Source organism: Calothrix sp. NIES-3974 (genome assembly GCF_002368395.1).
In the GTDB taxonomy this organism is placed as follows: domain Bacteria; phylum Cyanobacteriota; class Cyanobacteriia; order Cyanobacteriales; family Nostocaceae; genus NIES-3974.
The window spans coordinates 3,863,991-3,921,661 of record NZ_AP018254.1 but is presented as its reverse complement, the minus strand read 5'-3'; the positions used below and the strand labels follow the sequence as shown (position 1 = coordinate 3,921,661).

Below are 57,671 nucleotides of genomic sequence, written 5' to 3'. Positions count from 1 at the left end.
CATGTATTTCCCAAATTTTGGATCAAAAGTCAGGTGGGGATGGAGTTTTTATCCCAGGTCAGCCATATTATGACCGATGTCACCGATCGATTTACTGGGATTGGTGTGTCGGTACGTGCATCTGTCACCGGAAAGAAAAATAATATCACGAAAACGATTTGCAGCACCTTCACCCATGCTAACACTGCGATCGCTGCTGGATGTGGTACGGGAAGTATTGCCCAACTATTACTATCTGGAGAGTTACACAAACCTGGAGTACACCCCCCAGAAGCTGCTTTACCCACCGATTTATTTACCAAGATGATGGAACAACGGGGAATGCAAACCCATATAATTTCAGATTTTGGATTTTAGATTTTGGATTGGGTCAGGAACGGAGGAAGTAGGAAAAACTACTTGCACCTGTTGTTGGTGTAATACCATTTCACTCAAATTTTGACACATTTTCTTCCCCTGCTTTCTAGCTAGATGTGTCAACACCAAAGTAAAACGGTATCAGCAGTACATGCATGACTACCCCCAACAAGCCATTTTCGCTAGCAAAAACCCTGACACCAAGGATGTCAGGGCTGAAAAATGAAATCCATAAATTTCGATGGGAGATATCAAACCGAAAACACCGATTTATTTCGATCTGATTGTTAATAAATGTAACTTTTTGTAACGAATTAGTCAAGACTTGGCTTTTATTTAACTTCTCGCTTGCAAATAGGGAGTGGGGAGTAGGGAATAGGAAAAAAGCCCTTTCTTTCATAAGTGTTTAGTGTAAGCAGTACATGTGACTATTAACGAATAATCCCCAGAATTTGCTGGGAATGGGGAATTACAGTCGCAATACGGTTCGGATAAGAAAATTCATAAACCCCAAATAATTGTAGAGACGAGATATATCGCGTCTCCCGAAACCACAACGAAAAATCATTAACCGAACCGTATTGATTACAGTCGTTAGCTGTTAACAGATAAATTTTCACCAAATAATAATCTAGAAATTGTACAGGGTAAGGATAGAAGGGATAGTTCTCTTGCACTACATAAGACTTGTCCATACTACCTGGAAATAAATACCCGTGGGGATTTCCAAATGTTTTCGGTTCTCTTTGATGGATAAGTCTCTAGAAAAATCGAAAATCTCAAATCCAAAATCGAATGGCTTCGACACATTCACAAAAAGTTCTCAAAACCTTGAATGAAAAGTTACTAGTAACCTTTCAAAAATACTATGGTGACTTGAAAATCGGTGATATGTCCCCAGAGGAATTCATCCAAACCTATGGAGCGATTCCACAGGAGGATGATAATTCCCCATTATCTAAGGATTCTCAAAATATGGGTGATACATGACACATTTTCTTCCCCTGCTCCCCATCAGGTATCAACTCCAAAGTAAAACGGTAGGAAATGCGATCGCAATTTTGCGTTTGATATTTTCTCATCCGTCTCCATCAATAACTGGAGTTGATTGTGGATTAATGACCCACCAAAACCTAATCCTGGATTTCTCGCGCAACGAACTTATTTTTTTCTACTTCCGTCGAGACCACCCGACGGGTCATCTCTACTCCCTATTCCCTTTCAATTTTCTGAGAATTTGCTCCAATGCGGTTATCCATCATTTCCCAAACAAACTGCTCTATCGGCAAAATTAGCAGAACCGTGGGGTAAATTAGCCACCAATACCACCCTTCCATCCGGACGACGAATCCATCCCTGAGCTTCCACTATTCCCACTGATTTTTTTTCTTCCCCCAATACCTGTGTTGAACTCTGGAGCGATAATCCAGTCGTATTCTCCAGATTAGCAGGTAAATTCACCAACTCCCTAGTATCAATATCACCTGTAAACACTTCAAAAAGACTTGGTGGTAAACTTCCACCCCGTCCAGTCACAGTGAATTCACCAATTTTTTTCACCGCATCAGCACCCCGAGGACAAATTCCCCCAATTTGATCGCTTTTATCCAGAATCTGATTCGGTAAATCGATAATTCCTTTAATTGGATCATCACTTGGTGTATTAATTTCCGTTGTCCCCGCTAAGGAAGCAGATGCTCCGGTTGCGGTGATGTCACTTTCTGGAGTGAGAAAATCACGAGCTTCAATACCTAAAATTGCTTGGGAAGTAATTCGGACTCGACCACCTCGAAAATCCGCAGAATTTGCAGTGATATCACTATTTTCTAATCCTGCTAATACCCCAGTATTGATATTAATATTGCCAGCGACAACATTTGTACCCGTAGCATTAGTCGAAATTAAACTACCACGACGCAGAATTACGGCAGTAGCATTCAAATTAATTTTAGCTTGTTCTTGAATAATATTAGCGCTACGAGTATTCGCAGAAATAATTGCGTTATTATTTAAACGAATTTTATTGCTATCAATATAAATATTCCCAGCGCTACCATCACTCAATTCCGAATCAGCAAATATTTTTGCACCATTATTCACCAATAAAGACCGAGCTCGAATATTAATATCCCCTCCATTACCAAAGGTTCCCGCAATTCTCCCCCTTTGGGTTGCACCACTGGTAATCCGCACATCAGCACCATCTAAAGTCACCGATTCGGCATTAATAAATATATTTCCTGCATCTCCCTGTCCTTGGGTTCTGGTATTGATTTGGTTATCACCAGAAATTGATAGAATCGGTGTATTAATAGTAATATTACCACCCTTGCCTACCGCTTCTGGTTCCACTTGGGTAAAAGCTCCGGTGGTAAAATCTTTAGAACTACCGCTAAAAACAACTCGCTTGCGGGCATTAATTACAATGTCACCTGCATTACCCTTTGCTTCCGTATCTGCACGGAGATTAGAGCCACTATCAATCACCAGGGAACCGGTTGTAATTCTAATATCTCCTCCTTTTCCCTCTCCTCCCTGACCACTTTCAGTTTCGCAAGCGCAGGTAACTTCGGTGAAAATATCTGCACTTCGCAATAGTAAAACTTCCTGATTTGCATCGATAATCACACTACCGGAATTACCCTTACTTGCGGTGCTAGTAGTAATTTGGGAATTGGATATACGCAAAGAACCTGTTTTAATGCTTATATCGCCACTGTTTCCCTCTGCTTCATCATTAACTCGACTGAGAATTAATGTTTCTGGTATCCTTCCTCCAGCAATTTCACCTGCATTATCCAAGGAAACTAAATCACGAGCAGTAATATCAACTCCTCCCGAATTTCCCCGTCCATCGACATTAGAAGAGATAACTGCTTTATCACTCAAAAATAGGGAACCCGTATTTATTTTTATCCCTCCGCTATTTCCTTCTCCACCAAAACCAACATCATTGAAAATTACACTTCTACCTTCACCAAATAAAGAAACTGTATCACGGGCTTTAATTTCAACTTTTCCCACACTTCCTGTTCCAAAAGTACCACTACCAATGGCAGCTCCTTGACGAATATTTAAGCTACCAGTCTCGATAAATATATTTCCTGCTGTTCCTTTTCCTCGAATTAATTGTGCAAATAAGCCAGTAAATCTTCCCTGAATACCTGCATCTAAATCAATTGTTTGATCCACGTTAATTTTCAGGTCTCCCGTATTTCCCTCACCAAAGTTTAAAACTCCAATTTGTGTACCGTCGTTCACCTGTAAATTTTGAGCGTTAATGAGTATATTTCCCCCATTACCCAATCCTTGATTATTGACACTATTAAAAACTCGACTGTTGTTATCAACTCGAAGTAAACCTTGAGCATCTATCTGAATATTACCTGCCTGGATACCAAAGGAACCCAAACCACCCAAAATACCTGCTAGAATACGACTATTATTAATAGTGATATCCTTGCCAATCAAATGAATATCACCGCCACCTCCAGCCGTAACAAGTAATCCGGCTCGATTTGTTAAAGCAATATTTCCCCTTTCTACATTACTGGGTATTTGCAAACTTAAATTCCCAGAACTTTGATTTAATTCAATCGTACCGTTCCCTTTAATTCCAGCAACACCAATCTTACCACCAAAGGCGACTAAGCCACCGCCATTGATATTAACATCACCACCAACTAACAACAAACTTTGACCATCGCCTACTCGCAAACCAAAGGTATCAAAGGTATTTGTTGGGTCTAAACCTGCACTGGAACGGGAATTATTGGTAATCGCAGCATTTTGATTAATTTGATGATAAATTAGCGCACTGGGATTAACTGTTAATAATGGTGGTGCTGTTGGATTGGTTGCATCAAAAAATCCCTGGTCGCCAAATTTAATTCCATTGGCAGTTGAAGCGACGACAGAACCACGTACATCTAAACTAGCATTTTCTCCAAATATAATCCCATTGGGATTAATTAAAAATAAATTGGCGATACCATCCACACCTAATCTGCCAAAAATGTTAGATGGATTGCTACCTGTCACTCTTGTCAAAATATTAATTACTTCCGGTGGATTCTGAAAATAAACCCTTTGTCCTTGATTAATATTAAACTCGCGAAAGCTATGGAAAAGATTTTTTTCTCGTTGCAGACCACCGTTAATTAAGTCGGCATTTTCACCCTTGATAGAAATGTTAGGAATGATGCGAGAAGCGTCTTGACCAAGGGTCTCATCGGGTATAATGCCGGGTGTTGCCTGCGCTAATACTGGTGGGCTGATCAACCCACCTAAAGTGTACACAAAAAGCAGCCCCAGCGATTTTTTTGTGTAATCCATCGCCTAGCCCCTGTGATTATTTACTAATTTTAATGGGAGTTTATGAAAGGTTGTGATTTATCTGATGGTTTTTATCCTGTATTTTATTTTTATCAGTATTTTGACAATCGTTTGATTAATAAATGTTAAGTAAATTACTAATTAATTCAGGGAGTAGCTGATATTGGGTTGCAGATTTTGTCATGCAGATTAACTAAAAATCATTACTGGTGGAGATTCTCAAGTGTTTTAGTTTCAGAAAAATCTAAAATCCAAAATAGTATAATTTCCAGACAACAGCGATCGCACCTTGGGAATCAACTTCTACTGCTTCCACAAATTCAGCCAAAAAGCACTGTAATTCCTCGTCATCTAGGGATTGCCAAAATGTGGGTTGAGATGCGATCGCAATTTTACGTTTGGCATTTTCCAATCCGTCTCGATCGATAACTGGAAGGGGTGTGGACAGTTGATTGATGGTGGATTCAATTTTGGCGATCGCGTGAATAATATCGGGGTTAGCACTACCTAGTCCCTGCAATACGGACAGTTCATGACTAAGTTTTTCCAGTTGTTTACTATTTTGAACCTGGGTGACTAATGATTGTTGTTGCAATTGATTTTCCAGATGTTCGATTAATTTCGGTGCATTTTTACACAACTCTGCAATCGTCTGAGCAATAATTTCCCGTAATCGCACACACTTGGAATTCTCGCAACTATACTGACCTGGTTTGCTGTAATTCACACAACGCATATATTCAGTGCGGGTACGGTGACGGGAAATATTCCGATACATACTCCCCCTGCAATGGGCACATTTAATTAAACCTGCAAGGGGATATCTACCACGACTGGAATTATTGGAACTGCGATATTTTCGATTTGCTGATAGTTTCCGGTGAATTGCTTCCAAGGTGGTAGGGGTAATCAAGGCTGGATGGGTATGAAAATTAATAATTGGTTCGCGGTTGACACCTGGTTTTGGTTTCATAAAATAGGCTGTATGCCCTTGCAAAGCCAAATTATTCAACCAATCCCGTAACCCAGACACCGAAAAAACCACATCATATTCAGTATAAATATAATCGCAAACATCCTTCAGCGATCGCATTTCTAAAACTAAATCCACAATTTCCCCCGCGAGTTCAAAGTAGGTTTTTCCGGATTTGCGATGAATATCCCGATTAGGAGTTAAGCGTTGGTTTTCATCCTTGCTATAGCCAAAGGGGGGTACACAAAACTTTAACTGTTGGCGAAAATACTCATTACCCTGTTTAACCCGTTGGGATAGTAACCTCGACTCAAACTCAGCCAACCCAGACATCTGGTTAATACTAAACCAACCAAAGGGACTATTGGGATCCACCGGTGCATCTAATACCCGCAAATTCACCTGATGCTTGACAAAAATTTCCATAGCTTTGTGAATCGTCATCACACTCCGACCCAACCGATCCACACGGGTAATAATAATTTCCCGAACCTGATTCTGTTCCACCAACTTCAACAACCGATTAAACTGCTTTCTAGCATCACTCCGTCCCGACTCAATATCTATCAATACTTGCGTTGCACCCGCAGTCTCCAATCTCGCAATTTGCTGATTAAGAGCATCAAACTCTTCAGCTTGTTCCTGGGTACTAACACGAGCATAACCATATACTTTCATAGAAGATTAGTTATTAACTTATCAATATCAGTAGACTAAATCATTAGCTAAAACTCACATAAATCACATAAATACTTAATCTGCTGTTGACGGCTAACAGTTAAAGGTAAGTAGGTAGGTGCAATTAAACATAAAACCATCATGTAACTAATAATTCGGCGAAAAGCCTTACCCCATACAGACGCGATATATCGCATCTCTCCCTGTACAGACGACCCGACGGGTCGTCTGTACTCCCTGTTATCCCTTCCCCACCTGTCTTTTCGGGTGCAGCTAGTCTACAACGTACAACAGCTAATCACAAAAGGTGTTGTTGTAATGACTCCGGTTCACCCGTTCCCACAACATACTCCAGCAAAGTTTCCCCAGCAGCACGATTTCCCAGGTTTTTACTACCAATAAACCCAGGAGAATTAACCGGGATTACAGGTGTGCCAATTTTTTTCTGTGCAGCTTGGCATACAGCATCCATATCTTCGCCAATGAGCGCGGTGACGCAGGTCGAGTACACAAAGATGGCTGCGGGGTTGTAACGGTGATAAATATCCAAGATAGCTTGATAGAGCTTTTTTTCTCCGCCGAAGATGACATCATTTTCGCTTAAATCCGTAGTAAACCCCATTTTGTAGAGCATCGGTCCGGAGGAGAGACTACCCCGACTACCCCAGGAATTACCAGCACAAGCAATCGGACCATGTACTAAATGAGCAGCATCGGTAATCGGAACCAGAGCAATCATCGCTCCATCGAAGGAACATCCCCCCTGTGCAGCACCTGGTTGAGCTTGTTGAGTACAGCTTTTATGCTTTTTTTCTCCACCTTTGAGGTGATTATGTTCACAACCACTTTCATTCAGTAGTTCTTTAATTTTGCCTTGAGTTAATTTCATGTTTGTTGATGTAAATCTAACTGTATGGGAGTAAATTAATAAGTGTGGTTAATGGAAATTAAGTTGAAGCTCACACCAATAGTTTAAATATCATTAGTAAATATTTTCCCTATTTTAAACAAAATTATGACGATAAAAAGTTAATAAATAGATGATTTGACAATTAACTGTTAGTCGTTAACTCTAAAGTCGGGTATCCTAGATAAACCCGACTTTTCGCTGCATATAAATCAATACGCTTGGTGTTAAAGATAACTGTAGGTTAGTTTGAGGCTTTGCATAGACTGTTGATTTTGTGGAAATTTACCCATAAGTTCACATAGTTTTTGTGATTATCTCGTCCCTATGCTCCGCGTGGGAACGCATTCCATAAGGCTCTGCCTCAAATCAGGAAGCAAAGCTTCCCTATATGTATCAACAGCCGGAGTATTGGAACATTTGTCCATGAATTTGCGACCCCAAAAAAGGTACAAAGTACACAGCTTAGGCTCTGCCTCTACATTCTTCAACCTAACCTACCTAAATAATCAGGCTTTTAAGTCTAACTGAACTGTATTGGCATATAAATTTCAATTTCAAACCTCAAATCCAGAAAAATATTACTATCAGGCAAGAAATGGTAAACAAAGAAAACCTCTAAAATTTCCACAGATGATCCTCAGAAACTTAGAGTAGCTTTCACACTACTCTAAGAATGATTTAATCGTGGTAGAAAACTAGATTATTCCTTTTATTTACCACATATAGCACGTCGCAAGTGATGACAAGATTAACGAACTAAGTCGAAGGAAATATCAGTTTCACCGGTAATATTGCTGTTGCGGTCCATTTCATCAAGAATAGTATTAACAACCCAGTTGAGTAGGTTTAAACCACCTTGATAACCCAGGGTAGCATAACGGTGTAAGTGGTGACGGTCAAACAAAGGATAACCAATCCGTACCATTGGAATTTTAGTATCACGCCACAAATATTTACCGTAGGAGTTACCAACAAAGAAGTCAACAGGTTCAGTAAACAACAGAGAGCGGAAATGCCATAAATCCTTCTGAATCCAAACAGTTGCACCTTGACCAAATGGACTTGCTTTGAGCATTTCTTCCATTTCTACTTTAAACTGTTCGTCACCATTGTTGCAAAGGATATGAACAGGTTCTGCACCCATTTCTAATAAGAAACTGGTGACACTGTAAATCAAATCAGGGTCGCCGTAAATAGCGAACTTCTTACCATGAACCCACGCATAGGAGTCAGTCATCGCGTCAACTAAACGACCACGTTCAATTTCCAATTCTTCGGGAATAGGTTTACCAGTAAGTTCCGATAAAGTCATCAAGAATTCATCAGTACCCTTAACCCCAAAGGGACGAACAACTTTAGTTGGTTGCTTCCAGGTTTTCTCAATATACTCACGGGTTTTGGGAGTAGTGTAGCGTTGTAAACAAACAGTTGCTTTCGCGTTAATTGTATCAGCTACATCTTCCATCGGTGTTCCACCTGGATACATATTGTACTCACCGTTATTGGGAGCATCAAAGTAATCGCTAGTATCTGAAACAATAGTGTGGTCAATACCCATCAAATCTAACATCCGTTTAACTTCCCGGTTGTTACCAACATAGGTATCAAAACCAGAAATGATGTTAATTTTACCGTTGCTCTTACCTTTTTTCCCTTCAGTTAAGGTACTGAGCAAACCTTTCATCATATTATCGTAGCCAGTGGTATGGGAACCAACGAAGCTAGGAGTATGAGCAAAAGGAACGGGTAATTCTTTAGGAATTGCACCAGCATTTTTAGCATTAGTGATGAATGCACCTAAGTCATCACCGAATATTTTGTTTGTAAGGGTTGATTTATGGTATTTTAAATGCACGAGAATACTGTTGTTGACAAATAACTTTTAAATAAAAGGTTTTTGGAAAACAGCAATATTTTGATTGGCATAGTTCCATAATATTGAAGCAAAAACTCAGCAATGCTTAACACAGAGCAACAACAGGGTGAGATTCCATCTACTGTCGTGAATGCAACTACGGACGGTACATACATTGGAACTATGAAGCATTTAGAGCAACAAGCTGCTAATAACCAAGAACAACTCAAAATAGCCATCAAAGAAACTAATGCACGCTTAAAAGCTGCAAAAGTGCGAGTTGCAATCGTCAAAATTGCTGGTAGTCTATATTTGCAAGCAACATTACCCCTCAAACCAACCGATTGCAATCAGCACAACGGAAAATCCACTAAACAGTATAAAATTTCCTTGGGAATACCAGCTAATTTCTATGGTTTAAAAACAGCTGAGGAAGAAGCTCATGAATTAGGACGTTTAATTGCTAGACAACAATTTGCATGGAACCAGAAATATTTAGGCAGTAAACAAGATAAATCCCTCAAAACCTTTGGAGAGTTATTAGATAGCTACGAAAACATATATTTTAGTTCCCGTCCCCGAAATATTAAATCAGAGGGGACTTTTTTTAAAAATTATCTAGTTGTGTTAAACCAATTTGACCGTAACTCCCTAGCCACACCGGAAAATCTCAAAAGACAGTTTGAAGCAATATCAAATGAAACTCCTAGCTGGAAACATCGTACTAGCATTGCCCTCAATTTATTCTGTAAAGAGTTTAATATTGATTTAACTGTTAGTTATAAACGACCAAAACCTAAACCCCGCAATATTCCCGATGACACAAAAATTGAACAAGGATTTTTTCTCTGGTCAGAATATGCTCAAAATAGACGCAACAAAAGACCAGAACAAGCAAATTATTGGTTAGTTTTTCGCTGGTTATATGGCATGTTAGCGACCTATGGTTGTCGTCCCAGAGAACTTTTTTTGTATCCTGATTTTGACCATTGGCTGTCAGATAATATTACTTGGAAAGTTCATCATTTAGGAAAAACAGGTCAAAGGGAGGCTTTACCTTTGCATGAATCATGGATAGAAAAATTTGATTTAAAGAATCCTGTAATAGTTCAGTTAGTCAAAGATTATATAAATAATCGTGATGACGTGAAAGGAATGCAGACCCTAAGTGCAGCCCTCTCTGATTGGTTTCATAAAGTCAAAGTCGGATTTTCTCCCTACGATTTGCGTCATGCTTGGGCAATCAGGGCCCATTTAATGGGAGTACCGATTAAAGCCGCAGCCGACAATTTAGGTCATTCAGTGCAACAGCACACAGAAACCTATCAAAGATGGTTTGGTTTAGAAAATCGCAAAAAAGCAATTAAACAAGCTGTGGGGAACAAAAGTGAGTTAGATTTAATGAAAGATGAAATCACTACATTACAAGCCGAGAATGATGCGTTGAATAATTTATTAACGCAATATCAAAATATATTCGGTTTAATTTAAGCTGTGTCTAATTCTAATCATATTAAATACCTAGTACAGGTTGGTGGAAGTATCTAGATCGTTTATCTGGTGACTATGCTCTGCGTTATCTCCTCAGCGCAAGTATGGGGAATAGGGGATTTAAGCTGTGTATCATACTAATATGAAATAGAATGGATAGTCTGTTAGGAAGATAGAGTAGACTATCCTATTTTTTTTGTTTAGGCTTTATGATGTTTGGATATATGATATACCTGATTATTTTTTGTGTTAAATAATAACTTTTTTCTGAAGTAATAAATTAAGAAATAAATAAGTTAAGCGTAGTTTTTAAAAACAAGTATTTTTATATGATTATCATCGTTTTTGTCAAGCATAAATAAGCAAAAAACAAGTAAAAACAATGGCTAATTCATCTTATTTATAGAAGTATCATGATTGAAATTAATAGGATGAATAGTCACCGATAACTTCCGCCATACAGGTAGTGCAAACAGCAATCATTTTCGGTTTATAAAGTTTATAAGCAACTTCTAAACCTTCAATCATGTTATTCAAACCACCGAAAACTGCTGCGTCTTCAGTCATTGAGGAAGAAACTGCCGAGCAAGGTTCTTTGTAGTGACGGCTAAGGTGAGTCCGGAAGTATGCAACACAACCTTGAGAACCTTGAACAAAGGGAAGGGTTCCTTGAATTCCTAAAGCTGCAAACATTGCACCTACAGGTTGACAACCTTTTGCGGGGTTAACGGTCAAAGCTTCACGGGCAAAGTTCTTTTCCCGGTATTCCCAAGATTTTGTCCATTCCGAAACCCGTTCAACTTCTGCATCGGTGTGAGCACCTTCAAACTGTTCCCGTTTGTTTTTGAACAGTTTGCGGTATTCTTCTTGTTTAAATAGGTCTAAGTGGTCAACAATTCTTTCTGGATTCTGTGGCATTGCTGTATCTCTTTGGGTTTTGGATTAATAAATAACTGAAGAGTTATAGGGGCTAGAATTCCTGAAAGTAGGGATTAGAGATTTTATAATCACTCATAACTTCTCTAGTCCCTAACCTCTACTACTAGCCCCTAGCTGGAATGATGGAAATTGCTAGAGGCAATACAAAGCTGACTATTAAGCAGCTTTTGCTTTAGCGCCTTTTTTCTTCCAAGGAGTCTCAATTAATCCCCAAGTTGGGCTGTTGAGGGCGATATCCATGTCACGAGCGAAGACAGCAAAGCCATCATAACCGTGATAAGGACCGGAGTAATTCTGGTGATGCTTGATGAATTTTCTGGGCAAAATGTTACTGATTATCGATATTAATTTAGTCTACTGTTTAGTCAGAACACTATTATTTTTAGACTCAATATAGGCTAATACTAAATATTAATTATAAGTGGTGTTGGAAAAACTTGAAGTTTTCGATGTGGAAAGGTGATTTTCCAGAAATCTATTCAGCGAAAGTCAATACGCAAAAATAGTGTGTAAGTATGAATTAGCTTTATCTAAGGGTGCAAATAAGAAAATATACAAAGAATTGGTGTTGCTTAATTAATACTAAAAAATGAATTTATCCTCCAATTCCGTGACGGCAAAATTAAATATGAGTTTTACATATTAGTGAAGGAAATACATGAATGCAAAATTATTAGGGGAATTGGCACAATTAAATCTGCGGTTAAAGTCTGCTAAAACGAGAGTGACTGTAAGGGAATCAAATGGAAGTCTGCAATTGCGTGCAACCTTACCAATCAAACCGGGGGAAGTTGATACACGGGGAAGGGAGAAGAAGCAGTATAATATTAGTTTGAATATTCCCGCTAATTTGGATGGTTTAAAAACAGCTGAGGAAGAAGCCTATGAGTTAGGTAAACTAATTGCTCGTAAAACCTTTGTTTGGAATGATAAATATTTAGGAAATGGCGCGAGAAAAAAAGATATTCCCACAATTGGCGAGTTGTTGAATAGGTTTGAAGAGGAATATTTTAAAAAGCATCAACGTACAACTAAGAGTGAACATACTTTCTTTTATTATTACTCCCGTACTCGAAGATTTACAAACCCAGATGATTTAGCGACTGCTGATAATTTAATTCATGCCATTGAGAAAATAGAGCAAGGATGGTCGAGATATAATGCGGTGCGGGCATTTTCTGCATTCTGTCTGACATTTGATATCGATATTGATTTATCTAAGTATTCCCAAATTCCAGAAAATAATTCCCGTAAGATTCCCACTGATGAGGAAATTATCGCTGGGATGAATAAGTTTGCTGAGTATTTAGAGTGTCGGGGTCATCAAGTTAATAAAAACGTCAAAGATAGCTGGCAACTTTGGCGATGGGTATATGGGATGTTAGCTGTATTTGGATTACGTCCACGGGAAATATTTATCAACCCAGATATTAATTGGTGGTTGAGTCAGGAGAATATAGATAGGACATGGAAGGTGGATAAAAATTGTAAGACAGGTGCAAGACAAGCTTTACCTTTGCATCCGGGATGGATTGAATTATTTGATTTAAGGAATCCCCTATATGTAGAAATGTTGGTGAATACAATTAGTCAAAAAAATCAAAATAACCATGCTGAAATTACAGCCCTCACTCAACGGGTAAGTTGGTGGTTTCGTAGGGTTGGATTAGATTTCAAACCCTATGATTTACGCCATGCTTGGGCAATTAGGGCACATATTTTAGGGATTCCGATTAAAGCTGCTGCTGATAATCTGGGTCATAGTGTACAGGTGCATACACAAACCTATCAACGCTGGTTTTCGTTGGATATGCGAAAATTGGCGATTAATCAAGCTTTGAGCAAAAAAAGTGATTTTGAGAAGCTCAAGGAAGAAAATTTGAGTTTAAAAGAGGAGAATCAATGGTTAAAAACGGAGTTGGAAAAATTAAGAGGATGTTTTAAAAGTCGATTTTAATATTTGGGAGTAGGGAATATTGTTTGATTCATGGGTAAAATGTGAATTTGTAATCCAATTTGGCAATACTTTTACTACTTACTCCAAAATCTAAAATCCCATGAGTAAATTATTACTAATATTCTTATTAATATTTATGGTTGGTTGTCAGTCTCCGAAACAGTTGGAAAAGCGGGTGTTACAGGTGCAAGCGGTTGGTGTTGTCAATGGTCATGTGTTTGAAGTGATGGGTTTGGGTGATCAACCTAATTTGATTTCCCATGTGCGCTTGATTGGGATTGAGAGTCCGGATATTCGTCAGCGTCCTTGGGGTGTAGAAGCGAAAAAACGTTTGGAAGAGTTGATTCTCAATCAAACTATTGCTTTGGAATTCGATCAACTAGCCAAAGACAGAAGTGGGAGAACTTTAGCCTATGTGTGGAAGGGTGAAGATTTGGTTAATGAATTATTAGTCAGGGAAGGATTGGTGTTAGCTGATGCGCGATCGCCAAATCATAGGTACAATTTACGTCTAGAACGAGCGCAACAATGGGCTAGGTTAGCTGGTAATGGCATTTGGAATCCTGATCAACCAATGCGTACTTCCCCTTGGGAGTTTCGACGGGAAAATCGTTAGTCTTCAGTTAAACTCAGAAATTAGCTTTTAATTCTTTCTTACCTTGGGGTGTGGGGAGTAGCGGGTCGGGAGTAGGGGAAGAAAATGCCTCAAAATTTTAGTAAAATGGTATGAAGGAGTAAGATAAAAAACACTTTCATGGGTTCTGGTGTACCCTGTTCTCTATTATAAGGCTAGTCTACGACAACGGCTACGCGTGCGCCTATGTGATGTCTACTCCCCACTCCCGTCACGGACTATTCCTAAGTTACTTGACTGTTGGTTTGATACTATTAAAAAAAGCCTGATTAGCAGCAATTAAGGGCAGAGGTATCATGACCAAGCGGAAGAAGAGTAATCGCCAATGGATAAAGGAAACCCTGGAACTTGCTCCTGACCATCACTGGGAAGGACCTGAAGGCTATAAAATATTTGTGGCAGGTCGAGGTGCTGTGCGCTTCAATGTTCCTCGTACCTGGATTTGTGAACCCCAGGATAATTCTTTTAAGTTTCTCGACAATAAACCTCCCAAGGATGATTGTTGTTTGGAGGTGTCCTATAATCATCTTCCTCCTAATGATTGGAGTCTATTTCCCCTGAAGGCAACTTTGAAGAAAATTATGAGGGAGGATAGTCGCAATCCCATCGAGATGAGTGAGGTGTTTACTGTTAAGCGACAAACAGCACGCATTATGTGGTGTCAAATCAAGTTTATTGATACCCAAGCTGAACCCAGGGAAGCCTATTCCCGGACTTGTGTTGGTTTGGGGTCTAATATTCAGTGTTTGATTACCTTTGATTTTTGGGTGGATCAAGCAGAACAATTAATACCTGTGTGGGATGAAGTCATGCGATCGCTCACCCTCGGATTATATATCCGCGACCCCCGCACTGGTTTGGCTTTTCCTGACTAATCGGTAATAGGTAGTCATAAGTCATGTGCAAAATGTATATCCGTATTCTCTAACTGGACTTAAACATTTTTGAGGCAGAAATCAGCTTCAAACCTATACAGGGGAAGGAAAATACACTACAGGCTCAAAAATGCTTGAAACCTAGATATCGCAAGAAACTATTCAAAATGATGTCAAAGTCTTGCTGTGTATACATTTGAGTAGTTTTTCCGGCTATTTTTTTTCTAAGTCCCACTAATCCAAAATCCAAAATCCAAAATCGAATGACCATCAGAACTCAGGAATTAATCGCAAAGTTAAAATTACAACCCCATCCGGAGGGTGGCCATTATCGGGAAATCTATCGCTCCCCATTACAGGTATTGCGTCACGGAGAACCACGTTCGGCTTTGACGACGATTTATTTTTTACTTTGTCAGGGTGAAGTCAGCCGTTGGCATGTGGTGGAGTCGGATGAGGTGTGGCATTTTTATGAAGGTGATGGGTTGGAGTTAATTACCTATAACCCTCAACAACAAAGACTAGAAAAGGTGATTTTAGGTGCCCAATTAGATGGATTTACCTCCGTACATGTTGTCCCGGCAGGTTACTGGCAAGCTGCCCAACCCTGTGGTAATTACGCATTGGTGGGGTGTAGTGTCGCTCCTGGTTTTGAGTTTATGGATTTCGGGTTTGTTGTGGACGAAGAAGACTATGAAGCGGCTTTTTTGGGGGATTTAGGGGAATATAAACATTTATTGTGATGGGGAAATTGGGTAATATATTGGGTGTCGAACATTAGTACTAAATCAAAATGTCTGGAAAGGATGTATTTCATGATGTAGTTAGGCGATCGCTGGAAAAAGATGGTTGGACAATTACAGACGATCCATTGCGTATTCTAGTTGAGGAGGTGGAACTTCTGATTGATTTGGGAGCGGAAGAATTACTAGCAGCAGAAAAGTCAGGTGCTAAAATCGCTGTAGAGATTAAAACCTTCCTACAAGCGTCAGCTATTTCCACATTTCACACTGCATTAGGGCAATTTCTTAATTATCAAGAAGCTTTAGAACTCGAACAACCAGAGCGAACTTTATATTTGGCGATTCCGAATCAAGCTTACAAAACCTTTTTTGCAAGGCGATTTGTACAAAGAATTGTATCTAAGTATCAGTTAAAGTTATTGATTTACGATCCAAAAAAGGAGGTTATAGTCGAATGGAGAAATTAGAAAAATATCGACAGTTGGTAAAAAAAATACTAGAAGAATATGCTAGTTATAAATTTTCATCGGGTGAAATCGAAGTAATGCCTATTTTTGATCTCGAACGAGATCACTATCAAGTCGTAAGTGCGGGATGGAAAGACGAGCAACGTATTTATGGCTGTTCGGTGCATATTGATATTAAGGATGGCAAAATTTGGATACAGCATGATGGGACTGAGGTTGGATTTGCAGATGAGCTTGTCAACCTCGGAGTACCTAGAGAGGATATTGTATTAGCATATCATTCACCTTTTATGCGGCAGTTTGATGGGTTTGCTGTGGGTTAGCACATACCGCATTCCGAGCGGGATTTGTGAAACTTACATGTAGGGTTGTTAACAGTCATCAGTCAACGGCAGGCTATTTTTCACGACTTAAATCGGATTGCCATAATACCGTTCGTTTTACTTTGGAGTTTATATATTTAGGGGAGCAGGGGAAGAAAATGTATCAAGATTTTCATGGCATAGTGTAACTTTACCTAACCAATAATAGTAAAGTTGATTGGTACATTTGGTATATTTATTTTCTCTATTCAAGAATAAAATCCCGGTTTTTTCTCAATATAAATACGGGAATGTAGTGATTCGTGTTGGCATAACTACCAAGAAAACGGTGTTGCTGCATTTGGGTATACATTATGATTATTTACATTTTGTATTGAAACCACAATCGTCATAGAGACGTAGCGATGCTACGTCTCTACATAACGTAAATTTTCAATTCATATTTCTATTCAGCAACGCCAAAAAAACAGGTGGGTGATGCAAGTATATCCAGAACAATAAAAAATCCCGACCGCCATCAAAACGATCGAGATTTGCCAAAAATTAATTAACAAAAACCAATTAAATCAAACTCAATCCTACTTAGCAGCAGCAGCTTCCCGTTCTTTTGTTTCCTTAATTACAGCTTCCGCAACGTTTGCCGGACAAGGTGCATAGTGGGAAAATTCCATAGAAAACTGACCACGACCAGATGTCATTGTTCGTAAGTCACCAATATAGCCAAACATTTCGCTTAGGGGTGCATCGGCTTTGATGCGTACACCCGTAGGACCTGCTTCCTGGGATTTGATGATCCCACGACGACGGTTTAAGTCACCAATTACGTCACCCATGTGGTCATCTGGTGTAAATACATCCACCTTCATAATTGGTTCCAGTAACTGGGGTGCTGCTTTGGGTAAGGTTTGGCGATAGGCTGCTTTTGCAGCAATTTCAAACGCGATCGCGGAAGAGTCTACGGGGTGGAATCCACCGTCTGTCAAGGTGATTTTCAGGTCTACGCAGGGGAATCCAGCTAACACACCTTTTTGGATACTTTGCTCGAAACCTTTTTGCACAGCTGGCCAATATTCCCTAGGAACGTTACCACCTGTCACCTTCGATTCAAATTGGAAACCACTTCCTGGTTCACCGGGTTCAATAATGTAATCAATTTTTGCGTATTGACCGGAACCACCGGATTGTTTCTTATGGACGTAACCGTCTTGAACTGCTTTCGTCACAGATTCACGGTAAGCAACTTGGGGTTTACCAACTTCCACTTCCACCCCGTGGGTACGACGCAGAATATCGACTTTAATATCGAGGTGTAACTCTCCCATCCCCTTAATGATGGTTTCACCGCTTTCCGGGTCTGTCTCCACTTGGAAGGATGGGTCTTCCTGTACCATTTTACCCAGGGCAATTCCCATTTTCTCCGCAGTACCTTTTTTGGTTGGTGTCACGGAAACAGAAATCACTGGTTCGGGGAATACCATCGGTTCCAAGGTTGCGGGATGTTTCGGATCACATAGGGTATGACCAGTTTGCACGTTTTTCATCCCTACAATCGCCACAATATCCCCAGCTTGAGCTGATTCAATCTCCTGACGGTCATTAGCGTGCATTTCCACCAAACGGCTAATCCGCTCAGTTTTTCCGGTCGCAGTATTAAGAACCGTATCGCCCTTATTCAACACACCCGAATACAACCGGGTAAATGTCAAAGCCCCGAAACGGTCATCCATAATTTTAAAGGCTAATGCCCGTAATGGTCGATTGGGATCAACAATGGCGTATTCCCCGGTTTCATTCCCTTCCAAATCAACTTCCGGTTGGGGTTTGACTTCGGTGGGGTTGGGTAGATAATCGACAACGCCATCTAGTACTAACTGCACACCCTTATTTTTGAAGGAGGAACCGCAGTAGGTGGGGAAGAAGGATAGATTAATAGTTCCCTTGCGAACACAGCTTTTAATCTCCTCGATGCTTAACTCCTCTCCTTCGAGGTATTTTTCCATCAAAGCATCATCCTGTTCCACAGCTGTTTCAATTAGCTTTTCGCGGTAGGCTTCCACATCATCCTTCATGTCCGCAGGAACTTCCTTGATTTGGTAATTCATCGGGTCCCCAGAATCATCCCACACCCAAGCTTTACGGGTCAACAAATCGACGACACCGACAAAATCGCTTTCTCGACCAATCGGTAATACCATCACCAACGGTTTGGCTGCAAGGATATCTTCAACCTGCTTAACTACTCGGTAAAAATCTGCACCAATCCGGTCAAGTTTATTGACGTAGATAATTCGAGCTACCTTTGAATCGTTTGCATAGCGCCAGTTGGTTTCTGATTGGGGTTCCACACCACCGGAACCGCAAAATACACCGATACCACCATCGAGAACTTTGAGGGAACGATATACCTCAATGGTAAAATCTACGTGTCCCGGTGTGTCAATAATATTGAATTGGTGGTCTTTCCAAAAACAGGTTGTTGCGGCGGATTGAATCGTAATACCTCGCTCTTGTTCCTGTTCCATGAAGTCAGTGGTCGCCGCACCTTCATGTACCTCACCGATTTTGTGGATTTTCCCGGTGAGTTTGAGGATTCGTTCGGTAGTGGTAGTTTTACCAGCATCAACGTGGGCGAAGATACCGATATTGCGATAACGAGTGAGGTCTTTCATATTTGATATTTACTTACTGCTTAATCCGTTGGTGACCACAAGAGAGTGGTACGATAGGGTGAATAAGGGTTGTCAAGGGAGCCAGCAAGGGCTGGTTTGCCATTACCGATAACATTCCAGATGACTTTGAATGTCTCAAAATGTTTGTAGTAATGGTTAACAATTTTTCATAATTATAGGTCAACCTGAGCGCGACAGGTTGGTCTTAGTCCAAAAAAGACCAAATTGCTAATTTATAATAATATCTTTATTTTTGGTACATGGTTTGAGGATTAAATTGGTATCTCGGCATAAGTTAGCATAGTTTTTCGCGACTGGGTATGTAGATGGGATATTCGACGGGGATTTTTTCGGGAAATTCCTTTGACTCGAAAATACGGTGCAGGGAGTAGCCTACATGTCTACATGTAAAGCTAACACCAGAACCGATAAAAAAAGTGATTTTTTCCCACTTCCGACTCACTACTCCCTATTTACAAGCGAGAACTAAACCATGTATATGTTTATATCAAGCTCAACCTGCGTGTTTAGCCCTATCTAAAGCATATGGGGGACTCTGCTAAAATTCAATCTTATCAAGTTTGGCACAAGTTAACGCACCATTGACAATATAACTAGCACTTTGCGATCGCAGAAAAAACACAAGCCTCAAATCCCGATTGCAAGTACGTGTCACGAATTACACCCCAACCACTACATTGCTTGTTTCCCAATAATCTTGGCGGGAAAATACCATTGGTAAGAACCGGTGCGATCGCACAAGGTTTATCTTTATTTTGTTTTGCCGCAAGATGGTAAAATATACGACAAAATAACCAGAAAGTTCTACATGAAGACTCAAGTCAAAGGTATCATCAAACCTGGTTATGGGGTTGCATCAGGAAAGGGGGGAGATACTCGTTTCCCTGATGGGACTATTGCCATGCAAAAACCATTTTTCCAGGAATTAGGTTTGGATTTAAGTCCATACTTTTCCGGTACTTTAAATATCTCTATCTATCCCCATGAATATATAATTAAAACCCCTAAATATATCTTTATAAATGTGAAATGGTCTCCTTCCGAACCTGCGGAGGATTTTTCTTTTTTTGATTGTCGAATATTACATCATCAATCAACCAGGGATGGATTGATTTATTATCCCCATCCTGAAACCAAACCGGAACACTTGCAAGGGGCTGATATATTAGAAGTGATTGCACCGAAAATCGAAGGTTTGCAGTACGGAGATGAGGTGATATTAGAATGCGATCGCCGTCAAATTGAGATTAAGTAAGGTCTGTGGAAAAAGACTTTTAGTGAGGTTAGGGAATGGGGAGTAGCTGATAGGTAATGCTGACACCAAAGGATTATTATCGGTAGTGGCTCCCCAAACTAAGCAATTCAAGAATTTCAGTTATAACTGAAGCATATTGATATATAAACCCCAAAATCATGGGTTTCCCAATGATTATATCTTGATATTAGTCTAAATAAATTTATTGACAAAAAGTGATTAAAATCACATAATAATTGACAACTAAACTTTCATAAATTTGCAAAAGCTTTTCACATCTATTCAGGCAATAATCAAGTCTAAAAATAACTAAAATCAACCCTGTTACTTGATAACACTAATCAATATTTTTAGGCTAAAAACCAACTCTATTTTCCCAACCACAAATCAACCTTTACCCGACCCACCTTTCCCAACCAAATTCAGAGTCGGAGTAATCCCAGGAGTGCATTTGTCGGAAAGGAAGACCCATCTTCTGGAAGACGTATTTCTCCTTAATTCCCGAAGCAACTAAATCCGGTTTTTTCGCTTTTACAAACTCTTCAAACTCGTATGCAGTTACGTCATCATAGATGATGGTCGCATTATCGATGTAGTGAGTGGTACGTTTGTAGTCGTCGTTGTGAGCGAATTCGTAACCAGTACCGATAACTTTGATACCCAGGTCTTCAAATGCAGGAACAACGTGACGGGGACGCAAACCACCGACATAGAGCATAACGCTATTACCTTCCAGACGAGGACGATATTTTTTCACCACCTCATCCATGATTGGTTGGTATTTCGCGATCACTTTTTCTGCATTCGCTTTGATTTTATCATCGAATTTAGCAGCAATTTCCCGGAGGGATGCAGCAATTTTGGTCGGACCAAAGAAGTTGAATTCCATCCAAGGTAATCCATATGCTTCTTCCAAAGAACGACAAATGTAGTTCATGGAGCGGTAGCAGTGGATTAGGATTAATTTAGCAGCAGGTCCTTGGATTAATTCGTTGATAGTACCGTCACCAGACCATTGAGCAACGACACGTAAGCCCATTTCTTCTAGTAACATCCGGCTAGCCCATGCGTCACCACCGATATTATAGTCACCAATTAGGGCAACATCATAGGGACCTGGTTCAAAGTCGAGTTTATTTTCTTTTTTGGCTTTGTCGAAGTGGGGGAATACCCAGTCACGGATTGCGTCGTTTGCAATGTGGTGTCCTAAAGATTGGGATACACCGCGGAAACCTTCACAACGGAGGGGAATAACGGGTTTACCGATTTCTTTGGAGGTTTTCTTCGCTACTGCTTCGATGTCATCTCCAATCAAACCGATAGGACATTCAGATTGGACAGAAATACCACGGTTGAGGGGGAAGAGTTCTTCGATTTCGTGGATGATTTTTGCTAGTTTTTTGTCACCACCAAACACGATATCGCGTTCTTGGAAGTCGGAGGTAAAGTGCATTGTACCGAAGCTATCGATACCAGTTTTACCTACATAATAGTTACGACGACCAGACCAGGACCAGTAACCACAACCAACGGGACCGTGGCTGATATGAATCATATCTTTGATTGGTCCCCAAACCACACCTTTGGAACCTGCATAAGCACATCCACGAGCGGTCATTACACCAGGAACAGATTTGATGTTGGATTTAACTCCGCAATCCGATTTACCTTCTTCGTGAACGTTGAGGTGTTTAGCACGTTTTTTCTTAGACTTTTCAGGATAAGCTTCCAGAACTTCTTTAATAAGTTCCTTATGCTCTTCGACAAGATTTTTATTTTCAGGAGGTGTCATGTTTCTACCTTTTTTACTCGTAACGAAGTATGGGGGAATAATTACGATGCTATCTGGAGATAAATTTCTGCAACAGGGGAAGGGAGAAGGGAGAGGAAGGTAATTTCCCATGAGATTTTTCCTTACCTCTTACTTTCCTTGTCTTCCCTATGCACGATTAATCTCTGCTAAAGATTACTTAGCTGCTTCTGCTGGTTTACCAATGATATCAGCATGTTTGCTATCGTCATCCAAGATACCGTATTCAATCAACAATGCTTCTAATTCATCCATTTCCATTGGAGTGGGAATGGTAAGTTTTTCGTTGTTGATGATTTTTTTCGCTAATGCGCGGTATTCTTGGGACTGGTTGCTGTCAGGTGCATACTCGTTCACTGTCATCCGACGCAACTCAGCGTGTTGAACGATATTGTCACGAGGTACGAAGTGAATCATTTGGGTGTTGAGACGTTCAGCTAAGTTTTCGATCAATTCAGCTTCACGGTCAACTTTACGGCTGTTACAAATCAATCCACCTAAACGTACACCACCGGAGTGAGCATATTTCAAAATACCACGAGCAATGTTGTTAGCAGCATACATTGCCATCATCTCACCGGAAGTAACAATGTAAATTTCCTGCGCTTTACCTTCACGAATCGGCATCGCGAAACCACCGCAAACAACGTCACCTAACACGTCGTAGGATACGAAGTCCAAATCTTGGTAAGCACCGTTTTCTTCCAAGAAGTTAATAGCGGTGATAATACCACGACCTGCACAACCCACACCAGGTTCAGGACCACCGGATTCCACACAACGTACACCACGATAACCAGTCAACATGACTTCTTCTAATTCTAAGTCTTCGACTGCACCACGTTCAGCAGCTAAGTGTAACACGGTGGTTTGTGCTTTCGAGTGCAACATTAAACGGGTGGAATCCGCTTTGGGGTCACATCCTACAATCATAATGCGTTGACCCATTTCAGCCATTGCAGCTAGGGTATTCTGCGAGGTTGTAGATTTACCGATACCGCCTTTACCGTAGAACGCTATCTGTCTAATTTTTTCGTCGGACATGATGATTTATTCTCCTGCAATTGGTTGGTGGGTCTTGAGTTATTTAGAGCAGTAAGCTGGGTGCTGAATCTGCTCACGCGCATCGCTAAATTGATTTGAGTGAATTTGCGATCGCATCCAGAGAACGTCGCGTGGTTCGGAGGCGGACGTTCTACTGCCTTTGTGTTAAAATTTACAGACATAGTTATACTTATTTGGTTTGAAGAATCCTGTAGGTTTTAGAGTGGTCTTTCCACTGCTTGAACGACAATATTGGGACTGATGCGATCGCGTAATCTAGATTCGATGGCAATTTTTAGGGTAGCAGTACTACTAGAACAGGAACCGCAGGCTCCTTGGAGGATAACTTTCACTGTTTCCCCTTCCACGTCGTAGAGTTCCACGTCACCCCCATCGGCAATGAGAACGGGGCGAACTTCTTCGTCTAACACTCTTTGAATCAAGGCAATTTTTTGAACTGCGGTGAGAGTATGTAGAGGCTTCTCTGGTAATTTTGGCTTGGTTGATTGGAGAGCTTCCTGTTTTAACTCATCAATAATATCATCAATTGTTGCTAAACAGGAACCGCAACCACCACCTGCTTTGATATAATTTGTTACTTCCTCAGCCGTGGTGAGATTATTTTCAGTGATGATGCGACGAATTTTGTTTTCAGTCACACTGAAGCAAGTACAAACTAATGCACCCTCCTCATCCTCCTCATGAATTTCCGGTTCAATTCCACGGTATTTGTAGATAGCTGCTTCTAGTGCTTCCTGTCCCATCACCGAACAGTGCATTTTGGCTGAAGGTAAACCCCCCAAATGGTTAGCAATTTCCTTATTTGTCACCTGCAACGCATCATCCAGGGTTAAACCCTGAATTAACTCAATCAAAGCTTCCGAGGATGCGATCGCACTAGTGCAACCAAAGGTTTGAAATTTAGCGTCTATAATTTTATCTTGTTCAACATCGATTTTTAGATGTAATCTTAAAGCATCACCACAGGCTATACTACCCACTTCACCCACTACAACAGCAATTCCTGGTTCTTTATTGTCCTCAATTACACCTTGATGTTGCGGATTGTAGAATAAATCTAATACTTTATCTGTATATTCCCACATAAGCCCCTGCATGGATTTGAGATTTTGGATTGGTTGTGACGCAGCGTACAGGTAAGGTTTGGATAACTCAGAGGAGTTGTTTTGCAGATATTTATCTCCCGACTCAACTTTTCACCCTACCAATTGAAAATGAACTCAAAAAAGTAACTAGTTATGGATTGAAGATTTTTGAATATTTGCCAACTTCAAAAAGGTATATGCACATATTTTGTTGGCAAAAGTATGATTTTGAACCCTGTTGAGAAGCCATTACATAACGGTTAATTCCAGATTGGGGATTTGAGCTTGAGGGTTAATCCTTTATTTTGAGCAAGGGTTGATTTTCCTATTACTCCCGTCACGGACTGTTCCCCACTTAGGGAAATCCGGGTAATGTCCGATTAGTTTTGCACTATCCCTACAGCCGAACCCCAAACCATTTTATTTTGCTTCCAGTAAAGTTTTCTCATGCTCTTGCAACCATGCCGCATTATCATCCGTGAATGGAGACAAAGCACGTAGTCTTGCAATTATACCAGGCATGACTGCAATCACCGCATCGATTTCCGCTTCAGTAGTATAGCGGGATAAACTGAAGCGAATCGAACCATGTAGAATTGTGTAGGGAATACCCATCGCTCGGAGAACGTGGGATGGTTCCAGGGAACCAGAACTACAAGCTGAACCCGATGATGCACAAATTCCGTATTGATTTAAGCCGAAGAGAATTGCTTCACCTTCAATATACTTGAAGCCAATGTTACTGGTGTTGGGTAAGCGAGAACTGGTATCACCATTAACTTCACAATCGGGAATTGCCGTTAAAATCGCTGTTTCCAGTTTGTCGCGCAATATCCGTTCCCGTGCAGTTGCTTCTTCTATATGTAATAACTCTAATTCCGCCGCTTTGCCAAGAGCAATTATGCCTGGAACATTGGGAGTTCCGGAACGTCTACCCCGTTCCTGTCCACCACCAATCAACAGGGGACGGAATCTCACACCCCGTCGCACATATAACGCACCAATTCCCTTGGGTGCATGAATTTTGTGACCGGAAATTGTTAGCATGTCGATGGTGCTATTTTTCATATTCAGAGGAATTTTACCCACTGCTTGTACCGCATCCACATGGAATAATGCACCTTTTTGTTTTGCAAGCACACCAACTTCTTCAATAGGGAAAATCGTTCCGGTCTCATTGTTAGCATACATAACCGAAACCAGTGCGGTATTTTCAGTTAATGCTGCATCCAGTTCATCTAAATCCAATTGTCCTTGACGGTTAACCGATAGGTAAGTAACCGCATAACCTTGGGTCTCTAATTGTTTACAAAGGTTTAAGACCGCCGGATGTTCCACCTGGGTTGTGATAAGATGACGTTTGTGGGGTTGGGCAAGAATCGCGGCGCGAATCGCAGCATTATCCCCTTCTGTGCCACCACTGGTAAAGATAATTTCCGACTCTTCTGCTCCTAACAAAGCAGCAACTTGAGAGCGGGCTTTATTTACCTCTTTGCTCACCTGACCACCGAAGGAGTGCATACTCGAAGGATTGCCGTAAAAATCGGTCAGGAAAGGCATCATCGCCTCAATTACTGCCGGATCAACCTTGGTGGTTGCATTATTATCAAGATAAATACAATCTTTCTTCATCGCCTATGGATTTTAGATTTGAGATGATTGGGGATTAGTGAGAATTAGTTGAGGTGCTGAAAAATACAGGGAGTAGAGACGACCCGTCGGGTCGTCTGTACAGGGAGAGACGCGATATATCGCGTCTGTCTGTAGGGGGGTAAGGCTTTTCGCCGAATGATTATATTTAATTACACCTACCTACTTAACTATCAATCTATTGCTCAATTATCGGAGAATGGGCAGTCTTCACGATGTAAAATAGGTGTTCCCGGAAATTGTGGATATTACCCAGTATCAGATTCACAGGATGATTAGGGTGATAGAAGATATGTGATTAGGAGTTATTTTTACTGATATAAAACCCCTTTTATCTCTATCCAAACAGTATTCTGTATTTAGGAACTATGAAATTACAGCCACTACAGATATTGATTGTGTATTCTGTTTCCTATCTCTGATATTCTTCCCTCAAGCTAATTCCGGGTTTCTTTTTGCTAGTTGCTCTGCATATTTTTGTGAATAGCAACTAAACCACTTTTGCCAATAATTATCTTCCTTATTTGTCAGTTTAGCAACGCATTTTTTGTAAGTATCAAACCAGGAATCCCAATAATTAGTATACTCTTTCACACAACCATCACAAGTAGGACATCCAGCCGTACATTGGGGAACACTATAAATCGAACCAACGCAATTTGTACAAAGATTTGGATCTATCCAACGTTTACCATCGATGACTTTAATCGCATTAGTGGGACAAACATTTAAACAGAGGTCGCAGGAGATACATTTGTTGGTGATTTTGTAAGCCATGATATTACCTGTGTGGTGAGTGGTTGAGAGTAATGACAACTTTACTAGGGAGAGATAGATTAATTCATGAGAGTCAAAGAACCAGGGGATGAAATCAAAATGTTAGATTATGGGTTTTGGATTTAGGTCAAGCTCAAAATCGAAAATCTAGAATCTAAAATTCCCACACCCCCAATCGTTACTTTTCATCTCAATCAATATTCTATTGGTTACTCGCGAGCCATTCTTGGTAATATTCCAAAGCTACCTTGTCAATCAAATCGTATGCTTCTACAGCTTGAATACCAGCATTTGCTAATTTTTCCCTAGGTGACTCGCCGACCTTGGAAACTAATACTGCTTTACAATCTGCGATCGCTTGAATTATATTCTCCATTGTGGCTTTTTCGCCGTATCCACCTTGGCAAAATTGATCCACCCGTCTGTGCGCTACGTAACGAACTTCACGACCATCAACTTCATAGACTTGAAACTCTTTCGCATGTCCGAAGTGCTGGTTAACTAAACCACCACCCTTAGTCGCAACCGCTACTAGAATTTTCGGTGTGTTGACATCATTGCTGATATGGGCAACACTTTCTTGTAGTTGAGCTTGAGCGGCTTTGATTTCTGCGCGGAATTTTTCAATCCCTTCCTGTACTTCCTTACGGGTGCTTAAATCGTACTCCGGAGCCATCTTCATGAATTTTTCTTTAGTAAATTCCTGACTACGGTCTTCCCCTAATAATCCCACTGCGTCAGCACGACATTGACGACAGTGACGCATCATTTTCATATTACCTGCACAGTTATCTTGCACAGCTTTTAATTCGCTGGGGGTGGGTCCACGTTGTCCCGTTAAACCAAAGTGGGTTCCATGTTCCGGAGCAGAAATTAACGGCATGATATTGTGTAAAAATGCACCATTTTCCCGAATTACCCGATTAACTTCCACTAAATGCTGGTCATTAATTCCCGGAATCATCACCGAGTTCACCTTGCAGAGAATATCTGCTTCCCTCAAGGCTTGTAACCCTTCTAATTGCTTTTCTAATAAAATTTTTGCCCCTTCCACACCACGATACCGCTTGCGTTTGTAATGAACCCAAGAGTAAATCTGTGCGCCAATTTCTGGGTCAATTGTATTTAAAGTAATTGTCACATGATCAATATTTAGTTGTTTAATCCGGTCGATGTATTCAGGTAACATCAACCCATTGGTAGACAAGCATAATTTAATATCAGGTGCTTTGTCTGCAATTAACTCAAAAGTACGGAAGGTTTTTTCCGGATTCGCCAACGGATCACCAGGTCCAGCAATCCCCAAAACCGTCATTTGGGGAATTTTGCTCGCAACTACAAGTACTTTGTGAGCAGCTTCTTCGGGGGTCAGCAATTCACTCACCACACCGGGACGGCTTTCATTGGCACAATCATACTTGCGGTTACAATAATTGCATTGAATGTTACAAGCGGGAGCAACTGCCACATGCATCCGTGCATAATGGTGGTGTGCTTCTTCACTATAACAAGGGTGGTTAGCAATTCTGGCTTTAGTACGTTCGTCGAGTTCAACGGGAGCGTTTTTGCTAGTACACCCACAACCGTTGGATTTTGCTTGGTTTGGGTTGGGTTCGGAAACGGGAGGTTTGATTAGCCCTGTAGACTGTGGTGTCATTGCATCTCGCAAGTGTCGGTGGACTTTGCTTATTACCAATCGCGGTGGGAGTTGATGAATGGAAGATCATGATAATAGCCACATCCTGTTAAGAAAAAAAGGAAGTCACGACTGGATTGTCTGCGTATCCTCTAGGCTTACCCGTGGGGGTAAGTTCTAGATAGGTATTTATTACCCTGATGTCTCGGTTGGTGTGTGTCAACCCTGACAACTGCGGGCAGAATTATGCATTCCTCCAGTCGCAACTTCGATCCACAGGGGCATGGTGCTATCTGTTGAGACTGGTTTATAATTATCTAGATTGGGCAATTATTGCGTTTAAATAAGCGAGATTACTTGATTATTTTTGGATTATTAGAGTGATTTAATCGCACTATTTTTTCCAGCTTATTTATTGTTTTCTTCTGATTATTTTCGACTATTTTTTGCCTTCAATTGAAAGTAATCGCAATTATTTTTCTATCATCTAGGTTAGGTGGAACAAACTGTAACCCAATAAAACCGACCTCAATACAATCTTGATGTGTTGGGTTTTAAAGTAACCTCATCCATTAGTTGAGAACAAACTCAATAACTGACTGAGTCCTGGTTTAATGATTTTATTCTCAAGATTCGGAGGTTTTTAAAAACTTCTATTTCCTACGAATGATACTGGACAAGAGTTTCAGGCTTTATAACTCATCGAACTCACGTTACAGAAAATTAGTCATATCACCGTGAATTTATTGATAAATTATTGATTCAAAAAGATTTCATCTATCATACTGTTCTCTCAAAGCTCTCTCCGTCTGGTTTAGACCAAAATCTAAACATAATAAATCGATACCATCGATAATTTTAGGTATCCAACTTGCAGTTATTTGTAATTCTTCAAAACAAGCTTGTCTGTACTCAGGTTGTTGTTGAAATAATGCGATCGCTTTTTGCAGTGGTCGTATAACTTCATACGCTTGTTCAGCCTTATCGATTGCTGATGGAGGTATTTCTGATTGCAGTCTCAAGACAGCTAAATCGATCAAATCCCTAGATTTGACACTTTTATCCATGTATCGATCCGAATTGGATAGAAGTTTGGCAGTAAAGCGATCGCTGAGACTCAAGCAGGGAACTGGTGACCAATTTGGGTATAGGGGAGGGTCTAGTTGAAACCGATTTTCGGCAATAATTTCTGTTTTAATTGGTATGTTATCTACATAAACGACCATCCTAATTCCATATTGATCCGTCGTTGTGCGTCCTAATTCGATTTTGCTTAGATCCTGAAATAGTCCTTCACAACCACTGTCAAATATAACCGTGCGCAAATATTTATAGCCTCCATTACTCACAGAAGCAATAAAATCAATATCTACACTCGATCGATATTCGTCAAAATCCAAAGCCAGAACTGTCCCACCACCAAAATAAGCAGAACCATTTTTGAGTATTTCACGATTTAAAGACTCAAGTATTTTGAAAATTTGATTGTGACGTTCTATTCTAAATTGCATAGCTCAACAACTAACCAAGAGCGATATTTACTGGCAATTTCTTTGAGGAAATTTAGTTCCTCTCCCTCTAAATTATTGAATATATGGTGGTATCGCCAACCCCGCTCATAGGTGCTTAACATTTCTTCAGGAGTTAGTTGATAAACATTTGCCATTTGCCAACAAATCGATTCCAAAAAAGGTAGTTTGTGGGGTGGAATAATTTCTCTCTTTTCCTTGCAGCTATTATCGATGTCCATGCGATCGCTTACTTTTGATTTTGTCATGACAGGTAATCACTATATAATTATAGTCAGATCGGTGAATGGTAGACCGCTCCATCTGAGGGAAACAACCCCAGAATTCATCATGAGTGCGATCGCTGATGACAAACATCGATGATAGGGATAATCATATGCTAAATTAAGTTGTAGAATAATATAGTACATATTAGTACTAGCTCGTTGATTGTGTCTAAAGATCGTTTTCATCAAATCGTTAAGACGGCTTTAATTAAAGATGGATGGGATGTGACCCATGATCCGTTAGAAATTAAAATCGGTGGTATAGACATGGAAATTGACTTAGGAGCGGAGCGATTGCTAGCAGCAGAACGAGATAGGGAAAAAATTGCAGTTGAAGTCAAGAGTTTTCTGACTACTGCATCGCTGGTTTCCCAATTTCATATGGCATTGGGTCAATTTATTAATTATCGAGCTGCACTTCAAAAAGAAGACCCTGAACGTCTGCTATATTTAGCCATTCCCGATTTAACTTACAATAGCTTTTTTCAACTTGATTTTCCGGCCGCAATGCTTCGAGATAATGCTGTGAAACTGATTATTTACGATATTAACCAGGAGCAAATTATCGCATGGAAAAACTGACAAATCATACAGATAAACTAATACATTATCCACAAATAGTGCAACAACTATTAACTATTTATGCTCAAACAAAGCCGGCTTATGGAGAGATTGAGGTTGAAACTATTTTTGATACACAACGCCATCACTATCAGATTCTACATATGGGTTGGCAACATAAAAGATGGATACATCAATGTGTGATGCATCTCGGTATTCGGAATCAAAAGGTGTGGATTTTTAAAAACTCTACGGAACATGATATTGCAGGGGATTTAGTTGAGTTAGGAATTCCCAAGCAAGATATTGTTTTAGGTTTTTATCCCGCTTTTATGCGTGAGTTAAGTGATTATGCAGTAGAGTAATTGATAAATTTTCATCCAGTTTACTATTGGAATCATAATTCGAGCATGGACACTAGAATACCTAAAATTTGTTCTACGGGTGGGACAAGATATTCAAGTAGGGCAATTGTGACGACTTGATGTTCTAAGCGGAGAAATTTCCAGCGATCGCCTGTGGTGACAGCACCATAAATTATAGGGATAGATTTTTGGTTTTGCTCGTTAAACCTTTGTGCAGCGATCATTTCGGCAACACATTGTCCTAACCCCGCGTTTAAATCTTCCCGTTTGGCTTCTACAATTGTAATGACGGGAGCTTCGATAAATAATTGTTCCGATGAAAGACTTAACAAAAAATCACAAATTCCGTTAAGACCAACACTGGGATCGACAGAAAAATCATTTCCCGAAAATAGGCTGATTCCTGGTTGGTTTTGTCGTTGTTAAATAATTTCTTTTACTTCTAATAATATAGGACATATGAGCGTTTCTGAACGAGCTTTTTCTGTATTGAGAGTAAGTGCAAGGGGGAGATATTTACTTAAGAAATTAGCGAGGTGAGGACTAGGTGGAATTGGTGCGATCGCGCTTAAGAAAGTTGGCGTATCCCGCAATGTATCGCGGTAATTATTGACATTTAACTGTATTGCGGTGTAATTCAGCTAAATTCCCTACATAACTATACTATATAACAAAGTGTAAATTTCACTAAAATTCCCACTACTGGTCGCCGTCAAAACTGGTTTACTCGTTAAATATTTATGCAGCCACTATTTTATTAACAAATGAAAATCAATCTTGAATATAACTATTTAAAATCCCTAGTATTTTTTTAATATCGCTTAAATAATATTCATCTAAATCAATATTAATATTATCTCCTTCTAGTTGTAAAAAACGCCAGTTAGTACCCGATGTCACAGCTCCATAAATTATGGAAATATTATTACCTTCTCGTTGATTGAAAATTCTCGCTGCTAGCATTTCTGCGACACACTGTCCTAAGCCACCATTGATATTTTCCTTTTTGGCTTCAACAATTATCACCACAGGAGAACTTAAAATTAATAGCTCTGGAGAACGACTAATAATAAAGTCACAATTTCCATTTAAACCAAGTTCATTATCGACGCTAAAGTCAATTCCAGAAAATAAGGATATTTGATTGTTTTTTTGTCTACGGAACTCAATTAAAATAGGTGAAATAATCATTTCCGAACGAGCTTTTTCGGTATTACTGGCAATTGCTAACGGCATATTTTGCTCAATTGTTTGCGTGAGAAAATCGCTAGGAACAACTTCGGAAATATGCGAGTACATACGAAAATTATCCTTTACCCTTAAGCCGAATTCTTTGGTAACTTTAGCTAAATTAAAATCACTGTAGGACATGGTGTTATTCCTCCTCTAGCTTTTATTTTAGCTTTTATATCGTTTTACTCAAATTTTGATACATTTTCTGACCCTGCTCCCCTGCTTCCGAAAGCTTCCCTAAATGTCTCAACTCCAAGGTAAAACGGTATTACGTATCGATTGCGATCGCGCTCTGGTAAGTTAGCGATAAAATAAATTGGTTCTTACTTATATCTTATCGCTTTTTATACTGTTTGATGCACCTTCAACGTCACTTGCGACAACGCATTAACTCCCCAATCGACTTATACTTACAAATGAATAGCTCGTAAATGGTGTCTTTCCAGTTCAATTTTTAATTTTTCATTTTCTAATTCTAATTGCAGAATTCTTGCTTCTAATTGTTCAATTTTACTTTGTTTAAATCTGGCTTCATCGATGGCTTTTTTGCGGTTATCTAGGGAAAACCAACGTTGATAGGTTTGGGTGTGAATTTGCACGCTATGTCCTAAATTATCGGCTGCGGCTTTGATGGGAATTCCCATTAAATGAGCGCGAATAGCCCATGCATGACGGAGGTCGTAAGCAACAAAATTTAAGCCAACTTTATGAAAGAAGCGTCCAAGGGATTTAACGGCTGATTTGACTTTTACTTGGGTGGTTTTATCTGCACTGTAAGTTTGCAACATTTGCAGGTAGCGAGGATTTTTTAAATCAAATAATTCAATCCATTCGGGGTACAATGGTAAACATTCTCTAGAACTAGTTTTACAATCTTGATCAACTTTCCAGGTATTATGGATATTTGTGCTGGATAACCACCAATTAATATCCGGATTAATAATTATTTCCTGGGGACGTAAACCGAATACGGCTATCATCCCATAACAAAATCTCCACATTAACCAGTTATCAACATCTTGAGGTTTTCCTGAATATTTTTTATTTTCCGCATATTCATTAAATTTATAATATCCACTCACAATTTGACTATCATTGGGAATATGGCGTGGTTTTTTCTGTTCACTAATTTTAATTTTTTGGAGAAATTCGCTATTAATTTCAAAGGCTGTTAACAAGGCGCTTATTGCTTGTTTGGCTGCTCGTTTACTGGATTCGGAGTCAATGGATTTTAATACTGGAATAATATTCACTTCACTAATGATTAAATCCCTAGGGAAATATTTTTTTAACGGAGTTAAATAATTAATAAAAGTCGATTCAGATTTGCGATCGCGTTTCCTCGCTTCAAAATATTTGGATTCAAAATTTGCTATTAGTTCACCTATTTGCTGATATTTGGGTTTACCGGCTTGTTTTCCTAAATATTTATCATTCCAAACAAATATTTGTCGGGAAATCAATCGACCTAATTCGTTTGCTTCCTGTTCAGCAGTTTTGATTCCTTCTAAATTTGCCGGAATACCTAAACTTATTTTATATTGTTTTGTTCCCGTACCTTTTTTATCTTGATGACCCGGTTTAAGTGGTAATGTTGCTCTCAATTGCAAACATTTTCCTTGTTGTAATATCTGGACTTTTGTATTTGTTTGCTTGAGTCGCTCGTTAGCTTGTGTTAATGCTTGATGGATTTTTTCTGTGTAGTGGTTTTGTTCAATTTTTCTTGGTGTCATTTTCCCTTGCTAGAAAATCCAGAATATTAGACGTAGCAACGCTACGTCTCTACAAAATTATTATCAGGACTAAAAATAGACTAAATCTGTCATCTGCTGACAATTTTTCTGCAACTACAAAATCGTTATCAGATAACTTTTTAGCCCTTTTTTTCACCTCACCACAGTCCTATATTGCTATCTCATCCCTCCACTCACTCCGATGCGCTGTTTCGATATCAAACTTAATATTTGATTTCTCGGAAGCGCTGTAAGTGATTGGCGATATATGTTTTATAGCAACCGGAAAAATCACCACCCCAAAATTCTGCTGGAATAGAATTTATTGATTTGATTAAGTTTTGTACTCAAGTCTGCAATCTCGTCATTGCAACTATTTTATAAATCTAAAAAAAAATTATGGGAAGGGGTACTTGCATTATTGAGGAGTAGTACAAGTATTTAAGGAACCAGATTCAAGTTTTTCTGTACTCACCGCAAATCCTTACCGGTAAAGGGTTTACAGCTTTATTTTAAGTTTTTTAAACAAACAATCTTTAGTACTCATCAGCAACCTAGTACTCGACCAACTTCCAAACTATTAGGAATCGGGATGGGTAGACTACATGTACTGCTAACATCAAAAAATCGATAACAGGGACTTTCTTCTACTCTCTGTTCCCCTGAACACGACCTACCAGGTCGTCCCTACTCCCGACTCGCTTTCAAGTCAGGGAATAGAAATAATATGCTCCTCTCATCGAGACTTGAACGCTGCAATCTACAAATCTATTCGCCTGGAACGAGATTTCTCCCCTCTTACCCCTGACCACAAAAACATTCTTTCGACTGGCTCGGATAAATACACAAGCTGAAAAAATGATAAATAGATAGCTAAATCTGGTTATGGAAGAGTTTTAAACGCACAGTTTCCCTCAATATGTGTTTAATATATCATTTTTTTTGCCAAAAAACTTCAGTTAATATTTTTTTCATATTTGCCTATCTGTTCTCGATTTGTATCCTTGACTTACTATTTTGCGGAGTTTTTCGGTTAATTATTGATTTATATTCCTAACACAATATTAATAATAATTTCTATTAAGCCGATTTGATGTTCATCCTGTACCATATATCTTCTCACAATAGCCATCATGTACTGCATACACAAGAACCCATGAAACCTACATGTCTCACAAGGGAGTGATAAGCCTTGAGTAATAGGTTAATTTTCCTACTACTCCCTACTCCCCGCTCCCTACTCACTGAAAGCTTTAGGAGTTTGTGAGAAATCCGGGGAAAGTGTTTTTCCTTGCTTCCTCACCCCCTAATCACTTTTAAGTGAGTTCGCCATGTCATTTGTACACAACCAAACAAGAAAATAGCTCCCACTCCCGACTCACTACTCCTCACTCCCTCTGCATTAAACTAGGTTTGTGGACAGATTCAATGCTGATAATTCTGGATATACTAAAAACAGTTAGAAATTGGACTTTCCAAATTGTCAAAATGCCCTTGGGTTCGGTTAGATAGCTGATGACTAATAGCTAACCGCTTGCAATAAAAGTGGGAAATTCCGGGAGTTACAGATGGAGGGAAAAGTATATCTAGTGGGGGCTGGTCCGGGTAATGTGGCCTATTTAACTTTGCTAGCTGCGGAATTACTGACCCAAGCAGAGGTACTAGTTTACGATGCCTTAGTTGATAGCCAATTGTTAGAACTTGCTCCCAAGAACTGTCAATTGATTGATGTTGGGAAACGGGGAGGTAAACCTAGCACACCCCAGACGGAAATCAATCGGATTTTGGTTCAAAATTGCCAAGCAGGTAAGTTAGTCGTTCGTTTGAAGGCGGGAGATCCGTTTATTTTTGGTCGCTCTACAGCCGAAATTACCGCCTTGAAGGCTGCTAATTGTCAATTTGCAGTTGTACCGGGAATTTCTTCGGCATTAGCAGCTCCTTTGTTGGCAGGTATTCCCCTGACTGATCCGGTTTTGAGTCGTGGGTTTGCAGTAGTTACAGCCCATGACCCGGATATTTTGGATTGGGAATCACTATCGCAGGTAGAGACCTTAGTGGTGTTGATGGGAGGAAAAAATCTACCGGAAGTTATATATCGACTGTTTCGCTACGGGCGATCGCGCTCTACACCAATAGCAATTATTCACCGGGCTGGAACATTACAGCAACAGGTTTGGGTCGGTACATTGGAAACTATCCTAGAGGATACGGCAGGTATTTCTATATCTCCAGCAGTAATCATCATTGGGGAGGTTGTAAGACTGCGGGAATTCTTGCAAACTAGTAATATTTGTCTGCCCAACATTGATAGTATAAGCTCTTTATCCGGAAAAAAGATGTTTAGTACCTCCACTTATCAATCTGCACACTCGGTTCAGACCCCTTTACCCCTGGCTGGTAAAAATATCTTGGTAACGCGTTCGGTGGGACAATCCCATCGCTTTTGTGATCTTTTGTCTCAAGCTGGTGCCAATGTCATTGAAATGCCTGCATTAGAAATCGGTCCTCCTTCTAGTTGGCAGGAATTGGATAATGCGATCGCTTCTTTAGATACCTATAATTGGTTAATCCTCACTTCTACCAATGGAGTAGAATATTTCTTCGAGCGTCTATTTGCTCAAGGAAAGGACGCACGGGTTTTAAGTGGGATCAAAATTGCCGTAGTCGGTGAAAAAACCGCCGAATCTCTCCAACAACACGGCATTACACCCGATTTTATCCCCCCCAACTTTATTGCTGATTCCCTGGTGGCAAATTTTCCCGAGGATTTAGCAGGTCAGAAAATCCTCTTTCCCCGTGTGGAAAGTGGTGGTCGGGAGGTTTTAGTTAAAGAGTTTACAAATAAAAATGCGGATATCACGGAAGTTGCCGCCTACCAATCCTGCTGTCCAAAGACAATTCCCCCCTCTGCCGAGTTAGCTTTACAAAGTGGGGAAGTCGATATTATTACCTTTGCCAGTTCCAAAACAGTGCAATTTTTCTGTAAATTAGCAGCACAGGTATTTGGCGAACCCGATCCACAAGTTACCTCTAATTTGAGTAATTGGTTGGAGGGTATTTGTATCGCTTCCATCGGTCCCCAAACTTCTGATGCTTGTAAATCCTTACTAGGACATGTGGATATTGAAGCACAGGAACATACTATTGATGGATTAGCTCAAGCAATTATTAAATGGGTGGAGGAAAACTAATTTCAAGAGAGGATGCAAATCAAAATTATCGTATTCTGTAGAGACGTAGCATTGCTACGTCTACAGAATGTAAAATTTTCAATTCAAATCATACATATTTGTATTCAACAACGCCAAAAAACATTAACAATGGTAAATTGGGCGAGAAAAATTTCATGAACCAGCGTATTATCGGTCTAACAGGGGGAATCGCCTGTGGGAAAACGACGGTTTCTCAATACCTACAGGAAAAATATCAGCTACCTATTTTAGATGCGGATATTTATGCCAGGAAAGCTGTAGAAGTTGGTTCACCGATTTTAAAAGCTATTATTAATCGTTATGGTGCAGATATTTTATTAGCAGATGGAAATTTAAATCGAGCTAAGTTAGGGGAAATAGTTTTTAAAAACCCCGTTGAGCGCCAATGGTTAGAAGCACAAATCCATCCGTTTGTAGAACAAAGTTTAATTACGGCAATTTCCGATTATTCCCATCACCAAATTATTATTTTAGTCATTCCTCTATTATTTGAAGCAAATATGACTCACCTCGTCACGGAAATTTGGGTGGTCAATTGCCTCGAATCACAGCAAGTCCAAAGGTTGATGCAACGGAATGGTTTGAATCGGGAACAAGCACAAGCCAGAATTAATAGTCAATTTCCTCTTTCGGAAAAGATTAAAAAAGCGGATGTTGTTTTAGATAATTTATCTGATTTGGAGTGTTTGTATGCACAAATCGATAAAGTTCTTCGGGGTAGGTAAATATTTCTGAACACCCTATTTGTAATTTGTAATAGCCTACGGCAACGCTTCGCGTACGTAATTTGTAATTTGTAATACCTGCTACGCGGGAAGCAAGCTACGTCATTAAATCTGAGTACTCCTGGGTCGTAGCTCGCTAAATCTGAGTACTCCTGGGTCGTAGCTCGCTATGACGAATTCAAATAACCCCTCTCCAAACCTTTCCCCCTCTTGGAGAGAGGCTTTGAAAACATATATTTTTGCTTAAAACTACGGATTTTTCTGCCCTTCTCCGTCCTGGAGAGGAGTTAGGGTGAGGTTCATCGAACTTACGTTAATTAAATTCTAAATTAGGGATGGGGTCGATGTAAACCTTTGTGTCAGTTACTATTCCTTACTCCCTGTTACCTATCCTCGCTGAAAGACTTTTTCTAAATCTTCTTGGTCATCTCAAACAAATGTTGAGCGTTCGCACCTAAAAAACCGTCAAATAGCTGGGTGTCACCAACCTGATTCGGGATATGGTAACGTTCGGCAATTTCATAATAAGCATAGGTCCAAGGAGTTTTGATTTCTTGGTTGTTGATATCATCTATCACAGTTACGTCTTCATTTACTGCTTGAGTTGCAGTTTGACATAATCCGACTGCAATACTACCTTCAATCTCATTTTTCATCGGTACACCCATTTTTTTTAATCCATTGGCAGTAGTTTGAATATCTGGATATTTGGGTGTATTTTGCTGGTTCACATAGCCAGTAAAATGATTAACTGCATAACCATGTAACAATACCCAGGCTCCATATTGACTAATTTGATTAACGGTATGAATGTGGGATAAATAGGGTGGTTGCCAAGGACGGATAAAGAGGTTTTTATAGGTAGTTTGGGAAGGCAAAGATTGAGATAATTGTAAATAATTATCTAGGTAATTAGGAGAGATACTCGCAACACTTTGATGAATTATTTTTTGAATGTAGTCAGGTAACTCATCCACAATTAATTCACTGAGAAATAATTTGGGTAAATTTAATTCTGTCTGTTGAGGATGGTAATAATGACGTGCATAAAGATGGGTCGTAGGGAAAAAATACTCTCCTCCACATTGATAACCAAATTGCTGAATAATCGTCTCTAAAAAAGGTATCCCTAGATTAAATTCATGACCATTGACAGTAATATTTAAACGCAGGGAACGAAAAGCAATATGGTCATTAGCGACTGTTCCACCATTCTCTGTAATCATTTTCACATAGGTGCGAGCATAGGGAACACGCTGTAAATATTCTTGCCATAATTCTTGCCAAATGTGATTAATTATTGTGGGAGACATGGGGTTAGGAATAATAAAAGATAGAAAGATAACATAAACAGGACTTACACAATCAATACACAGTAATAAATTAGGAATCCTCTGTGATTTTTCAAATTATCTGTGCGGATAGGGAGTAGAGACGACCCGTCGGGTCGTTTGTACAGGGAGTAGGGAGTAGGAAAAAAACTTTTCCAGTCCACGGAGTTTTTCAGCGCAAGCGCAGATTACGCCAACAGAAATCAAATATGAATCCGATACTTTTTACTCCCTATCCTTAATTAAATGCACAAACATCTCTTGCCAATTTACCTCCCTAGCTGGATTATCAGTGGTATAAACTGTGACGGTTCGATTGTGAGCTTGGGAAGTATGTAAAGCATTAACACAGACTAGTGCTAAATCTGCTCGACTAATGGTTTTTTGTGATAATTCCTGGATTTCCCCGTTGCTAGATGGGGTATTTAATTGATGATTCTGAGTCAAAATTATTTCTTTACCACCACGGTCATTTGTCAGGAATCCAGGGTAAATAAGCGTGTAAGGGATATGACTATTACGAATTATGTTTACTGGTGCGGTTGTAGACGGTTCCGTGACCAGGATAAACTGGGGAAAGTGCAAACCACCGTAGGCGGAAATTGATTCCACATGTAGGGCAAAACCGCCAGGGGTAAAGTTAGGATTGAGTTGACCGTCGTATTCAAATTTACTCAACATTAGCTGTAAAGAACAGATTTCTTGAGTAGATAGGGGTGGGGCATTGGTAACAGTTTTAGCACGAAAGACCGGTGTAAACCCAGAAAAAGGGATTTTTACATCAATCCAGGTATCTGCAACCGTATCAAAGGAATAACTATAAGCCATTCCGTCCCACTGGGTTTGACTACGTAATAGAAACTTGTAGCGTTGTCCATCACCTTTAACACGTAGTTGTATCCCTGCATAGTTGGATAAATCAAAGGGAGGAGAAAAATTCCGACTACGTACCGATGCAAAACCACCAGAATTAGCCGTTGACACGTAACCAGCAAATAATCCACCCTCCGGGGTAATTTGTAGATTGCTTTGACTAACACCCCCCATGACCACATCATCAACAGCACCCCACACCTGTTTGAGTTCTATTGAGGGATTGGTAAAATCAAACAGAGTTAAACAACCGGGAGTAGGTAAGGATTGTTGAGCAATATTCAGCAAGTTTTCCAACTGTTGACTGGGGAGATTTTTCTCGTCGCAGTAAATTATAGCTCTGATATTATTCAAAACTAGGGGTGTAAAAGAGGTAATATCACTGGTGTTTGCCACAACTAATTCCGGTTCCTGACCTAGGATATCCCTAGCAGTTGCAATATTTTCCACAACACACCGAGTCGGATAACCTTGGGATACTAACTCTTGGACAACACATTTACCCAGGTCACTGGTTGCACCAATTACTAAAATTACACCCACTTGTTTTGCTCCATCAGGCTTTTTGATATTATCACCCGACTTACCTGTAATTAGGTTTTGAATCCAATTGAGTGCAGGAATCACCTCGAAGTAAGAAAGGGTTTGGACAAATCTACCGATATCCCATTGACTACGTTGAGTGTTAGACATAATTGAGTCACCTGGTGAGGGAAAAAGGGAAAATTTGATTAATTTAAAGTTGTTTTTTACAGGTTATATGGCTTCTGCTGACATTTGAATTTAGTTAAATTTCCTGGAACTGATTTCCAGCCCGTCTCAAAGAACAAGATATAATCGCAATCAGAAGCAGACAGATTTGATCTAATTCGTTTGATTTACAAAAAATCCTTGCTAGTTTCCACCACGGAAACCTCTCTCTTCTGTCGATGCAATCAGCATCAATCCAAAATCGTCAATCGAAAATTCCAAATTCCATGACCCTAGCAAACCAGCCCACTTCCCCCATATTACCATTGGAAAATGGCGATCGCCTGATTCGTGTAAAATTGGAACGGCGTTATCAGGCAATGCCAAAGCAGATCAAAGCAAATATTTACGGTCTTTTATAGTAAAAGCAAAATAAACCTCGAAATTAAAGGATTTTTCAATACTAGGGAATCGAAATTTCTATGATACCGCACTTTACAAGGGTACAAATGAAAAGATAAAACCCTTGCGGATGAAGGTTTTTCAATCCAAAATCCTAAATCTAAAATCCAAAATTGTATGGGTTTCATTCACAAATTGGTTTATCCTGTAAGTAGGATAAAGTTAAGAAATTTTAAGCTCTGCTTACAACCTACCCATGCAATGCATTGTTAACCGTCGTGCGCAATTTTCTGCGAGTCATCGTTATTGGCTACCGGAATTGAGCGAAGCTGAAAATCAGGAGAAATTTGGTGCATGTGCGAAGTTTCCCGGACATGGCCATAATTACGTCCTCTATGTTTCCCTAGTGGGGGAACTGGATGAATACGGGATGGTGTTGAATTTATCCGACGTGAAACACGTCATCAAAAAAGAAGTTACCAGTCAATTGGATTATTCTTACTTGAATGACGTATGGTCAGAATTTCAACAGACCCTACCAACAACCGAAAATATTGCGCGGGTAATTTGGCATAAATTAAAACCCCATCTCCCAGTAGTACGCATACAGTTATTTGAACATCCCCAACTTTGGGCTGATTATACAGGAAATGATATGGAAGGATTTTTGACAGTCGGAACCCATTTTAGTGCTGCACATCGTTTAGCCCATCCCCGTTTGAGTGATGCGGAAAATGCTAATATCTACGGTAAATGTGCGCGTCCCCACGGACATGGACATAATTATCATCTAGAGGTGACGGTCAAGGGTGAAATTGACCAAAGAACCGGGATGTTAGTGGATTTAGGTGCGTTGCAGCAAGTGATTGACGATTATGTCGTCGAACCCTTTGACCATACATTCTTAAATAAAGATATTCCCTTCTTTGCCGAAGTTGTCCCCACTGCGGAAAATATTGCTTTGTATATCAGTAACTTATTGCGATCGCCGATTCAACAACTCGGTGCTAGCTTGTATAAAGTTAAACTGATTGAGAGTCCGAATAATTCCTGTGAAATTTACTGCGAAAATCTCGCTGATGGTAATGGGAATAGATCCACCAGCCAACCGGTTTTAACAACGGTTTAGATTAAAACCAGTAATTGGCGTAGAGACGTAGCAATGCTACGTCTCTACTGATGGCGTGCAGTTGTCAGCAGATAGATATAAATTACCCAACCTACTAAACCAAAGGCAATATTATAAAGAATACGTCCAATTAATAGGGTGAGGGTGGAATATTCCCAAATCCGATTGATTGGTAGTGGTAAAATAGTCTGAATGGTGATAAACAGACCTAAACAGGCATTACCACCCAGCGCCAAAGCAAAAATAATTAAACCGAATCGCCAATAACGGTGGGATGGGGGAAAATATTTGAGCAAATATTTAACTTTTCTCCCTTCAACCAACTTTAAACATCTTTCCATGCGCCAAAATAAATATAACAAAAAAGGGAATAGGCAATAACTCAAATAACGAACCGGAACATTAAAACCACTCGCGATCGCACAAATATTCACCCCAGCATGACAAAGCACACAATCCCCCCAAGCGAGAACAATCTGGGATTTATTCACCCTAAAACCAACCGTTGCAACAACATAAACCCAAGGAACTACAAACATTGCATGGACGGGTGTGCTAATTAACCTCTCGAAAATAGAACTATTCCCATGAAGCAGAAACACCCAACTTTCATGACAGGTAAAACCCAAAGATAATGCAACAGCTAATAAAAATATCCCTGCTGCTGTCATAGAACCAGATGACCGACGCTGCTGTAGAAAGTAAATAGGAATAGCAAAACCAATAAATTTCCCCAACTCCTCAATCGGTGCAACTACCAACAACTGACGTATAACTACACCCCCAAAGGTTGACATCAAATTCTGCCAATAGGACCAACGTAGTAAATTTGTTTCTATTTGCCAACCCACAGCTAAAGCAACCATCCCCACCAACAAACCTGCACAAAAAAAACCGCAAGTTTGCCATGAGGCAAACTTTCCGGTTATCCGTCTGTGGTAATATCCCAACAGGGTTAAAGGTGGTACAACCGACCAAAAAAAATCCGCCATTGATGGGAAATAATTACACAGCTTCCGCAACAATTGTCCGGTGACGGGGACTATTCGGAGCAATGATTAATACTTTAAATCCAGCATTGATAATTGCTTGCTCGATATCCAAACTAAAATATTCATCCAAGTAGGGTTCAGTACTTTTCAGTAATGTTTTCACATAGGTAGGCATTTTTTTGTAAATTTCCGAACCTGGATTCATATCCATGATGCCCAAATATCCACCGGGACGCACTATCCGGCGCATTTCTGCCAAGATTTGCCGAGTCGCACTTTGGGGTAGTTCATGACACAGTAAAAAGATAGATGCGAGGTCAAATGTACCCGGTGTAAATCCCGTTGATTCCGCTGCTCCATGAACCCAGTTAATCGATTGATGCCGTTTGCGACTATTATACTGAGCCACACTGAGAAAATGGGGTGACAAATCTAACCCCGTAATTTCCGCTTGGGGATAGATTTTTTGCAGAGCAAATGTACTTAGTCCAACACCGCATCCCACATCCAGAATTTTCCTGGGAGCGGTTGAGATTTTTGTGGTTAAAATATCATGGTAGGTTTGGCGGAGTTTCGGGTCGCCCTTTGCCCCTGTATCGTGCCAAATTTTAGCGTGAACGGTATAGGCTGCTGGTTCCTGTTCAAATGCGGCTTGCCAATTTAAATTACCATCATCGTAGGCATGGAAAGAAGTAAGGTAATAATCTGGATAGGTAAGTTGGGGATTGCGAATTCGCTGGAAATCCTCGCTCCAATTTCGCGCTGATAGGTCTTTGACTTGTTGGTTCCAATCGATACCTAAGGTTTGAGCGCGGTTAATCATCATTTGTCTAGCTTGATGTTTGGCGATATTACTCAAAGGTTTAATGGCCAAAATGCGATTAATCATCCGCGACGCTAAATCGGGGGAGTTATTTACAACAGCAGTCATAATGAATGTTGAAAATTGATATTTTAGTTGGAGTATAGGCTCTTCAAAGTCCAGTTTACAACTAACTTGAAGTTGACAAAGTTAATTTTTTCTGCATCTGAAAATTTTTGGTTTTACCTGTAACATTTCTCCGGAAACCTGGTAAGATGTCGATAATTAATATTTGGCAAAAACACAGCAATGTGGCAATTGTCTGCTGTTTGTTTTAATCAACGTAACTAAAAAATCGATAGTTTTTCTGTAAAAATATGGCCAGAGCAAGAAGAAACAGTTTTTTAAGAGACTTTCAGGAATTTGCCCTAAAGGGTAACGTGGTGGACTTAGCCGTCGGTGTGATTATTGGTGCAGCCTTTGGGAAAATCGTTTCCTCCCTAGTTGACAATGTGATTATGCCATTAATTAACCCTGTCCTGGCTGCATTTGGTAATGATTGGCGAAATTGGGCAATTGGAGCCACAGAAATTAAAGATGGTATTCCCCAAAATGGGATTCGGATTGGTTTATTTTTGGGTTCGATTGTTGACTTTTTAATTGTGGCTTTGGTTTTATTTATTGCCATTCAAGCAATTCAGAAACTTAAACGCAAAGAAGAAGTAGAAGCAGCAGCAGAACCGACCCCTCCCGACCCAGCAATCGTTGCTCAAGAGCGCTTAACAGCAGCCATTGAACAGTTAGATTTAACCATGCGATCGCGACAAGTTTAATTTGGGAATACAGGAGACAGGGGAAAGTAAGGCGTAAATAAAGCTTGCGATAAGCGGAGCTTAATGCCTTCGGCATATCGCAAAGCTAACAGCTAAAGCCGTATCGCGGCTTTCTTGAAATTAATGGAATTTACAGTCGGATGTTAATGCCAACTATTCATACAGCTTTCAAATAGAACTATAACCTCTTTAGGTGATGGCAAACTCAGTCAATGCGCGTTTATTGGGGTGATGGAAGCCTAAAATAATATCGGTTGTAGGAATACCTGCTGCCAATAAGTCATCAACAATCGCCATGTCGGTGCTATCTTCTTCTACCCAAATTTTACCATTTTGGATGTGAAGGTATAAAATAATGTGCTGTACTCTTTTTTTTCCATCCCAACCGCAACGCAACCACAGGTATTGGTCGCGTTCAGAGTCTAAAATTAGACGCTCGCTAATCGCGGTATCTTTGGCGTTAGTGATTTGAGAATTGGTCAAGTTATAATATTTTTTAATGGTTTCTTGGACAGTATTGCGGTAACTCGTTAACCTATCCATTGCACGATTTGCTCTTGTTGGGTGTCTACTATAATTAATCGTAGGTTATTTTGGCCGGTAATGAGTTGGACTGATGGGCGTTGAAAAAAGTTTAAGTAAACAATGTCGTCGATTGCTAAGTACAAATTATATTCAGGTTCGCTAACTTGGATGAGGTTGCGATAGACGATGTACTGTCCCAAAACATTGTGAAAGTCTTGCATCGGGGATTTGCCAACGAAGCTTTTAATTTCGACAACAATTTTTTGACCTTTGCGTTCTGCGGCTATTGGTTTTTCTGCGGCTAAGTCAGCATATAGTTCAGCGTCTTCGTATTTAATTATATAAGGGTCGGCGATTATCAACCATCCGTCTTTTATCAGGGCATTTTTTACAATTATTGGAGCAGAAAGCCCACCAGCAACAGACTAAAAATCCAAAAAATTTTTAGTCTGTTGAGTCATGCGCGGGGTGGGACGGGCAGTTTGCTCAAGCCGGGAAACCCGTCCATGCAACTGCCCTCATGAATGGGAAGCACCTTTAGGTGCAGTCCCATTGTTAGCGAGTTTTTTGATTGACGATATACTTTTTAATTATCTCACTTGAAGCATCACCCGCAGTCCCACAAAAATAACTTCTTGTCCACATTGAAGGCATTCTCATTAAATGCGGAAATTCTTGTCTTAATACCCTAGAAGTATACCCTTTTAACCTAAACATAATTTGGTCTGGGGCTAGTGTTGGAGGACTGCTAACAAAAGATGTACATGGTCTTCCATAAGCTTGTATCTATCAACCATAATATACTATATTATTTTTGTCATCTCAGGGTCGAGCGATGTTAGTCTTAGAAGCGAAATTGAAGGGCAAAGAAAGTCAGTACGGCTTATTAGATGAAGCTATTAGAACGGCTTTGTTTATCCGCAACAAAGCTCTAAGACATTGGATTGATAACAAGGATGTTAGCAAGAATGACCTTCAAAAACTTTGCGCTGTTTTAGCCAAAGAATTTGATTTTGCTGGCAAACTTAACTCTATGGCTCGTCAGGCTTCTGCCGATAGAGCTTGGTGCGCTATTAAGCGTTTCTATGACAACTGTAAAGCTAAAAAGCCAGGTAAAAAGGGCTATCCGCGATTTAAAAAGCGTGGACATTCCGTAGAATATAAAACTTCAGGATGGGCAATTTCTGCCGACAAGAAGTACATCACTTTTACTGATGGTTTTAAAGCAGGGAAATTTCAGCTAGTTGGAACTCGTGATTTCAGCTTTTATTCTACTAAGCAAATTCAGCGAGTTAGAGTAGTTAAACGAGCAGATGGTTATTACTGCCAATTTTGTGTTGATGCGGAACGCAAAGAACAGCATCAGCACAATGGTAAACAAGTAGGAATTGATGTAGGACTTGAATTTTTCTACACTGATTCTGATGGCAAGACAGTTGAAAATCCCAGATTTTTGCGTAAGTCTGAGAAGTCTTTGAAACGCAAACAACGCAAAGTTTCTAGATGTAAAAAAGGCTCTTCTAATCGCCGCAAAGCTGTTAAAAAGTTGGCGAAAAAGCATCTCAAGGTAAGTAGACAGAGGAAAGATTTTGCTGTGAAGACAGCAAGAACTCTAGTCCAGTCAAACGACTTGGTAGTTTATGAGGACTTGCAGGTGCGAAACATGGTTAAGAACCATCATTTAGCTAAATCTATCAGTGACGCATCATGGTCACTGTTTACTGATTGGGTAGACTACTATGGCAAAGTTTTTGATACTTGGGTGATAGCAGTTGCACCTCACTACACATCGCAAGATTGTTCTGTTTGTGGGACACGAGTTCAGAAATCTTTGTCCACTCGTACCCACAAATGTCATTGTTGTGGTGCAGTGATGCACCGTGACTATAACGCGGCGACTATGATTTTGAACAAAGGATTAAAAAGTACTGTGGGGCGCACAGAATCTAAAGCTTGTGGACAGAACGACCTCTGCTTAAGTGGGGAGACTCCTTTAAGTAAGTCGGCTGAATGAAACAAGAATCCCACGGCTTTAAGTCGTGGGAGCGTCAAAGCATAGTGATATATATCTTTGGCGGGCATGAAGTGGTATTTATTCTATTCTTTACATAAGAGGGTTATACCATTATTTCTATTATTATTCTCTTATTACAAAGAATAAAGATGCACTTTTTGAATGTAGACCTGGAAATCGAGAGCCATCAAAACCTTCAGCCAATTGTTGAAGGGTTGGGAGACAAGGTGATGAATCTTTACTGCGGCAAAGCTCAGGACCATTATTTGGCAACTTTTGAACTGAGTGACGTTTCCGCAGCAGATCCAGACTCTATAATCTCCAATTTCTGTCTATTGATCGAAAACCTTGAGGGTGAGGGGAAGAAACTGTGGGACAGTGCCTTTGCAAAAGTATTTGATATCGGTTATGAAGCTGGATTACAGCCAAGCAGCTATTCGTCAGAGATTAGTCCAGGAACTATAAAAAAAATCTCCATGCTTGGAGCTTCTATACGAGTCACAATTTATCCACATTCGAGCATTAGTTCTGGGGGGTGACAATCTAGCTTCAAAGGTTTGCGCAGCAAGGATTATAGAATAGCTTTCACCCTAAGTATCAAACTAAATTCAGAGCCAAGTTCAAGGGGAAAATAAGGCTTTTGCCCGAAGCTTATTGAGAATAGAATCAATAAAGCTGAAAAATGAAGTTTATCTGAAGTTTATCTTTTGATGGCAAACTAGCTTAAAACTATTGCTGTATCATAGTTTCAGATGTTTTCGTCACCCCCCCAGTTATTTACCATTCCTTTACCATTCCTTGATCAAAAGTCAAAAACTCAACCTTTCTCAAACTTCTCGTAAGCTGCAACGATACGCTGTACTAGGGGATGACGAACTACGTCACGTTGGGAAAATTCACAAAAGGCTATCCCCTCAACATGTTTGAGAATATTAATTGATAGGCTTAAACCAGATTGTTGCTGTGCTGGTAGGTCTGTCTGGGTCATATCCCCGGTAATCACCATCCGAGAACGAAATCCTAAGCGGGTCAGAACCATTTTCATTTGCGCTGGTGTGGTATTTTGGGCTTCATCCACAATCACAAAAGCATTATTCAGGGTACGTCCACGCATGTAAGCTAGGGGTGCAACTTCGATGATTCCCCGTTCCATTAAGCTCGGTAATTTTTCCGGGTCGATAAATTCGTTAATTGCGTCGTAGAGGGGACGTAAATAGGGGTTTACTTTTTGTTGCAAATCTCCTGGCAAAAATCCTAATTTTTCTCCGGCTTCCACTGCGGGACGGGTAAGAATAATACGTTCAAATTCGTTGGCTAGTAAAGCTTTAACCGCTACAACTACGGCTAAATAGGTCTTTCCTGTCCCGGCAGGACCCGTACAAAATACCAAATCATACTTACGTAGTGATTGTAGATACTGGCGCTGCCGAAAGGTTTTGGCCCGGATATCTTCGCCACGACGGGTTCTCGCAATCACATCCCGTTGCATTTCTCGCAAATCGTCTTGACGATGGGTGTCCAGAGCTTGACGAGCGGTAAGAATATCCGCAATCGTAATGGTTGTACCCTGACTCCATAAATCTTCCAGCGATCGCACCAGTTGGGTGACTAGTTCAACCTGTGTATCGGTTCCGCTAATGAGTAATTCCTGTCCTCGAAGTACGATTCCTGCTCCTGTTTGTTGCGATAGGATTTTGAGGTTTTCTTCTGATGAACCTGCGAGTGCGATCGCACTTTCAGCATTTGGTAGTTGTATTACAGCACCCGCCATAGTCATGAAAAAAGTTAAGTAAAAGTAGAGACGCTTGGGACATCAATCCATATTTTGTATGAATGACGACACATGTTAATATTAATTAATTGAGAGGATATTAGCGACTCTACCAGAGCACTTTAGAGCCAAAACGCCCTTGAATCACTAAGCGCTAATTCGACGCATCACCTTGCGTGCTGCTTCAGCTTTGCGTTTACGACGTAGGCTGGGTTTTTCAAAACGCTCTCGACGTTTCACTTCAGATAAAATACCTGCTTTTTGAATTTTCTTTTTAAATCGGCGAATCGCCGAATCGATTGATTCATTTTCTCCTAAACGGACTTCAGCCACTCTCTGTATTCACCTCCTTCAAACAGAGTCAGCATCGTGAATTTGTTGTTTTGATCAATCATAAAGCACAAATCGACTTTTGTGCTGGTTTTTCTGGGCAGTAAAGACAGGTAAGGTTTGAGGGAACATGGGGACACTTGCACAGGAAGGCTCTGCCGACTTGAGCAAAGTGTCCGTCCCATCACTTTTGCGATCGCGGAAGTGAGAGGCTTCTGTTAGTTCAAGCTAAATGGTATCACTCCTTTCGTCTGCTGTTGACAGTTAACTGGTAACTGTTATCTGTCATCCGTCAAACAAAGATAGTGAATATACAATACAACTTAAATGGGCAACAGTTTACCGACGTACAGGGGATGAGGAACTGATATTGGTATGGTGTACCTTCCCGTTTGCTCCATGTCCATTCCCGTTCCCATTTCCGTTTTGAGGACGGGGTTGAATCACTCCATAGCCACCATGATTACGTTCGTAAATCACGTTGATTTCCCCACTTTCGCTGTTGAGAAACATGTAAAAATCATGTCCCACCATTTGTAACTGTTCTAGGGCTTCATTAACCGTCATTGGTGGCATGGCAAAATATTTGGTGCGTACCACTTCCGGTGGTAACTTTGGTTTGCGATCGCCGATTAAATCTTCTACTGGTTTTGGCGATTCAATCCCTAGCTCTACTTCCGGAGCAGGATTTTTCTTGTTTTGTAATTTTTCTTTATATTTTCGTAGCTGACGGGCAATCTTGTCTGCAACTAAGTCAATACTTGCGTATAAATTCTCACTACTTTCTTCGGCGCGGATAACGTTGCGATTTGCGTAAATTGTCACTTCTGCGGCTTGTTTGGGATTAATGCGCGGGTTTTTGGCAACACTTAAATGCACATCTACTTCGTTGGTGATGTTTTGAAAGTGATTTACTGCCTTTTCAATCTTTTGATGTACGTATTCTCGAATTGAATCAGTAATCTCGATATTTTTGCCGTGGATGACAAGCTTCATATAAACACTCCCGCTCTCATAACTTTAACTAAGTTTGCAATTCAGAGAAAATGTCAGAATTTATCAGTAAATTCTGCAAAATCTAGTTTTGTGATGACGCTGGAATTGTAGGGAGAATCGTTGATTGTCTTGTTTTGACTTCAAACTAGAGGCGTATATAGTCTTTTTCTACGCCTATTTGTACTCGCACGTTAAGGCAAAAGTAAAATGGGAAAATAAAGCCTATATTCTAGACTTTCCAACCATTTCTTGCAAATGATAGATTTATGCCTTTTTGTACTAGTAGTTTATTTGCTATTTTCTTGATTCTCAAGTTGGAGTTTCCAGCCCACAACAAAACTGCGGTAGGGTTTATCGCTGTCGCCAAAACAATTTGCGAACTGACTTTGACGTACTGTAGTCCATAGGTTATTTCTGATTTTTCTTAACTACAAAAAACACATCTGACCATTGACATACCAAGCTATATTTGCTAACAAATCCTAACTTGGTGTTTCGGCTTACGACTAGCTCAAAATGAGGAAGTCCCTAAATAAATTATTCGCTATCAGCATATATCGACTCACCACTCTAATCCTCAAAAGTGATTTTCGATTCCATCCAGCGTTACCCACTTTACCAGAGAATTAACTCCTCACCTCGTAAACACAACAGATCCAGTTTGATTCAACTTTCTATGCTTAATTTCTTCTACACTCACCATTTTACAGGACTTTTGTCTGTTGGTGCAATGTTGATTGCAGAGAATTCCTCCCAACACCATTGAAGTTATATATTCAAAATAGCACTTTGTATTTTCTAAATCTGCTTACCTTGATGTTCCTTTACAATCCTTTGCAATCGTTGATAATTCGGGCATCTAAATTTTGCAAATCACACTGATAAATAAAGGAAAATGAAGACCAATTTGCCCGGTAGGGATAGTAAATTAAGAATCATGAATCAAATACCAACAAGGGCAATATGCCACCTGTATAATTGCGGTACGATTTCCTACTTGGAGGCCTGGGAATGGCAACAGCAACTACAACGCGATCGCATTGAGAATCCGGATTTGGCGGATGCGTTGATGGTGCTGGAACATCCCCCTGTATACACTCTGGGACAAGGAGCGACCACGGATTTTTTGCGCTTTGACCCGGAAAATATCCCTTTACCGATTCATCGAGTGGAAAGGGGGGGAGAGGTGACATACCATTGTCCAGGACAAATTGTCGGTTATCCGATTTTGAATTTACGCCGTCACCGCCAGGATTTACACTGGTACTTACGGCAGCTAGAGGAAGTATTGATTCGGTTATTGCAAATCTACGGTTTGGAGGGAGAACGTATTCCTGGTTTTACAGGTGTCTGGGTGGGACAGTACAAAGTTGCGGCCATTGGGATCAAAGTCAGCCGTTGGGTGACAATGCACGGTTTTGCCCTCAATGTTTGCCCTGACATGGGTGGATTTTCGCAAATAGTTCCCTGTGGAATTGCGGATAAACCGGTGGGGAGTTTAAAACAATGGCTACCACAGATAAAAATAGAAGAAGTGCGATCGCATTTAATTGATTGCTTTGCAGAGGTCTTCCAATTGCAAATGCAAACCATGATTTAGGGGTATTTCAAGCAAATTCTCTACAGCTTGTGGGGAATGGGGAGTGGGGAGTGGTGAATAGGGGTACTACCGTTTGACTTTGGAGTTGATATCTGATGAGTTCGTAGTGAGGGGTTTATCCCTCAAATTAAGAATAGAGCTACTACTAAAACCCATCAAAATTAAAGATATGGAGCATTCGTGACAAGCTAAGGTGAAATTGGTTTTGTCAACTCGTAATTATCCTTAAAAGTGAGGTGAAGGAAAAGTATTAAATTTACCTTTGCACTGAGTGTTCAGCGCCAAAATAAATTTATGGATTAAAAATTTGGCGATCGCATCCTTCTAAATCATGTTTATTCACCCAGATTTTGGCAATATTTTGAGCATTATTACTTATTGACAAAAGACCAATGAGTTTAATTTGTCAGCAATGGACATGGAGTACTGGACCAGATCCGAATGTTGATTTTCCGGTAATCCGCAAAAAAGGCTGTAGTATTTTATATATCGTCAATTTATTTAATCCCGAATAAAAATCAAACTAGTACGCCATGTCGTTTAAACAAAACTATCTTTCGGATGTTCGCCAAAGTCAGACAAGAAAATAGTTCATTTTTCATTTTATGAGTTAAAAGTGTGGACGCTACGCGTTTTCCCGAAGGGTGTCGGGAGTCGTGTAGGTGTGTAGTGTCTAGTCTTCTCAAAGAGAAGCCATAGGAAGTACGTCTACGACAACGCTGCACTCATCCCCAGAGAATGGGAAGAAACCACTTTCATCCGTTCTGGTGTACACAGTACATTTAGGCTACTCCCTAATCCCTTTACAGACAACCCGACGGGTCGTCTCTACTCCCTACCTACATTTGTACTAGTCCTTGATTCTGTTTTCTCAGACTGAACCGTGAATGATAACTTCTCCCTGAATCCCTTTGCCAATACCTTTGCAGCGAAAATATCCGCAAACCATGAGGTACATGCAGCACCCCTTGCACCTCTCAATTCTCGCGATTTGATTGCTTTGAGCGAATTGTTTGAGCGCAATGATAGTGATGTCATCGAAGAAGATATCAACAGCAAATTAAAGATGATGGTTCCCGAACCTTCCTGGGAGGAAGACCCCTACGAATTCCTCCGGGAATTTCTGTAAATTACCAAATCCCTGCTGTTATCGGTTATACTTTAAGGATAAAAACCTAACTTGGGTAATCCCACGGTTTCATGCCAACCCATCATAATATTCATACATTGAATCGCTTGACCTGCCTGTCCTTTAATTAAATTATCAATCGCAGACATGACAATCACCCGGCGAGTACGAGGGTCTACCTCAATCCCAATGTAGCAAAGATTACTACCACAAGCCCATTTCGTTTGGGGATAGATACCCCCTTCACAGATATTCACCCAATCGCAATGGCGGTAAAAGGCATTATAAATAGTGATTAAATCATCCCGAACCAGACCAGGGTCACGGAGAGTGGCGTAAACGGTAGCCAGAATACCCCGTACCATTGGCACTAGGTGAGGTGTAAATTGTACAGTGACTTCATGACCAGCGAGGTCACTGCAAACCTGTTCGATTTCGGGAGTGTGGCGGTGACGAGCCACATTATAGGCAGCAAAAGAATTATCCGCTTCTGCCAATAGCATACTCACCTTAGCATCCCGTCCGCCCCCCGATGTGCCAGATTTGGCATCGATAATAGCAGTTTCGGGGACAACTAAACCTTGCTTGAGGAGGGGAGACAGGGCCAAAAGACTAGCAGTGGGGTAGCAACCGGGACAACCGATTAACTGGGATTCGGCAATGCGATCGCGATATAATTCTGGCAGTCCATATACAGCATTAGCAGCCGTGTCCAGATCAACCCGTTTTTTGCCGTACCAAGCGCTGTAGGTATCCAGATTTCTGAATCGATAATCTGCACTTAAATCAAGGACTTTACAACCACGCTCAATTAAAGTCGGAGCCAAATCACAGGCTATACCATTAGGAACCGACAAAAACACCACTTCACAACGACGAGCGATCGCCTCAATATCCACCGCTTCCACCGTTAAATCTACCATCTTCGTCAAGTGGGGGTAAAGTTCCGCAAAAGGTTTACCTGCTGCCTTATCACCACCTAAGTAGACAACCTCCACCTCCGGATGATCCATCAGCAATCGGACTAACTGAACCCCGCCATAGCCTGACGCGCCAACAATACCAACCGGAACGCGTCTAAATTTACCCATCTTCTCACAAATCCTTACATTTGCATCTTGATTGCTCTGGCAAATGTCCAATTATTTTAAAACATTTACCATCCCTGTGCAGCTTTCGTAATTTCCCCACAGCAAAAATGCTGTGGAGAGATTGACAACCGCACCTTTTGTTATTAAACATCAAGATTGCAACTGATGCAGCAGAATTTTGGGGAATTAGGATAATGCAAGTAGAGACGTAGCAAGGCTACGTCTCTAATTTGTCCCCTACAGACTATTCGGTGGGTCGTCTCTAATCCCTACCCTCTGTGCTAAGTAGTACAGCTTAACTCACCTGACTTTTGGGTAAAGCGAGCATTTTCCCGGTAATCAACAGGACAGTCAATGACCGTGGGGACATCTTGAGCGAGAGCTTCTTTGAGAATAGGGATTAAATCAGTGGCTGCATTCACCCGATAACCCTTCAGACCCATACTTTCAGCAAACTTGACAAAATCAGGATTATTGAAATGGACAAAAGAAGAATTACCTTGACCAAATTGATTTTCCTGCTTCCATTCAATTAGACCGTAGCCACCATCATTGAAAATCAAAGTGACAAAAGCCGTACCAACCCGCAAAGCAGTTTCCAACTCTTGACAATTCATCATAAAGCCACCGTCACCCGTCGCAGCGACAACTTTCCGGTCTGGATGAACAATTTTAGCAGCGATCGCGCCGGGAATCGCAATCCCCATTGCGGCAAACCCATTGGAAATTAAGCAGGTATTGGGACTATGGCAATGGTAATGACGAGCAATCCACATTTTATGAGCGCCAACATCGGAGATCACAATATCATCTGGACCCATCACCTGGCGTAAATCGTAGATTAATTTTTGTGGTTTAATCGGGAAACTATCGTCATCTGCATACTGTTTATAATCAGCACGAATATTGTCCCGTAAAGTCAAAGCATAGGGAGTAGGTTTACCTTGACGGTCAGCCACCTTTAAAATTTCATTGAGGGAATCCGATATATCCCCAACCACCTCAATTATGGGAATATAGCTACTATCAATTTCCGAGTGGTTCGCACCCACATGGATAATGGGGATTTTACCGTCCGGATTCCACTTTTTCGGCGAAAATTCGATTAAATCATAACCCACCGCAATCACCAAATCGGTGTTATCAAACCCACAATTCACAAAATCCCGTTGCTGTAAACCAACTGCCCATAGAGCTAAGGGATGGGTATAGGGAATTACCCCCTTACCCATGAACGTATTTGCCACCGGAATATTCAACTGGGTGGCAAACTGGGTTAGAGCATCACTTGCATGGGCCCGAATCGCCCCATTTCCCACTAAAATAATGGGATTACTAGCCTGGGAAATTGCTGCTGCTGCTGCTCGAATACTAGCAAAAGACGCGTAGGTCTTCTCCATTTTATCAATCCGCAGTGGCTTTCCTTCCACGGGCATCGCGGCAATATTTTCTGGTAGGTCAATATGAACAGCCCCCGGTTTTTCCGTTTCTGCTCGTTTAAAGCCTTTGCGCACCACCTCCGGGGTAATACTGGGGCGAACAATTTGTTTATTCCACTTAGTAACGGGTGCAAACATTGCTACCAAGTCCAAGTATTGATGGGATTCAATATGCATTCTGTCTGTTCCCACCTGACCCGTAATCGCTACTAGTGGGGCACCATCCAGGTTAGCATCCGCCACACCCGTCATTAAATTGGTCGCCCCCGGTCCGAGAGTAGAAAGACACACACCTGCCTTTCCCGTCAACCGTCCGTAGACATCCGCCATAAACGCTGCACCCTGTTCATGACGAGTTGTAATAAACTTGATGGAGGAATTTTTGAGTGCTTCTAAAACATGGAGATTTTCCTCACCAGGAAGCCCAAAAACGTACTGTACACCTTCGTTTTCTAGGCATTTGACTAGCAGTTCTGCGGTATTCATTAACCTGTTATCGCCTCTGTTGCTAATTGTGATCGCCGTTTGTGAAGTAATGAGATATTGGTAGAATTCCAGGATAAAGAAAAAAGCGAAAATTAGCCTGAGTAGTGAGGATTAATTAAGGGTACTGATAACACCAAAATGACACTTGTTTCACCACGATTTCTAACAAACCCCTAAAAGTTATAGGGAGTGGGGAGTAGGGAATAGGGAGTAGTAGGTAGATTAACCCGTTACTCTATGCTTATCACTTACTCATCAGAAATGTCGGTTAAGTATCATCACGGAATCAGGTGAAACTCACCCCAGTCTATTTGCTTTTGTTCTTACTGCCATTATGTTTTCTTTAAATATGTAATGGCTAAGGAAATACGGAAATCAGATGTCATACCCTAAATTGGATTTTGAATTATCCTGCGATCGCTCCCCTATCCATCTATCGATTTGAGATTGGGAATTCCTTGTTGTATCATGATTTTGTTTATGCCATGTGTCATATTCTTCCTGGGGAATAGGGTGTAGAGACGCGATATGTCACGTCTGTACGGGAATGAGTTTTTCATGGTTTGGTTGTGTACAAAAGTTGTCTACGATAAGGCTGCGTCTACATGCAGACGCGTAGCGGTAAGACAAGAGGCTGGGGATGATTTGAAAATTGGTATAACCTGTAACTATCTTCACCTATTATTCCCAGTTCCAGCCGTAAAACTACGAAAACAACCAATGGATTTGGGATTAGTTCACAAATCAATATTTAACTTTTAACGGTTAACTGTTAACAGATTTATCCTGTATCCTTTATGTCCCCATGTCCAGTTACGAAAAAATTTACGCAGTCGTCCGAAAAATCCCCTACGGTAAAGTTGCCACCTATGGTCAAGTGGCGGAACTTTCGGGTTTAGCAGGGAAAGCGCGAGTTGTCGGTTATGCCCTATTTCGGGTGGATTTAGGTATTACAGATGTACCGTGGCATCGCGTTGTTAATTATAAAGGTGAAATTTCCTACTCGCCTCTACGTAACGGTGCGGATAAAACCCAAAGAGTTTTGTTGGAGGAGGAAGGTATTGAATTTAATGATAAGGGGAAAATAAATTTACATAAGTATCTGTGGA

At 40.4% G+C, this 57,671-nt stretch carries 50 protein-coding genes and 5 pseudogenes (2 of these 55 cut by a window edge); 24 read left to right on the top strand and 31 right to left on the bottom strand.

Annotated elements, in window-relative coordinates; all coding sequences use genetic code 11:
* On the top strand, positions 1–357 hold the final stretch of the coding sequence (locus tag CDC37_RS15720) for a saccharopine dehydrogenase family protein (protein ID WP_096623004.1). Its footprint begins 741 nt before the window's first position; the window shows 357 of its 1,098 coding nt (coding positions 742–1,098); the start codon falls outside the window, past its left edge; the stop codon is at positions 355–357.
* A gap of 795 nt (positions 358–1,152) precedes the next feature.
* On the top strand, positions 1,153–1,347 hold the full coding sequence (locus CDC37_RS15710; RefSeq protein ID WP_096623000.1) for a hypothetical protein: 195 nt from the start codon (positions 1,153–1,155) through the stop codon (positions 1,345–1,347).
* A 261-nt stretch (positions 1,348–1,608) separates the two neighbouring features.
* On the opposite strand, the gene CDC37_RS15705 is transcribed toward CDC37_RS15710, so the two are convergent.
* The 5 genes and pseudogenes from CDC37_RS15705 to nifK all read right to left on the bottom strand — a co-directional run.
* Positions 1,609–4,692: a two-partner secretion domain-containing protein gene (locus CDC37_RS15705; protein ID WP_096622998.1), complete on the bottom strand. Its 3,084-nt coding sequence runs from the start codon at positions 4,690–4,692 to the stop codon at positions 1,609–1,611.
* Between the two features lie 244 nt (positions 4,693–4,936).
* A complete protein-coding gene (gene xisF / locus CDC37_RS15700) occupies positions 4,937–6,343 on the bottom strand; it encodes a fdxN element excision recombinase XisF (protein ID WP_096622996.1) in 1,407 nt (468 codons plus the stop codon).
* Between the two features lie 47 nt (positions 6,344–6,390).
* Positions 6,391–6,540, bottom strand: coding sequence for a hypothetical protein (locus CDC37_RS24415; protein ID WP_157780762.1), 150 nt, complete (start codon positions 6,538–6,540; stop codon positions 6,391–6,393).
* A 125-nt stretch (positions 6,541–6,665) separates the two neighbouring features.
* Positions 6,666–7,232, bottom strand: a pseudogene (locus CDC37_RS15695) (nitrogenase component 1); the annotation flags it as partial.
* Between the two features lie 769 nt (positions 7,233–8,001).
* A pseudogene (gene nifK, locus CDC37_RS15690) lies at positions 8,002–9,087 on the bottom strand (nitrogenase molybdenum-iron protein subunit beta); the annotation flags it as partial.
* A 123-nt stretch (positions 9,088–9,210) separates the two neighbouring features.
* On the opposite strand from nifK, the gene CDC37_RS15685 reads away from it, so the two are divergent.
* Entirely contained in the window at positions 9,211–10,599 is a 1,389-nt protein-coding gene (locus CDC37_RS15685) for a site-specific integrase (RefSeq protein WP_231943080.1), read from the top strand.
* Positions 10,600–11,037: 438 nt separating this feature from the next.
* Here CDC37_RS15685 and CDC37_RS15680 read toward each other — a convergent pair.
* Positions 11,038–11,517 (bottom strand): annotated as a pseudogene (locus CDC37_RS15680) (DUF3364 domain-containing protein); the annotation flags it as partial.
* A 177-nt stretch (positions 11,518–11,694) separates the two neighbouring features.
* Positions 11,695–11,841: pseudogene (locus CDC37_RS25265) on the bottom strand (nitrogenase molybdenum-iron protein subunit alpha); the annotation flags it as partial.
* A gap of 355 nt (positions 11,842–12,196) precedes the next feature.
* Between CDC37_RS25265 and CDC37_RS15670 the strand changes: the two are divergent.
* From CDC37_RS15670 to CDC37_RS15645, 6 genes are all read left to right on the top strand, one after another.
* Complete coding sequence (locus CDC37_RS15670; protein WP_096622992.1) at positions 12,197–13,495, top strand: site-specific integrase; 1,299 nt, start codon at positions 12,197–12,199, stop codon at positions 13,493–13,495.
* A 100-nt stretch (positions 13,496–13,595) separates the two neighbouring features.
* Positions 13,596–14,111: a thermonuclease family protein gene (locus CDC37_RS15665; protein ID WP_096622990.1), complete on the top strand. Its 516-nt coding sequence runs from the start codon at positions 13,596–13,598 to the stop codon at positions 14,109–14,111.
* 314 nt (positions 14,112–14,425) lie between these two features.
* Positions 14,426–15,004, top strand: a complete 579-nt coding sequence (locus CDC37_RS15660; protein ID WP_096622988.1) for a hypothetical protein — start codon at positions 14,426–14,428, stop codon at positions 15,002–15,004.
* Positions 15,005–15,267: 263 nt separating this feature from the next.
* Positions 15,268–15,747 carry a cupin domain-containing protein gene (locus tag CDC37_RS15655; protein WP_096622986.1) on the top strand — a complete coding sequence of 160 codons (480 nt, stop codon included), beginning with the start codon at positions 15,268–15,270 and terminating at the stop codon, positions 15,745–15,747.
* A gap of 50 nt (positions 15,748–15,797) precedes the next feature.
* Positions 15,798–16,214 (top strand): XisH family protein, encoded by a 417-nt coding sequence (locus CDC37_RS15650; protein ID WP_096622984.1) that lies wholly within the window; start codon positions 15,798–15,800, stop codon positions 16,212–16,214.
* Positions 16,202–16,537 (top strand): XisI protein, encoded by a 336-nt coding sequence (locus CDC37_RS15645; RefSeq protein WP_096622982.1) that lies wholly within the window; start codon positions 16,202–16,204, stop codon positions 16,535–16,537. The genes CDC37_RS15650 and CDC37_RS15645 overlap by 13 nt, the downstream gene beginning before the upstream one ends.
* A gap of 578 nt (positions 16,538–17,115) precedes the next feature.
* Here CDC37_RS15645 and fusA read toward each other — a convergent pair.
* On the bottom strand, positions 17,116–19,206 hold the full coding sequence (gene fusA / locus CDC37_RS15640; protein WP_096622980.1) for an elongation factor G: 2,091 nt from the start codon (positions 19,204–19,206) through the stop codon (positions 17,116–17,118).
* A 669-nt stretch (positions 19,207–19,875) separates the two neighbouring features.
* Between fusA and CDC37_RS25565 the strand changes: the two genes are divergently transcribed.
* A complete protein-coding gene (locus CDC37_RS25565; RefSeq protein WP_255408814.1) occupies positions 19,876–20,004 on the top strand; it encodes a hypothetical protein in 129 nt (42 codons plus the stop codon).
* A 31-nt stretch (positions 20,005–20,035) separates the two neighbouring features.
* Positions 20,036–20,482 (top strand): hypothetical protein, encoded by a 447-nt coding sequence (locus CDC37_RS15635; protein WP_096622978.1) that lies wholly within the window; start codon positions 20,036–20,038, stop codon positions 20,480–20,482.
* A 394-nt stretch (positions 20,483–20,876) separates the two neighbouring features.
* Here the strand turns inward: CDC37_RS15635 and nifD are convergent, their stop codons facing one another.
* The 8 genes from nifD to CDC37_RS25260 form a co-directional block, all read right to left on the bottom strand.
* Positions 20,877–22,274, bottom strand: coding sequence for a nitrogenase molybdenum-iron protein alpha chain (nifD, locus tag CDC37_RS15630; protein ID WP_096622976.1), 1,398 nt, complete (start codon positions 22,272–22,274; stop codon positions 20,877–20,879).
* Between the two features lie 174 nt (positions 22,275–22,448).
* Positions 22,449–23,336: a nitrogenase iron protein gene (nifH, locus tag CDC37_RS15625; protein ID WP_096622974.1), complete on the bottom strand. Its 888-nt coding sequence runs from the start codon at positions 23,334–23,336 to the stop codon at positions 22,449–22,451.
* A 218-nt stretch (positions 23,337–23,554) separates the two neighbouring features.
* A complete protein-coding gene (gene nifU, locus CDC37_RS15620; RefSeq protein ID WP_096622972.1) occupies positions 23,555–24,442 on the bottom strand; it encodes a Fe-S cluster assembly protein NifU in 888 nt (295 codons plus the stop codon).
* A 420-nt stretch (positions 24,443–24,862) separates the two neighbouring features.
* Positions 24,863–26,074: a cysteine desulfurase NifS gene (gene nifS, locus CDC37_RS15615; protein ID WP_096622970.1), complete on the bottom strand. Its 1,212-nt coding sequence runs from the start codon at positions 26,072–26,074 to the stop codon at positions 24,863–24,865.
* Between the two features lie 450 nt (positions 26,075–26,524).
* A complete protein-coding gene (locus tag CDC37_RS15610) occupies positions 26,525–26,869 on the bottom strand; it encodes a 4Fe-4S binding protein (protein ID WP_096622968.1) in 345 nt (114 codons plus the stop codon).
* Between the two features lie 202 nt (positions 26,870–27,071).
* Positions 27,072–28,526, bottom strand: coding sequence for a nitrogenase cofactor biosynthesis protein NifB (gene nifB / locus CDC37_RS15605; protein ID WP_096622966.1), 1,455 nt, complete (start codon positions 28,524–28,526; stop codon positions 27,072–27,074).
* Between the two features lie 752 nt (positions 28,527–29,278).
* Positions 29,279–30,016: a nucleotidyl transferase AbiEii/AbiGii toxin family protein gene (locus CDC37_RS15600; protein WP_231943078.1), complete on the bottom strand. Its 738-nt coding sequence runs from the start codon at positions 30,014–30,016 to the stop codon at positions 29,279–29,281.
* A complete protein-coding gene (locus CDC37_RS25260) occupies positions 30,001–30,282 on the bottom strand; it encodes a hypothetical protein (protein ID WP_231943077.1) in 282 nt (93 codons plus the stop codon). The genes CDC37_RS15600 and CDC37_RS25260 overlap by 16 nt, the downstream gene beginning before the upstream one ends.
* A gap of 180 nt (positions 30,283–30,462) precedes the next feature.
* Between CDC37_RS25260 and CDC37_RS15595 the strand changes: the two genes are divergently transcribed.
* Both CDC37_RS15595 and CDC37_RS15590 read left to right on the top strand, forming a co-directional pair.
* The gene (locus CDC37_RS15595) at positions 30,463–30,882 is read left to right on the top strand and encodes an element excision factor XisH family protein (protein WP_197707080.1); all 420 of its coding nucleotides are present in this window, start codon (positions 30,463–30,465) and stop codon (positions 30,880–30,882) included.
* Positions 30,870–31,226, top strand: coding sequence for a XisI protein (locus CDC37_RS15590; protein ID WP_096622964.1), 357 nt, complete (start codon positions 30,870–30,872; stop codon positions 31,224–31,226). Before CDC37_RS15595 ends, CDC37_RS15590 begins: the two co-directional genes overlap by 13 nt.
* A 32-nt stretch (positions 31,227–31,258) precedes the next feature.
* Here the strand turns inward: CDC37_RS15590 and CDC37_RS25670 are convergent, their stop codons facing one another.
* From CDC37_RS25670 to CDC37_RS15575, 3 genes are all read right to left on the bottom strand, one after another.
* A complete protein-coding gene (locus CDC37_RS25670; RefSeq protein WP_330220814.1) occupies positions 31,259–31,558 on the bottom strand; it encodes a hypothetical protein in 300 nt (99 codons plus the stop codon).
* Between the two features lie 439 nt (positions 31,559–31,997).
* On the bottom strand, positions 31,998–32,597 hold the full coding sequence (locus tag CDC37_RS15580; protein ID WP_096622962.1) for a hypothetical protein: 600 nt from the start codon (positions 32,595–32,597) through the stop codon (positions 31,998–32,000).
* 272 nt (positions 32,598–32,869) lie between these two features.
* Entirely contained in the window at positions 32,870–34,192 is a 1,323-nt protein-coding gene (locus CDC37_RS15575) for a site-specific integrase (RefSeq protein ID WP_096622960.1), read from the bottom strand.
* A 1,568-nt stretch (positions 34,193–35,760) separates the two neighbouring features.
* Here CDC37_RS15575 and cobA point away from each other — a divergent pair.
* Positions 35,761–37,383 carry a uroporphyrinogen-III C-methyltransferase gene (gene cobA, locus CDC37_RS15570; protein ID WP_096622958.1) on the top strand — a complete coding sequence of 541 codons (1,623 nt, stop codon included), beginning with the start codon at positions 35,761–35,763 and terminating at the stop codon, positions 37,381–37,383.
* 155 nt (positions 37,384–37,538) lie between these two features.
* Positions 37,539–38,129, top strand: a complete 591-nt coding sequence (gene coaE, locus CDC37_RS15565) for a dephospho-CoA kinase (protein ID WP_096622956.1) — start codon at positions 37,539–37,541, stop codon at positions 38,127–38,129.
* A gap of 410 nt (positions 38,130–38,539) precedes the next feature.
* Here coaE and CDC37_RS15560 read toward each other — a convergent pair whose 3' ends face one another.
* A complete protein-coding gene (locus CDC37_RS15560; RefSeq protein ID WP_096622954.1) occupies positions 38,540–39,442 on the bottom strand; it encodes a DUF1338 domain-containing protein in 903 nt (300 codons plus the stop codon).
* 243 nt (positions 39,443–39,685) lie between these two features.
* Positions 39,686–41,026: a CIA30 family protein gene (locus tag CDC37_RS15555; RefSeq protein ID WP_096622952.1), complete on the bottom strand. Its 1,341-nt coding sequence runs from the start codon at positions 41,024–41,026 to the stop codon at positions 39,686–39,688.
* 284 nt (positions 41,027–41,310) lie between these two features.
* Between CDC37_RS15555 and CDC37_RS25560 the strand changes: the two genes are divergently transcribed.
* Complete coding sequence (locus CDC37_RS25560; RefSeq protein WP_255408813.1) at positions 41,311–41,445, top strand: hypothetical protein; 135 nt, start codon at positions 41,311–41,313, stop codon at positions 41,443–41,445.
* Between the two features lie 236 nt (positions 41,446–41,681).
* Positions 41,682–42,554 carry a 6-carboxytetrahydropterin synthase gene (locus tag CDC37_RS15545; protein ID WP_096622948.1) on the top strand — a complete coding sequence of 291 codons (873 nt, stop codon included), beginning with the start codon at positions 41,682–41,684 and terminating at the stop codon, positions 42,552–42,554.
* 44 nt (positions 42,555–42,598) lie between these two features.
* On the opposite strand, the gene CDC37_RS15540 is transcribed toward CDC37_RS15545, so the two are convergent.
* Positions 42,599–43,609, bottom strand: coding sequence for a PrsW family glutamic-type intramembrane protease (locus CDC37_RS15540; RefSeq protein ID WP_157780761.1), 1,011 nt, complete (start codon positions 43,607–43,609; stop codon positions 42,599–42,601).
* Positions 43,560–44,477, bottom strand: coding sequence for a class I SAM-dependent methyltransferase (locus CDC37_RS15535; protein WP_096622944.1), 918 nt, complete (start codon positions 44,475–44,477; stop codon positions 43,560–43,562). The genes CDC37_RS15540 and CDC37_RS15535 overlap by 50 nt, the downstream gene beginning before the upstream one ends.
* Before the next feature lie 248 nt (positions 44,478–44,725).
* Here CDC37_RS15535 and mscL point away from each other — a divergent pair, with 248 nt between their 5' ends.
* Positions 44,726–45,181 (top strand): large conductance mechanosensitive channel protein MscL, encoded by a 456-nt coding sequence (gene mscL, locus CDC37_RS15530; protein ID WP_096622942.1) that lies wholly within the window; start codon positions 44,726–44,728, stop codon positions 45,179–45,181.
* A 189-nt stretch (positions 45,182–45,370) separates the two neighbouring features.
* Here mscL and CDC37_RS15525 read toward each other — a convergent pair whose 3' ends face one another.
* The 3 genes and pseudogenes from CDC37_RS15525 to tnpA form a co-directional block, all read right to left on the bottom strand.
* Positions 45,371–45,724: a XisI protein gene (locus CDC37_RS15525; protein WP_096622940.1), complete on the bottom strand. Its 354-nt coding sequence runs from the start codon at positions 45,722–45,724 to the stop codon at positions 45,371–45,373.
* Positions 45,712–46,068, bottom strand: a complete 357-nt coding sequence (locus CDC37_RS15520; RefSeq protein WP_231943076.1) for a XisH family protein — start codon at positions 46,066–46,068, stop codon at positions 45,712–45,714. The genes CDC37_RS15525 and CDC37_RS15520 overlap by 13 nt, the downstream gene beginning before the upstream one ends.
* A 193-nt stretch (positions 46,069–46,261) precedes the next feature.
* Positions 46,262–46,476 (bottom strand): annotated as a pseudogene (gene tnpA / locus CDC37_RS15515) (IS200/IS605 family transposase); the annotation flags it as partial.
* Positions 46,477–46,541: 65 nt separating this feature from the next.
* On the opposite strand from tnpA, the gene CDC37_RS15510 reads away from it, so the two are divergent.
* The gene (locus CDC37_RS15510; protein ID WP_096622936.1) at positions 46,542–47,720 is read left to right on the top strand and encodes an RNA-guided endonuclease InsQ/TnpB family protein; all 1,179 of its coding nucleotides are present in this window, start codon (positions 46,542–46,544) and stop codon (positions 47,718–47,720) included.
* Positions 47,721–47,869: 149 nt separating this feature from the next.
* On the top strand, positions 47,870–48,259 hold the full coding sequence (locus tag CDC37_RS15505; protein ID WP_231943075.1) for a hypothetical protein: 390 nt from the start codon (positions 47,870–47,872) through the stop codon (positions 48,257–48,259).
* 278 nt (positions 48,260–48,537) lie between these two features.
* Here CDC37_RS15505 and CDC37_RS15500 read toward each other — a convergent pair whose 3' ends face one another.
* From CDC37_RS15500 to hpf, 3 genes are all read right to left on the bottom strand, one after another.
* A complete protein-coding gene (locus CDC37_RS15500; protein ID WP_096622932.1) occupies positions 48,538–49,491 on the bottom strand; it encodes a PhoH family protein in 954 nt (317 codons plus the stop codon).
* 147 nt (positions 49,492–49,638) lie between these two features.
* Positions 49,639–49,824, bottom strand: coding sequence for a 30S ribosomal protein S21 (gene rpsU, locus CDC37_RS15495; RefSeq protein ID WP_096622930.1), 186 nt, complete (start codon positions 49,822–49,824; stop codon positions 49,639–49,641).
* Positions 49,825–50,160: 336 nt separating this feature from the next.
* Complete coding sequence (gene hpf, locus CDC37_RS15490) at positions 50,161–50,817, bottom strand: ribosome hibernation-promoting factor, HPF/YfiA family (protein ID WP_096622928.1); 657 nt, start codon at positions 50,815–50,817, stop codon at positions 50,161–50,163.
* 937 nt (positions 50,818–51,754) lie between these two features.
* On the opposite strand from hpf, the gene lipB reads away from it, so the two are divergent.
* The 3 genes from lipB to CDC37_RS15480 all read left to right on the top strand — a co-directional run bounded on the left by lipB (position 51,755) and on the right by CDC37_RS15480 (position 53,546).
* Positions 51,755–52,417 (top strand): lipoyl(octanoyl) transferase LipB, encoded by a 663-nt coding sequence (gene lipB / locus CDC37_RS15485; protein WP_096626280.1) that lies wholly within the window; start codon positions 51,755–51,757, stop codon positions 52,415–52,417.
* A gap of 392 nt (positions 52,418–52,809) precedes the next feature.
* Positions 52,810–52,932, top strand: a complete 123-nt coding sequence (locus tag CDC37_RS25555; RefSeq protein WP_255408812.1) for a hypothetical protein — start codon at positions 52,810–52,812, stop codon at positions 52,930–52,932.
* Positions 52,933–53,300: 368 nt separating this feature from the next.
* Positions 53,301–53,546: a hypothetical protein gene (locus tag CDC37_RS15480; RefSeq protein WP_231943074.1), complete on the top strand. Its 246-nt coding sequence runs from the start codon at positions 53,301–53,303 to the stop codon at positions 53,544–53,546.
* 32 nt (positions 53,547–53,578) lie between these two features.
* Here CDC37_RS15480 and argC read toward each other — a convergent pair whose 3' ends face one another.
* A complete protein-coding gene (argC, locus tag CDC37_RS15475) occupies positions 53,579–54,637 on the bottom strand; it encodes an N-acetyl-gamma-glutamyl-phosphate reductase (protein WP_096622926.1) in 1,059 nt (352 codons plus the stop codon).
* 281 nt (positions 54,638–54,918) lie between these two features.
* Positions 54,919–56,562, bottom strand: a complete 1,644-nt coding sequence (locus CDC37_RS15470; RefSeq protein ID WP_096622924.1) for an acetolactate synthase large subunit — start codon at positions 56,560–56,562, stop codon at positions 54,919–54,921.
* Between the two features lie 805 nt (positions 56,563–57,367).
* On the opposite strand from CDC37_RS15470, the gene CDC37_RS15465 reads away from it, so the two are divergent.
* Positions 57,368–57,671: the 5' portion of an MGMT family protein gene (locus CDC37_RS15465; RefSeq protein ID WP_096622922.1), read on the top strand. Its footprint extends 11 nt past the window's final position; only the first 304 of its 315 coding nucleotides appear in the window; its start codon is at positions 57,368–57,370; its stop codon lies off the right edge, out of view.

What these genes read in the sequence shown, in the direction of transcription:
- CDC37_RS15575 (WP_096622960.1), bottom strand. Translation starts at nt 34,192, where the DNA reads ATGACACCAAGAAAAATTGAACAAAACCACTACACAGAAAAAATCCAT.
- CDC37_RS15580 (WP_096622962.1), bottom strand. Translation starts at nt 32,597, where the DNA reads ATGTCCTACAGTGATTTTAATTTAGCTAAAGTTACCAAAGAATTCGGC.
- xisF (WP_096622996.1), bottom strand. Translation starts at nt 6,343, where the DNA reads ATGAAAGTATATGGTTATGCTCGTGTTAGTACCCAGGAACAAGCTGAA.
- CDC37_RS25260 (WP_231943077.1), bottom strand. Translation starts at nt 30,282, where the DNA reads ATGACAAAATCAAAAGTAAGCGATCGCATGGACATCGATAATAGCTGC.
- CDC37_RS15555 (WP_096622952.1), bottom strand. Translation starts at nt 41,026, where the DNA reads ATGTCTAACACTCAACGTAGTCAATGGGATATCGGTAGATTTGTCCAA.
- CDC37_RS15665 (WP_096622990.1), top strand. Translation starts at nt 13,596, where the DNA reads ATGAGTAAATTATTACTAATATTCTTATTAATATTTATGGTTGGTTGT.
- nifS (WP_096622970.1), bottom strand. Translation starts at nt 26,074, where the DNA reads ATGAAGAAAGATTGTATTTATCTTGATAATAATGCAACCACCAAGGTT.
- CDC37_RS15635 (WP_096622978.1), top strand. Translation starts at nt 20,036, where the DNA reads ATGAAGACTCAAGTCAAAGGTATCATCAAACCTGGTTATGGGGTTGCA.
- CDC37_RS15560 (WP_096622954.1), bottom strand. Translation starts at nt 39,442, where the DNA reads ATGTCTCCCACAATAATTAATCACATTTGGCAAGAATTATGGCAAGAA.
- CDC37_RS25560 (WP_255408813.1), top strand. Translation starts at nt 41,311, where the DNA reads ATGACCCTAGCAAACCAGCCCACTTCCCCCATATTACCATTGGAAAAT.
- CDC37_RS15685 (WP_231943080.1), top strand. Translation starts at nt 9,211, where the DNA reads ATGCTTAACACAGAGCAACAACAGGGTGAGATTCCATCTACTGTCGTG.
- CDC37_RS15645 (WP_096622982.1), top strand. Translation starts at nt 16,202, where the DNA reads ATGGAGAAATTAGAAAAATATCGACAGTTGGTAAAAAAAATACTAGAA.
- CDC37_RS15510 (WP_096622936.1), top strand. Translation starts at nt 46,542, where the DNA reads ATGTTAGTCTTAGAAGCGAAATTGAAGGGCAAAGAAAGTCAGTACGGC.
- argC (WP_096622926.1), bottom strand. Translation starts at nt 54,637, where the DNA reads ATGGGTAAATTTAGACGCGTTCCGGTTGGTATTGTTGGCGCGTCAGGC.
- nifH (WP_096622974.1), bottom strand. Translation starts at nt 23,336, where the DNA reads ATGTCCGACGAAAAAATTAGACAGATAGCGTTCTACGGTAAAGGCGGT.
- CDC37_RS15535 (WP_096622944.1), bottom strand. Translation starts at nt 44,477, where the DNA reads ATGACTGCTGTTGTAAATAACTCCCCCGATTTAGCGTCGCGGATGATT.
- nifD (WP_096622976.1), bottom strand. Translation starts at nt 22,274, where the DNA reads ATGACACCTCCTGAAAATAAAAATCTTGTCGAAGAGCATAAGGAACTT.
- CDC37_RS15500 (WP_096622932.1), bottom strand. Translation starts at nt 49,491, where the DNA reads ATGGCGGGTGCTGTAATACAACTACCAAATGCTGAAAGTGCGATCGCA.
- CDC37_RS15470 (WP_096622924.1), bottom strand. Translation starts at nt 56,562, where the DNA reads ATGAATACCGCAGAACTGCTAGTCAAATGCCTAGAAAACGAAGGTGTA.
- CDC37_RS15505 (WP_231943075.1), top strand. Translation starts at nt 47,870, where the DNA reads ATGCACTTTTTGAATGTAGACCTGGAAATCGAGAGCCATCAAAACCTT.
- CDC37_RS15650 (WP_096622984.1), top strand. Translation starts at nt 15,798, where the DNA reads ATGTCTGGAAAGGATGTATTTCATGATGTAGTTAGGCGATCGCTGGAA.
- CDC37_RS15525 (WP_096622940.1), bottom strand. Translation starts at nt 45,724, where the DNA reads ATGGATAGGTTAACGAGTTACCGCAATACTGTCCAAGAAACCATTAAA.
- nifB (WP_096622966.1), bottom strand. Translation starts at nt 28,526, where the DNA reads ATGACACCACAGTCTACAGGGCTAATCAAACCTCCCGTTTCCGAACCC.
- lipB (WP_096626280.1), top strand. Translation starts at nt 51,755, where the DNA reads ATGAATCAAATACCAACAAGGGCAATATGCCACCTGTATAATTGCGGT.
- CDC37_RS15545 (WP_096622948.1), top strand. Translation starts at nt 41,682, where the DNA reads ATGCAATGCATTGTTAACCGTCGTGCGCAATTTTCTGCGAGTCATCGT.
- mscL (WP_096622942.1), top strand. Translation starts at nt 44,726, where the DNA reads ATGGCCAGAGCAAGAAGAAACAGTTTTTTAAGAGACTTTCAGGAATTT.
- CDC37_RS15710 (WP_096623000.1), top strand. Translation starts at nt 1,153, where the DNA reads ATGGCTTCGACACATTCACAAAAAGTTCTCAAAACCTTGAATGAAAAG.
- CDC37_RS24415 (WP_157780762.1), bottom strand. Translation starts at nt 6,540, where the DNA reads ATGCGATATATCGCGTCTGTATGGGGTAAGGCTTTTCGCCGAATTATT.
- CDC37_RS15655 (WP_096622986.1), top strand. Translation starts at nt 15,268, where the DNA reads ATGACCATCAGAACTCAGGAATTAATCGCAAAGTTAAAATTACAACCC.
- CDC37_RS15610 (WP_096622968.1), bottom strand. Translation starts at nt 26,869, where the DNA reads ATGGCTTACAAAATCACCAACAAATGTATCTCCTGCGACCTCTGTTTA.
- CDC37_RS15670 (WP_096622992.1), top strand. Translation starts at nt 12,197, where the DNA reads ATGAATGCAAAATTATTAGGGGAATTGGCACAATTAAATCTGCGGTTA.
- cobA (WP_096622958.1), top strand. Translation starts at nt 35,761, where the DNA reads ATGGAGGGAAAAGTATATCTAGTGGGGGCTGGTCCGGGTAATGTGGCC.
- CDC37_RS15705 (WP_096622998.1), bottom strand. Translation starts at nt 4,692, where the DNA reads ATGGATTACACAAAAAAATCGCTGGGGCTGCTTTTTGTGTACACTTTA.
- CDC37_RS25555 (WP_255408812.1), top strand. Translation starts at nt 52,810, where the DNA reads ATGAGTTTAATTTGTCAGCAATGGACATGGAGTACTGGACCAGATCCG.
- CDC37_RS15660 (WP_096622988.1), top strand. Translation starts at nt 14,426, where the DNA reads ATGACCAAGCGGAAGAAGAGTAATCGCCAATGGATAAAGGAAACCCTG.
- nifU (WP_096622972.1), bottom strand. Translation starts at nt 24,442, where the DNA reads ATGTGGGAATATACAGATAAAGTATTAGATTTATTCTACAATCCGCAA.
- CDC37_RS15600 (WP_231943078.1), bottom strand. Translation starts at nt 30,016, where the DNA reads ATGCAATTTAGAATAGAACGTCACAATCAAATTTTCAAAATACTTGAG.
- coaE (WP_096622956.1), top strand. Translation starts at nt 37,539, where the DNA reads ATGAACCAGCGTATTATCGGTCTAACAGGGGGAATCGCCTGTGGGAAA.
- fusA (WP_096622980.1), bottom strand. Translation starts at nt 19,206, where the DNA reads ATGAAAGACCTCACTCGTTATCGCAATATCGGTATCTTCGCCCACGTT.
- hpf (WP_096622928.1), bottom strand. Translation starts at nt 50,817, where the DNA reads ATGAAGCTTGTCATCCACGGCAAAAATATCGAGATTACTGATTCAATT.
- CDC37_RS15590 (WP_096622964.1), top strand. Translation starts at nt 30,870, where the DNA reads ATGGAAAAACTGACAAATCATACAGATAAACTAATACATTATCCACAA.